The 57,671-nt window shown below is 33.2% G+C and carries 54 protein-coding genes (1 of these 54 running past the window's edge); 31 read left to right on the plus strand and 23 right to left on the minus strand.

Annotated elements, in window-relative coordinates:
• The 3 genes from IAI56_RS00005 to IAI56_RS00015 all read right to left on the minus strand — a co-directional run.
• Positions 1-470 (minus strand): T9SS type A sorting domain-containing protein (locus IAI56_RS00005; RefSeq protein WP_187655894.1); only part of this gene is annotated, 470 nt, incomplete at its 3' end.
• Positions 471-611: 141 nt separating this feature from the next.
• Positions 612-1,832, minus strand: a complete 1,221-nt coding sequence (odhB, locus tag IAI56_RS00010; RefSeq protein ID WP_187655895.1) for a 2-oxoglutarate dehydrogenase complex dihydrolipoyllysine-residue succinyltransferase — start codon at positions 1,830-1,832, stop codon at positions 612-614.
• 26 nt (positions 1,833-1,858) lie between these two features.
• The gene (locus IAI56_RS00015; protein ID WP_187655896.1) at positions 1,859-4,630 is read right to left on the minus strand and encodes a 2-oxoglutarate dehydrogenase E1 component; all 2,772 of its coding nucleotides are present in this window, start codon (positions 4,628-4,630) and stop codon (positions 1,859-1,861) included.
• A gap of 121 nt (positions 4,631-4,751) precedes the next feature.
• Here IAI56_RS00015 and IAI56_RS00020 point away from each other — a divergent pair, with 121 nt between their 5' ends.
• A complete protein-coding gene (locus IAI56_RS00020) occupies positions 4,752-5,285 on the plus strand; it encodes a hypothetical protein (protein ID WP_187655897.1) in 534 nt (177 codons plus the stop codon).
• Here the strand turns inward: IAI56_RS00020 and IAI56_RS00025 are convergent.
• Together IAI56_RS00025 and IAI56_RS00030 are read right to left on the minus strand one after the other, a co-directional pair.
• Positions 5,282-5,632, minus strand: a complete 351-nt coding sequence (locus IAI56_RS00025; protein ID WP_187655898.1) for a hypothetical protein — start codon at positions 5,630-5,632, stop codon at positions 5,282-5,284. The two genes, IAI56_RS00020 and IAI56_RS00025, sit on opposite strands and share 4 nt — an antisense overlap.
• A gap of 108 nt (positions 5,633-5,740) precedes the next feature.
• Positions 5,741-6,715, minus strand: coding sequence for a polyprenyl synthetase family protein (locus IAI56_RS00030; RefSeq protein ID WP_187655899.1), 975 nt, complete (start codon positions 6,713-6,715; stop codon positions 5,741-5,743).
• 68 nt (positions 6,716-6,783) lie between these two features.
• On the opposite strand from IAI56_RS00030, the gene IAI56_RS00035 reads away from it, so the two are divergent.
• The 6 genes from IAI56_RS00035 to IAI56_RS00060 all read left to right on the plus strand — a co-directional run bounded on the left by IAI56_RS00035 (position 6,784) and on the right by IAI56_RS00060 (position 15,401).
• Positions 6,784-7,377 carry a YceI family protein gene (locus tag IAI56_RS00035; protein ID WP_187655900.1) on the plus strand — a complete coding sequence of 198 codons (594 nt, stop codon included), beginning with the start codon at positions 6,784-6,786 and terminating at the stop codon, positions 7,375-7,377.
• A 19-nt stretch (positions 7,378-7,396) separates the two neighbouring features.
• Positions 7,397-8,662, plus strand: coding sequence for an NAD(P)/FAD-dependent oxidoreductase (locus tag IAI56_RS00040; RefSeq protein WP_187655901.1), 1,266 nt, complete (start codon positions 7,397-7,399; stop codon positions 8,660-8,662).
• Positions 8,663-8,759: 97 nt separating this feature from the next.
• Complete coding sequence (locus tag IAI56_RS00045) at positions 8,760-9,356, plus strand: TetR/AcrR family transcriptional regulator (protein ID WP_187655902.1); 597 nt, start codon at positions 8,760-8,762, stop codon at positions 9,354-9,356.
• Positions 9,357-9,362: 6 nt separating this feature from the next.
• Positions 9,363-10,703, plus strand: a complete 1,341-nt coding sequence (locus IAI56_RS00050) for a TolC family protein (RefSeq protein ID WP_187655903.1) — start codon at positions 9,363-9,365, stop codon at positions 10,701-10,703.
• A gap of 11 nt (positions 10,704-10,714) precedes the next feature.
• A complete protein-coding gene (locus tag IAI56_RS00055; RefSeq protein ID WP_187655904.1) occupies positions 10,715-11,854 on the plus strand; it encodes an efflux RND transporter periplasmic adaptor subunit in 1,140 nt (379 codons plus the stop codon).
• 76 nt (positions 11,855-11,930) lie between these two features.
• The gene (locus tag IAI56_RS00060; protein WP_187655905.1) at positions 11,931-15,401 is read left to right on the plus strand and encodes an efflux RND transporter permease subunit; all 3,471 of its coding nucleotides are present in this window, start codon (positions 11,931-11,933) and stop codon (positions 15,399-15,401) included.
• A 56-nt stretch (positions 15,402-15,457) separates the two neighbouring features.
• On the opposite strand, the gene IAI56_RS00065 is transcribed toward IAI56_RS00060, so the two are convergent.
• From IAI56_RS00065 to IAI56_RS00080, 4 genes are all read right to left on the minus strand, one after another.
• Positions 15,458-16,075 carry a T9SS type A sorting domain-containing protein gene (locus IAI56_RS00065; RefSeq protein ID WP_187655906.1) on the minus strand — a complete coding sequence of 206 codons (618 nt, stop codon included), beginning with the start codon at positions 16,073-16,075 and terminating at the stop codon, positions 15,458-15,460.
• The gene (locus IAI56_RS00070) at positions 16,072-18,042 is read right to left on the minus strand and encodes an O-antigen ligase family protein (RefSeq protein ID WP_342354534.1); all 1,971 of its coding nucleotides are present in this window, start codon (positions 18,040-18,042) and stop codon (positions 16,072-16,074) included. Before IAI56_RS00070 ends, IAI56_RS00065 begins: the two co-directional genes overlap by 4 nt.
• A gap of 81 nt (positions 18,043-18,123) precedes the next feature.
• Positions 18,124-18,468: a toxin-antitoxin system YwqK family antitoxin gene (locus IAI56_RS00075; protein WP_187655908.1), complete on the minus strand. Its 345-nt coding sequence runs from the start codon at positions 18,466-18,468 to the stop codon at positions 18,124-18,126.
• Between the two features lie 161 nt (positions 18,469-18,629).
• Positions 18,630-19,625, minus strand: a complete 996-nt coding sequence (locus tag IAI56_RS00080) for a TlpA family protein disulfide reductase (RefSeq protein WP_187655909.1) — start codon at positions 19,623-19,625, stop codon at positions 18,630-18,632.
• Between the two features lie 174 nt (positions 19,626-19,799).
• Here IAI56_RS00080 and aspS point away from each other — a divergent pair, with 174 nt between their 5' ends.
• The 17 genes from aspS to IAI56_RS00165 all read left to right on the plus strand — a co-directional run bounded on the left by aspS (position 19,800) and on the right by IAI56_RS00165 (position 37,789).
• Complete coding sequence (gene aspS, locus IAI56_RS00085; RefSeq protein ID WP_187655910.1) at positions 19,800-21,545, plus strand: aspartate--tRNA ligase; 1,746 nt, start codon at positions 19,800-19,802, stop codon at positions 21,543-21,545.
• Between the two features lie 6 nt (positions 21,546-21,551).
• Positions 21,552-24,233: a T9SS type A sorting domain-containing protein gene (locus IAI56_RS00090; protein ID WP_187655911.1), complete on the plus strand. Its 2,682-nt coding sequence runs from the start codon at positions 21,552-21,554 to the stop codon at positions 24,231-24,233.
• Positions 24,234-24,382: 149 nt separating this feature from the next.
• On the plus strand, positions 24,383-24,583 hold the full coding sequence (locus IAI56_RS00095) for a cold-shock protein (RefSeq protein WP_133533304.1): 201 nt from the start codon (positions 24,383-24,385) through the stop codon (positions 24,581-24,583).
• Between the two features lie 203 nt (positions 24,584-24,786).
• Positions 24,787-25,152 (plus strand): NADH-quinone oxidoreductase subunit A, encoded by a 366-nt coding sequence (locus tag IAI56_RS00100; protein ID WP_187655912.1) that lies wholly within the window; start codon positions 24,787-24,789, stop codon positions 25,150-25,152.
• A 32-nt stretch (positions 25,153-25,184) separates the two neighbouring features.
• Positions 25,185-25,730: an NADH-quinone oxidoreductase subunit B gene (locus IAI56_RS00105; RefSeq protein ID WP_133533302.1), complete on the plus strand. Its 546-nt coding sequence runs from the start codon at positions 25,185-25,187 to the stop codon at positions 25,728-25,730.
• Between the two features lies 1 nt (position 25,731).
• Complete coding sequence (locus IAI56_RS00110) at positions 25,732-26,256, plus strand: NADH-quinone oxidoreductase subunit C (RefSeq protein ID WP_187655914.1); 525 nt, start codon at positions 25,732-25,734, stop codon at positions 26,254-26,256.
• 109 nt (positions 26,257-26,365) lie between these two features.
• Complete coding sequence (gene nuoD, locus IAI56_RS00115; RefSeq protein ID WP_187655916.1) at positions 26,366-27,601, plus strand: NADH dehydrogenase (quinone) subunit D; 1,236 nt, start codon at positions 26,366-26,368, stop codon at positions 27,599-27,601.
• A gap of 79 nt (positions 27,602-27,680) precedes the next feature.
• The gene (locus IAI56_RS00120) at positions 27,681-28,211 is read left to right on the plus strand and encodes a complex I 24 kDa subunit family protein (RefSeq protein ID WP_187655917.1); all 531 of its coding nucleotides are present in this window, start codon (positions 27,681-27,683) and stop codon (positions 28,209-28,211) included.
• Between the two features lie 4 nt (positions 28,212-28,215).
• Positions 28,216-29,583, plus strand: a complete 1,368-nt coding sequence (gene nuoF, locus IAI56_RS00125) for an NADH-quinone oxidoreductase subunit NuoF (protein ID WP_187655918.1) — start codon at positions 28,216-28,218, stop codon at positions 29,581-29,583.
• Between the two features lie 37 nt (positions 29,584-29,620).
• Complete coding sequence (locus tag IAI56_RS00130; RefSeq protein ID WP_187655920.1) at positions 29,621-30,646, plus strand: NADH-quinone oxidoreductase subunit G; 1,026 nt, start codon at positions 29,621-29,623, stop codon at positions 30,644-30,646.
• A gap of 3 nt (positions 30,647-30,649) precedes the next feature.
• A complete protein-coding gene (gene nuoH / locus IAI56_RS00135; RefSeq protein ID WP_187655922.1) occupies positions 30,650-31,681 on the plus strand; it encodes an NADH-quinone oxidoreductase subunit NuoH in 1,032 nt (343 codons plus the stop codon).
• Between the two features lie 6 nt (positions 31,682-31,687).
• On the plus strand, positions 31,688-32,239 hold the full coding sequence (locus tag IAI56_RS00140) for a NuoI/complex I 23 kDa subunit family protein (RefSeq protein WP_169522553.1): 552 nt from the start codon (positions 31,688-31,690) through the stop codon (positions 32,237-32,239).
• Entirely contained in the window at positions 32,239-32,751 is a 513-nt protein-coding gene (locus IAI56_RS00145) for an NADH-quinone oxidoreductase subunit J family protein (RefSeq protein ID WP_187655923.1), read from the plus strand. Before IAI56_RS00140 ends, IAI56_RS00145 begins: the two co-directional genes overlap by 1 nt.
• A 2-nt stretch (positions 32,752-32,753) precedes the next feature.
• Positions 32,754-33,074, plus strand: coding sequence for an NADH-quinone oxidoreductase subunit NuoK (gene nuoK, locus IAI56_RS00150; protein WP_133533401.1), 321 nt, complete (start codon positions 32,754-32,756; stop codon positions 33,072-33,074).
• Between the two features lie 6 nt (positions 33,075-33,080).
• Positions 33,081-34,958 (plus strand): NADH-quinone oxidoreductase subunit L, encoded by a 1,878-nt coding sequence (nuoL, locus tag IAI56_RS00155; RefSeq protein ID WP_187655925.1) that lies wholly within the window; start codon positions 33,081-33,083, stop codon positions 34,956-34,958.
• A gap of 10 nt (positions 34,959-34,968) precedes the next feature.
• Complete coding sequence (locus IAI56_RS00160) at positions 34,969-36,405, plus strand: complex I subunit 4 family protein (protein WP_187655926.1); 1,437 nt, start codon at positions 34,969-34,971, stop codon at positions 36,403-36,405.
• A gap of 4 nt (positions 36,406-36,409) precedes the next feature.
• Positions 36,410-37,789, plus strand: a complete 1,380-nt coding sequence (locus IAI56_RS00165) for an NADH-quinone oxidoreductase subunit N (protein WP_187655927.1) — start codon at positions 36,410-36,412, stop codon at positions 37,787-37,789.
• A 112-nt stretch (positions 37,790-37,901) separates the two neighbouring features.
• Here the strand turns inward: IAI56_RS00165 and IAI56_RS00170 are convergent, their stop codons facing one another.
• The 3 genes from IAI56_RS00170 to pyrH all read right to left on the minus strand — a co-directional run bounded on the left by IAI56_RS00170 (position 37,902) and on the right by pyrH (position 41,817).
• On the minus strand, positions 37,902-40,391 hold the full coding sequence (locus tag IAI56_RS00170) for a DUF5686 family protein (RefSeq protein ID WP_187655929.1): 2,490 nt from the start codon (positions 40,389-40,391) through the stop codon (positions 37,902-37,904).
• Between the two features lie 79 nt (positions 40,392-40,470).
• Complete coding sequence (gene frr, locus IAI56_RS00175; RefSeq protein WP_187655931.1) at positions 40,471-41,031, minus strand: ribosome recycling factor; 561 nt, start codon at positions 41,029-41,031, stop codon at positions 40,471-40,473.
• Positions 41,032-41,109: 78 nt separating this feature from the next.
• Positions 41,110-41,817, minus strand: a complete 708-nt coding sequence (gene pyrH, locus IAI56_RS00180; RefSeq protein WP_187655932.1) for a UMP kinase — start codon at positions 41,815-41,817, stop codon at positions 41,110-41,112.
• A gap of 149 nt (positions 41,818-41,966) precedes the next feature.
• Here pyrH and IAI56_RS00185 point away from each other — a divergent pair, with 149 nt between their 5' ends.
• Positions 41,967-42,560, plus strand: a complete 594-nt coding sequence (locus IAI56_RS00185) for a thioredoxin family protein (RefSeq protein ID WP_187655934.1) — start codon at positions 41,967-41,969, stop codon at positions 42,558-42,560.
• Between the two features lie 4 nt (positions 42,561-42,564).
• On the opposite strand, the gene IAI56_RS00190 is transcribed toward IAI56_RS00185, so the two are convergent.
• From IAI56_RS00190 to IAI56_RS00215, 6 genes are all read right to left on the minus strand, one after another.
• The gene (locus IAI56_RS00190) at positions 42,565-42,897 is read right to left on the minus strand and encodes a type II toxin-antitoxin system RelE/ParE family toxin (RefSeq protein WP_187655935.1); all 333 of its coding nucleotides are present in this window, start codon (positions 42,895-42,897) and stop codon (positions 42,565-42,567) included.
• Positions 42,873-43,037, minus strand: coding sequence for a hypothetical protein (locus IAI56_RS00195; protein WP_187655937.1), 165 nt, complete (start codon positions 43,035-43,037; stop codon positions 42,873-42,875). Before IAI56_RS00195 ends, IAI56_RS00190 begins: the two co-directional genes overlap by 25 nt.
• A 57-nt stretch (positions 43,038-43,094) precedes the next feature.
• Complete coding sequence (gene truB / locus IAI56_RS00200) at positions 43,095-43,784, minus strand: tRNA pseudouridine(55) synthase TruB (RefSeq protein WP_187655938.1); 690 nt, start codon at positions 43,782-43,784, stop codon at positions 43,095-43,097.
• Positions 43,784-44,581, minus strand: a complete 798-nt coding sequence (locus IAI56_RS00205; protein WP_187655940.1) for an undecaprenyl-diphosphate phosphatase — start codon at positions 44,579-44,581, stop codon at positions 43,784-43,786. Before IAI56_RS00205 ends, truB begins: the two co-directional genes overlap by 1 nt.
• Positions 44,582-44,650: 69 nt before the next feature.
• Complete coding sequence (locus tag IAI56_RS00210) at positions 44,651-44,884, minus strand: DUF3098 domain-containing protein (protein WP_187655942.1); 234 nt, start codon at positions 44,882-44,884, stop codon at positions 44,651-44,653.
• A gap of 117 nt (positions 44,885-45,001) precedes the next feature.
• Positions 45,002-45,877, minus strand: coding sequence for a cell division protein FtsX (locus IAI56_RS00215; RefSeq protein ID WP_187655944.1), 876 nt, complete (start codon positions 45,875-45,877; stop codon positions 45,002-45,004).
• A gap of 191 nt (positions 45,878-46,068) precedes the next feature.
• Between IAI56_RS00215 and IAI56_RS00220 the strand changes: the two genes are divergently transcribed.
• The 4 genes from IAI56_RS00220 to IAI56_RS00235 all read left to right on the plus strand — a co-directional run bounded on the left by IAI56_RS00220 (position 46,069) and on the right by IAI56_RS00235 (position 51,135).
• Positions 46,069-49,095, plus strand: coding sequence for a leucine--tRNA ligase (locus tag IAI56_RS00220; protein ID WP_187655946.1), 3,027 nt, complete (start codon positions 46,069-46,071; stop codon positions 49,093-49,095).
• A 117-nt stretch (positions 49,096-49,212) separates the two neighbouring features.
• Positions 49,213-49,617, plus strand: a complete 405-nt coding sequence (locus tag IAI56_RS00225) for a hypothetical protein (RefSeq protein WP_187655947.1) — start codon at positions 49,213-49,215, stop codon at positions 49,615-49,617.
• A gap of 66 nt (positions 49,618-49,683) precedes the next feature.
• Positions 49,684-50,367, plus strand: a complete 684-nt coding sequence (locus IAI56_RS00230; protein WP_187655949.1) for a hypothetical protein — start codon at positions 49,684-49,686, stop codon at positions 50,365-50,367.
• A gap of 72 nt (positions 50,368-50,439) precedes the next feature.
• A complete protein-coding gene (locus tag IAI56_RS00235) occupies positions 50,440-51,135 on the plus strand; it encodes a zinc metallopeptidase (RefSeq protein ID WP_187655950.1) in 696 nt (231 codons plus the stop codon).
• Positions 51,136-51,326: 191 nt separating this feature from the next.
• Here the strand turns inward: IAI56_RS00235 and IAI56_RS00240 are convergent, their stop codons facing one another.
• The 4 genes from IAI56_RS00240 to IAI56_RS00255 all read right to left on the minus strand — a co-directional run bounded on the left by IAI56_RS00240 (position 51,327) and on the right by IAI56_RS00255 (position 54,611).
• On the minus strand, positions 51,327-51,797 hold the full coding sequence (locus tag IAI56_RS00240) for an Lrp/AsnC family transcriptional regulator (RefSeq protein ID WP_187655952.1): 471 nt from the start codon (positions 51,795-51,797) through the stop codon (positions 51,327-51,329).
• Between the two features lie 264 nt (positions 51,798-52,061).
• Entirely contained in the window at positions 52,062-53,435 is a 1,374-nt protein-coding gene (locus IAI56_RS00245; RefSeq protein ID WP_187655953.1) for a saccharopine dehydrogenase family protein, read from the minus strand.
• Between the two features lie 76 nt (positions 53,436-53,511).
• Positions 53,512-53,847 (minus strand): hypothetical protein, encoded by a 336-nt coding sequence (locus IAI56_RS00250; RefSeq protein ID WP_187655955.1) that lies wholly within the window; start codon positions 53,845-53,847, stop codon positions 53,512-53,514.
• 2 nt (positions 53,848-53,849) lie between these two features.
• The gene (locus IAI56_RS00255; RefSeq protein ID WP_187655956.1) at positions 53,850-54,611 is read right to left on the minus strand and encodes a DUF3108 domain-containing protein; all 762 of its coding nucleotides are present in this window, start codon (positions 54,609-54,611) and stop codon (positions 53,850-53,852) included.
• A gap of 115 nt (positions 54,612-54,726) precedes the next feature.
• On the opposite strand from IAI56_RS00255, the gene IAI56_RS00260 reads away from it, so the two are divergent.
• Positions 54,727-55,116: a DUF423 domain-containing protein gene (locus IAI56_RS00260; RefSeq protein ID WP_187655957.1), complete on the plus strand. Its 390-nt coding sequence runs from the start codon at positions 54,727-54,729 to the stop codon at positions 55,114-55,116.
• Positions 55,117-55,196: 80 nt separating this feature from the next.
• Positions 55,197-56,822 (plus strand): phosphoenolpyruvate carboxykinase (ATP), encoded by a 1,626-nt coding sequence (gene pckA / locus IAI56_RS00265; RefSeq protein ID WP_187655959.1) that lies wholly within the window; start codon positions 55,197-55,199, stop codon positions 56,820-56,822.
• 294 nt (positions 56,823-57,116) lie between these two features.
• Here the strand turns inward: pckA and IAI56_RS00270 are convergent, their stop codons facing one another.
• Positions 57,117-57,671, minus strand: the 3' portion of a protein-coding gene (locus IAI56_RS00270) for a uroporphyrinogen-III synthase (RefSeq protein ID WP_187655961.1). It continues 204 nt past the right edge of the window; only the last 555 of its 759 coding nucleotides appear in the window; the start codon falls outside the window, past its right edge; the stop codon is at positions 57,117-57,119.

Here is a 57,671-nt window from a genome sequence, read left to right on the forward strand (position 1 = left end):
TTTTTAATGATTTTATAGGATTTTAAAAGTGTATTGCTGTCAGAATAAACAGAAAGAAAGTAAGTTGATGCTGCTTGATTATCTAAAGAAATAGTGGTTATATTCGCATTTATACTTTGTTTTTCAACTTGCTTTCCAGTGATATCGTATAGTGAAAAATAAAAATTTTCAAAGTTTTTTTCGTCAAATTGTAAAGTAACAAAACGTGTAGTAGGATTTGGGTACAATAGTAAATTGATGTTACTAACTGGATTTTCAATTGAAAGTTCAAAAATTTCCAATGGTTGTTGATTTCCAAAATTTAAACTACCATCAACTCCATTTATCTCAATATAATCAATTTGACCAACGGAATAAGAGATTGTTGCTCCATTATTGGAAATGCCAATTCCACCGCTTGCAACAATATTTGACTGACAATAACTAAAGGATGATGTACCAATAATTAAAAAGAGTAAAAGTGTTTTCATAACTTTGATTTAACCTCAAAATTAACACTTTAATTTAATTCTCATTGAAACTATCGTTAAACGACGAATATAATTGTTGACTAAACAAAAATCCCAAACTCTTTTGGAATTTGGGATTTGTATTTTGGTTAATTTTAAAAATTATAGCTCCAATGCTTTTTTAGCATTTCCATTCATTAAATGTTCTACTGGATTTTCTAATGCTTCTTTCACAGCAACCAAGAAACCAACCGACTCACGTCCGTCAATAATTCTGTGGTCATAAGAAAGTGCAACATACATTACTGGTGCAATAACGATTTGTCCATTTTTTACGATAGCTCTATCAACCACATTGTGCATTCCTAAAATTCCAGATTGTGGCGGATTGATGATTGGTGTTGATAACATACTTCCAAAAACACCACCATTAGAAATAGTAAATGTTCCGCCAGTCATTTCATCAACTGTAATTTGTCCATCGCGAGCGCGCAAAGCCAAACGCTTAATTTCAGCTTCAACACCACGGAATGATAATGTTTCTGCATTTCTCATTACAGGAACCATCAAACCTTTTGGTCCAGAAACAGCAACTGAAATATCACAGAAATCATAAGAAATTTTCTCTTGACCGTCAATCATTGAGTTAACATCTGGATACAATTGTAATGCACGAGTTACGGCTTTAGTAAAGAAAGACATAAAACCTAGGCCTAAACCATGTTTGGCTTTAAATTCTTCTTTATATTGTTCGCGTAAAGCATAAATTGCTGTCATGTCAACTTCATTAAAAGTAGTTAACATAGCGGTTTCATTTTTAGCAGAAACCAATCTTTCGGCTACTTTACGACGCAACATTGATAATTTTGTTCTTTCAGAACCACGATTTCCGCCAGTTGGTGTTCCCATTGATGGAACAGCGTTTACGGCATCATCTTTAGTTATTCTTCCACCTTTTCCGGTGCCAACAATGTCGGTTGGTTGGATATTTTTCTCGTCTAATATTTTTCTCGCTGCTGGAGATGGCGCTTGAGTAGCATATGTTTTTTCTGCAACTGGAGCAGCTTTTGGTGCTTCAACCTTTTTCTCTTCTACTTTTGCTTCTGCAACAGGTGCTGCTTCTGGTGCATCACCGCTTGGTTTTGCTGCCGATGTGTCGATTAGACAAACCACAGCGCCAACAGCAACTGCATCACCTTCTTCTGCTTTTAGCGTAATAATTCCGCTTGCTTCAGCTGGTAATTCAAGTGTAGCTTTGTCAGAATCAACTTCGGCAATGGCTTGATCTTTTTCTACATAATCGCCATCTTTTACTAACCATGTTGCGATTTCTACTTCTTTTATCGATTCGCCTGGTGAAGGCACTTTCATTTCTAAAATCATTCTTTTATAATTTTATAAGTGTGTTATTATCTAAATAAATTTTTATCAAAAACCATTCTGATGGCATCAGCATGACGTCTTCTATCTCTAGTGTGACTTCCTGCTGCTGGTGCTGCATATGCTTTTAACGAAGCTAATCTCCATTTTACTAAATCGAAATTCATTAACATGAAACTGTATGCTCCCATATTTTTTGGCTCTTCTTGTGCCCAAACAAAATCGTCAGCGTTTGGATAAGAAGCTATTATTTCTTTTAATTGCTCGGTTGGCAATGGAAATAATTGCTCAATACGAACCAAAGCTACATCATTTCTGCCTAAGTTTTCTCTTTCTGCTAAAATATCATAATAGAATTTTCCGGTAACGAAAACCAATGTTTTGACTTTTTTCTTGTCAACAGAATTATCATCTATTGTTTCTTGGAATTGACCATTTGCTAGTTCATCAACGGTTGATACACACAGTGGATGACGTAATAAACTTTTTGGAGAAAATACTACCAATGGTTTACGGAATTTGGTTTTCATTTGTCTTCTCAACAAGTGGAAGAAATTGGCTGGCGTTGTACAATCGGCTACATACATATTATGACGTGCGCAAAGTTGTAAATAACGTTCCATTCTTGCTGATGAATGTTCAGCACCTTGACCTTCGTATCCGTGAGGCAATAAAAGAACAATTCCGTTTTGGTTGTTCCATTTGTCTTCACCACACGAAATGTATTGGTCAATCATGATTTGTGCACCGTTTGAGAAATCGCCAAATTGTGCTTCCCAAATGGTTAATGTGTTTGGATTGGCTAAGGCATAACCATAATCAAATCCTAAAACACCATATTCTGAAAGGAAGGAGTTGAATACATTGAACTTTCCTTTTTTATCTTTTAAAGTATTTAGTAAAACTACTTCTTCTTCGCTGTCTTCTACTTTTACAACGGCATGACGATGCGAAAAAGTTCCTCTCTCTACGTCTTGTCCTGAAACACGAATGTCGTAACCTTCAGTTAAAAGTGAACCATAAGCTAATGTTTCGGCTGTTCCCCAATCCAAGGCATTATTATCGTACATTGTTTTTCTATCGGAAACAATTTTTGAAATTTTGCTGATGAATTTTTTATCCGATGGTAAAGTCGAAACGGTTTCGATGATTGCATCTAATTTTTTTCTGTCGAATTTTGTATCTACTTTTTTCAACATTTCGTCATCAGAAACTTGAACAAATCCTTTCCATTCGTCTTGTAAAAACGGAGTGATGATGGTTTTATCTTTCTTGCGTGATGCTTGTAGATTTTCATCAAGATTTGCTTTGTAATCGTTTTCAATTTTAGTGATATAAGCAGCATCAACAATTCCGTCTGTAATTAATTTTTCAGCATAAATATCTCTTGGATTTTTATGACGTGCAATGATTTTGTATAAAACGGGTTGTGTGAAACGAGGTTCGTCACCTTCGTTATGACCATATTTTCTATAACCTAATAAATCAATAAATACATCGCGTCCAAACTGCATACGGAAATCTAAAGCGAATAGCATAGCATGAACTACAGCTTCGGTATCATCAGCATTTACATGAAGTACTGGCGATAAAGTCACTTTAGCAATATCGGTACAATATGTTGATGAACGAGCATCAAGATAATTGGTTGTAAACCCAACTTGGTTGTTAATTACAATATGAATTGTACCACCTGTTTTGTATCCGTCCAATTGCGCCATTTGGATAATTTCATACACAATTCCTTGTCCAGCAACGGCAGCATCACCGTGAACGGCAATGGGAAGTGCTTTTGAAAAATCTTCAGGGAAATATTTGTCTTGTTTTGCACGAGTAATTCCTTCAATTACAGCTCCAACAGTTTCCAAATGCGATGGATTTGGTGCTAAATTGATGTTGATTTTTTTACCCGATTTTGTTTTTCTTTCAGAAGTTAAACCTAAATGGTATTTAACATCGCCGTCAAAATATTCTTTGTCGTAATCTTTTCCGTCAAATTCAGAGAAAATATCTTGAGTAGCTTTTCCAAAAATATTTGCTAACGTATTTAAACGACCACGATGTGCCATTCCCATAACAAAATGTTCCACACCTTTTTCGGCAGCAGCTTCAATCACAGCATCCAAAGCCGGAATTAAACTTTCGCCACCTTCAAGCGAGAAACGTTTTTGTCCCACATATTTCGTATGAAGGAAATTTTCAAAAGAAACGGCTTCGTTTAGTTTTCCTAAAATGTGTTTCTTTTGCTCTGCATTGAAATTAGGTTGATTGTCATTGGCATTAATTCTATCTTGAACCCAGTTTACAAAAATTGGGTTTTCCATATGCATGTATTCGATACCAATATGCTGGCAATACATGTTTTGAAGATGAACTAGAATTTGACGTAAAGTGGTAGGTTGTTTTCCGATTACTTTTGCAGCATCAAAAACAGTATCTAAATCGGCAGAAGTTAAGCCGAAATTTTCAATATCTAAATTTGGAAAATAAGCTCTTCTTTCACGAACCGGATTGGTTTTGGTAAACAAATGTCCACGAGTTCTATAACCATCGATTAATCGAAGAACGTTAAATTCTTTTTGTAATTTGCCCGAAACCAAGCTGCAATCTTGACCATCAGTTTCAGTTTTTGAGATTTGTGCCAATACTTGCTCTTCGGAAAAAGTTTCCATACCGAAGTCAAACCCTTGGAAAAAAGCTCTCCAACTTGGTTCTACGCTATCGGGATTTTGAGTATATTGTTCGTATAAATCGGCAAAAAATTGAGTGTGTGCTGCGTTTAAAAAGGAAAACCTATCCATAATTTCTAGTTAATACACTGTTTGTTAAAAAATAGTTTTGCAAAAGTATACTATTTGTAATAATCTTTCAATGATTTTAGTATATTTATAACGCTAATTAAATATATATTAAAGTATGAAAATGAATAATGTTCAAAGTTTTTCAAAAGCACTATCGATAATTGCAGTTTTATTGTTTTTCAACTCTGGATTTTCACAAGAAGCAAGTCAGCAAAACCCCGAAAATAATTTTTGGAAAAATGTTCAATTTGGTGGTGGATTAGGTTTAGGTTTTGGAAGCGGTTATACCGATATTACCATTGCTCCAACGGCTATTTATAACTTTAATGAATATTTTTCACTTGGAACCGGAGTTCAATACAGTTATTTGAGACAAAAAGGTTTTTTCAAAAGCAATAACTATGGCGGAAGCATTATTGGACTTTTCAATCCGATTCCCGAAGCACAATTATCGGTAGAATTAGAACAACTCCGAGTTAATCTTACGTATGAAAATATTGATGTAACCGAAAATTTTTGGAACACAGCACTATTTCTTGGCGCAGGTTATCGAATGGAAAACGTTACGATTGGCGCACGTTACAATGTTTTATTCGACAAAGATAAAAATGTATATGGCGAAGCTTTTATGCCGTTTGTTAGGGTTTTCTTTTAATATTTAGTCCTAAACCAAACCTTCATCCATTCTCGTTTTAGAATTAAAAATGAAATTTGCTCAGCGAGTTCAACCGTATCTGAACCGTCGAGTTGTTTCATGTTTTCTTCGGGAACATCAATAATATAAAGTAAGTTGAGTAATTCAGCATATTTGTACTGAATTAAGCGATAAATTTTCTCGTGAAGTTGAATTTTCAATTCTTCGGGCGAAGTACTTTTTGGAAAATCAATCGCTTCATTGGCAAAATTGAAATCTTTATTGATTTGTTCAATCAGTTTATCGTATAGATTTTCTTTTTCGGCTTCCGAAAGTAAAAGATCAGTATTTATTGGTGCTACAAACATATTCAAATTCAAATTTCAATTACAAATTTCAACTTCAATTACAAATTTCAAAATAATATCAATTTAAAGTATTGTAATTGATTTTTGAGATTGATTTTTGAAGTTGCTTTACACATTTCGGTTCATTAATTTTTCGCCAAACGCTTTTAAAATCATTTTTTTATCACTTGAAATATTCATTTTTTCTAAAGTTTCAAAGGCAGAAAAAGTAAAATCTTGTATGGCTTTTTGCGTGGCTTCGCTCGCGCCGGTTTGGTTGAAAATATTTTTTACTGAATTAATTTTATCAGTATTATCATTCGGTTGAATAGAAAACAAATGCAACAATTGTTCTTTTTCTTCTGGTTGTGCAAATTCAATCGCTTTTAGGTACAAATAGGTTTTTTTATTCTCAATAATATCGCCACCAACTTGTTTTCCAAAGGTTTCTGGATTGCCAAAAGCATCTAAGTAGTCGTCTTGCAATTGAAAAGCAATGCCTAAATTCAAACCAAAATCATAAATTAAATTTTTATTTTCTTCGGAAGTTTCAGCAACGATTGCACCCATTTTCATGGCAGCACCAACCAAAACTGCCGTTTTAAATTCAATCATTTTCAGATATTCGGGAATAGTAACATCAACACGCGTTTCAAAATCCACATCATATTGTTGTCCTTCGCAAACTTCCAAAGCTGTTTTGCTGAATAATTTGGCTAATTCCTGAAAAATTTTGGGTTCATAATCTTCAAAAAACTGATAGGCTAAAATCAACATTGCATCGCCAGAAAGTATTCCAGTATTGATATCCCATTTTTCGTGAACGGTTTCATTTCCTCTTCGCAACGGCGCATCATCCATAATGTCATCATGTATCAACGAAAAGTTATGAAAAACTTCAACTGCAGTTGCTGCCGATAATGCTTTTGTATAATCTGCATCAAAAATTTCGGCTGCCATCAATGTTAAAACCGGGCGAAGTCTTTTTCCGCCAAGCGATAATATATATTGTATGGGCTCATAGAGATTTTTTGGTTCTTTATTTAAAGCAAGTAACGCAAAATGGGATGAGATTTTTTCTTGATAATTTGAAATGGACTGCATGAAAAATATTTTTGGCTAATTTACTTCTTTCTTATCGTATTTTAAAATGTTAAAATTTTGTTAATATTATGGAAACTTTTTTAGTGTTATTAGTTTCCAGTTTACTTTTGTATCAAAATTTTAACAACCTTCCAATGACTGCTACTTTTTTAAGTGTAAATGCTGACGAATCGGATCTTTTATTAAGAGCTCGACTTAGCGTGCTAACTTTTTTGGCTAATTCTATCGAAAAATTAGAAGCCACTTTGACAATAAATAATAGCGAAATGATTGATGCTTCATTAGACCTTTTATTTGATGCTGATAAAGACACAGGAACGATAAAACATTTAAGCGAACCACAAAAAACCAACAGTTTTTTGGAAATTAATCAACAGCATTATATTCGTTTTAAATCGATTTCTTTTGAAAAAGTAAACCCAGAAATCAACTTTTTGAAAGGAAATTTAACAATAAATGACATTACCAAAACCATTGAACTTGACGTTAAAATTGTTTCAATGGAAATGCAAAGTGAATTGCCAAAAGTAGTGGTTGAATTTTCAGGAAAAATTAATCGTCATGATTTTGACCTTAACATGAATACTGAAGTAGATTACAAAGGTTCTAACTCAAATCAGTTTATAGATTTGGTTGCCAACTTTGTTTATACAACAGCTTAACAATTAAATAAAAAAAACTATGAAAAAGCAAATAGTCATTATCGGTGGTGGATTTGCCGGATTAAATTTTGCAAAAACAATTTCAAATAACTCCGATTTTGAAATTACACTAGTAGATAAAGTAAACTACAATTTTTTTCCTCCATTATTATATCAAGTTGCAACAGGTTTTTTAGAAATATCTTCAATAAGTTATCCGTTTAGAAAAATGCTTTCGGGTTCTAGAATTCGATTTTGGATGGGCGAATTACAAGAAATTGTTTCCAATGAAAACAAAATTATTCTCAATAACGGCGAGTTAAATTTTGACTATTTAGTTATTGCTACTGGAACTACAACCAATTATTTTGGGATGGAAAACGTGAAGAAAAACGCCATTCCAATGAAAACATTGGAAGATGCGTTGAACATGAGAAATAGTATGTTGCAAAGAATAGAAGTCGCTTCAAATTCAAAAAATCTTCAGCAACAAGAAGAGTTGATGACGATTGTTGTTGCTGGCGGTGGACCAACTGGCGTGGAACTTTCGGGAATGTTTGCCGAAATGAGCAAAACTATCATCCATAAAGAATATCCAGAACTTTCGCATGTAAAAAACGCCAAAATCTATTTGGTTGATGGCGGACCGGCTTTGCTTGCACCGATGAGTAAAAATTCTCAGGAAGAAACGTTGAAGCAAATTAAAAAATTAGGCGTTGAGGTACAACTTAACAAACAAGTGGTTGATTATGATGGTCAAACCGTTAGTTTTAAAGATGGTTCAACGATACGAACTCGAAATTTAATTTGGGCTGCAGGTGTAACGGCAATGCGTTTTAAAGGATTGTCAGACGAAATGTTTGGAAGAAGTAATCGTTTATTAGTTGACGAGTTCAATAAAGTTGTCGGAACAGAAAATATTTATGCTATTGGCGATACCGCTTTTATGGAAACTGACAAAAAATTCCCGAATGGTCATCCGCAAGTAGCACAACCTGCAATGCAACAAGGAAAAAATCTAGCCAAAAACTTGATTTTAGCTTTAGCTAATAAACCTCAAAAACCATTTCAATACTATGATAAAGGTTCAATGGCAATTATTGGACGAAATAAAGCTGTTGTTGATTTGCCAAAACCAAAAGTTCATTTCAAAGGATTTCTTGCTTGGATGGCTTGGTTATTTGTCCACTTGATGTCTTTATCGATGCCACGAAATAAAGTTAATACACTATATCATTGGGCATTAGCTTATTTTTCTAAGAATTCATCACTGCGAATGATTATTCGTCCAGAGAGAAAAAATTAATCAAATTAATTAGATGTTAAATTTACGTTAATACTTTGGAAACTATTTTAGTGTTAAAAGTTTCCATTATACATTTGCAAGCGAAAATTAAGCGAAAATGAAAGAGAAAATTATTAAAAAGGCAACGGATATGTTTTTGAAACTTGGTTTCAAGAGCGTTACTATGGATGATATTGCCAACGAAATGTGTATTTCTAAAAAAACGATTTATAAATATTTCAGCAACAAAGAAAAATTGATTGAAGAAGGAACAGAAGTTGTTCACCAAAAAATTCATGATTTGATGGATGAAATTGTTGCAAAAAATTTTAACGCCATTGAAGAAAACTTTCAAATGCGTGAAATGTTCAAAAAAATGTTTCAATCTTTTGATCAATCTCCAGCATATCAACTAAAAAAACATTATCCTGAGATTTATGAGAAAATGATGTGTAATGAAATAGAAGATTGTAGTCAAATGTTTCGACAAAATATTGAAAAAGGAATTACACAAGGTTTGTACAGAAAAGAAACCGATGTTGAGGCAGCAGTAAAATTTTACTACACACTTATTTTTTCTATAAATGAAAACACCATGATGGAAAAAGATGCCTACGAACTTGAACTAAAAGCTCTTGAATATCATACAAGAGCTCTCGCAACCGAAAAAGGAATTAAAGAACTCGAAAATCAATTATTTAAATCAAATATATAATCATCAATGAAAAACAAATTAATACTAACTTTTCTTTTGTTTGTAGGTATTTTACAAGCTCAAGAACAAAAGCAAAACTATTCATTTAGTTTACAGCAAGCTATTGAACATGCCATTCAAAACAATTATTCGGCAATTCGAGCTTCAAAAGACATCGATGCAGCTAAACAGAAAAAATGGGAAACAACTGCTGCAGGTTTACCACAAATTAATGCAAGTGTTGATTATCAAAACAATTTTGAACTACAAAAATCAGTAGTTCCAGCGGAATTTTTTGGTGGAAATCCAGGTGAATTTACCGAAGTAGCTTTTGGAACAAGACACAACATGGTTGCCAATGGAAGATTGAGCCAACTTATTTTTGATGGTTCATACATCGTAGCATTACAAGCTTCAAAAACCTATTTGAAGTATTATGAAAACGCTAAGCAAAAAAACAGTACCGAAATTCGCGAAATGGTCATCAATGCATATGGAAATGTACTTTTAGCAGAAGAAAGCATTGCCATTCTTGAAAAAAATAAAGCAACTTTATCTAAAACCCTTTTTGATACTGAAGAAACCTATAAAAATGGTTTAATCGAAGAAGAAAATGTTGAGCAACTTCAAATTACGTTGGCAACCATCAATAGTAACTTGAATAACACGAAACGCTTGCTGGATGTAGCCACAAAAATGTTGAAATATGCTTTAGGAATTTCCTTAGATGCCGATTTAAAATTGACCGATAAACTAGATAATTTGTCTATGTCAAATATGGATATTGCTTTAAATTCAAATGGATTTACAGTAGCAGAAAATATTGATTTTCAAATGATTAAAAATCTTGAGGAGCAACGTTCATTAGAATTAAAATTGCAAAAAAGTAAAGCGTTACCATCGTTAGCAGCTAATGTGAACTTTGGTTATAATGCTTTCAACGACCAGTTTGCTTTTTTTACTCAAAACCAAAAATGGTTGAATTATTCCAACTTAGGAGTAAGTTTAAATGTACCTATTTTTAGCAGTTTTGGTCGAAAAGCCAAAACACAACAAGCCAAAATTGCTTTAGACCAAGCTAAAATTCAGTTGACAGAAGTCGAGCAACAATTGCAACTTCAATATGAAAAAGCCAAAAGTGATTTTGAATTCAGTATTGAAGAATATGCAACAGCAAAAAGCAATTTGAATTTAGCTGAACGTATTGAAAAAAAGCAACAAATAAAATTCACTGAAGGTTTATCGTCCAGTTTTGATTTTAGCGAAGCCCAAAGACAATTGTATTCGGCTCAACAAAATTATTTACAATCAATGGTGAACATCATCAATAAAAAAGCCACTTTAGAAAAGATAATTAATAAAAACTAACCTAAAATATAATGAAAAAAATAATATTACTTTCCGTTTTATCACTCATGCTTTTCGCTTGTGGAAAAGGTGAAAAAGAACAATCAATCGATAGTTTAATAAGTTCAAAAAATGTAAAAGCACTTCAGGAAAAAAAAGTTGCTTTGCAAGCTGAAATTGCTACCATTGAAGAAGCATTAGCTACTTTGGATGTAAAAGTAGATGAAGCTCTTGTTGGCGTTACAACTGTAAAAGATACCGTTTTCAATCACTATCTTGAAGTGCAAGGAAATGTTGATACCAAAGAAAATATAGTTATTCAACCGGAATATAGCGGAACATTAACTTCGTTAACCGTTAAAGCTGGACAACGTGTTTCAAAAGGTCAAATCCTTGGGCGTGTTGACGATGCAGGAATGAGCCAACAATTAGCAAGTGCCGAAAATCAATATCAATTGGCAAAAACAACTTACGAAAGACAAAAAAATCTTTGGGACAAAAAAATTGGTTCTGAAATTCAATATTTACAAGCACAAACCCAAATGGTTTCGGCTCAAAAAGCAGTTTCACAAATCAAAGCTCAATTGTCTAAAACCGTAATTCGTGCTCCATTTTCTGGAACAATTGATGAGGTTTTTGTAGAAAAAGGCGAAGTTGTAGCTCCAAGCGCACAAGGTTTGATGCGAATTGTGAATTTAGGAAATATGTATGTGTCAACTACAATTCCTGAAAGCTATATAGGAAAACTGAAAATTGGTGACCAAGTAGATGTTTTTCTAACTTCTTTAGGTAAAACTTACAAAGGAAAAGTACGTCAAGTGGGAAGTTTTATCAATCCAAACAATAGAAGTTTTGGCATTGAAGTAAGTGTTCCAAATCCAGAAAATTTGTTACGTCCAAATCAAGTAGCAAAACTAAAAATCATTGACTATGTTAGTAAAGATGCTATTGTGGTTCCAACTGGAGTAATCCAAGAAGACGCTAATCATGATCAATTTGTTTTTGTAGTTGACGGAAGTAATGGTAAAACAGGAAAAGCTAAAAAAGTATTAGTAAAAACTGGAAAATCATCTGATAATGTAACTGAAATTTTAAGCGGATTATCGGTTAATGATGTAATCGTAACGGATGGTGTTAATAACATTTCAGAAGGAATGAAATTGAATTTCTAAAAACAGTAGTCAGTTATCAGTTCTCTGTTACATACAGACAACCGATAACCGGCAACCGATAACTAAAAACAAATATATGAGTCACCAAAATAAAGAATTCGGTATATCGAGTTGGGCTGTAGATAACAGAGTTACTGTTTACATCTTCACCTTTCTTATTGTTGTTACAGGATTAATTGCCTATGTAACGATGCCACGTGAGGATTTCCCTGAAATCATCGAAAATAAAATTTACATATCGTCTGTATTTCCTGGAAATTCAGCTGAGGATGTTGAGAAATTAATTATCAAACCACTTGAAAAGGAGTTTAAAAACATTAGTGGAATTGAAAAAATTACTGCTAGTGCTTTTCAAGATTATGGGATGATTATCGCTGAATTCTCGGATAAAGTATCTGTTGAACAAGCGAAAGTAAAAATCAAAGACAAAGTCGATGTTGTAAAAGCCGATACCGATTGGCCTAATCTTGACAACGGAAGTAAAGTTGAGCCAAGTGTTTTCGACTTAAACATTTCGGAAGAAGTGCCGATTTTGAATATCAACTTAAAAGGAAATTACACGACACAACAGCTTAAAAAGTACGGAGAAAAACTAGAAGACGACATCGAGGAAATTCCCGAAGTAAAACAAGTTGATATTTTAGGTGTTGATGATAAAGAGGTAGAAATTGCGGTTGATATTTTCAAAATGACGGCAGCTCAAGTTTCTTTTGACGACATTCAAAATGCTGTGAAGTATGAGAACATGACGCTTTCGGGAGGAAATTTAACGTCTCAAGGTTCAAGAAACAACATCAGAATTGTTGGAGAAATTAAAGATCCAAAAGAACTAGAAAATGTTATTGTAAAATCTTTCGGAGGAACAGTTTATTTAAAAGATATTGCTACAGTTTCGTTCAAAGAAAAAGAAAAAACTACCTATGCTCGCGAAAAAGGAAAAGAAGTAGTGATGCTCAACGTGAAAAAACGTTCGGGACAAAACATGATTTCTGCCATTGAGCAAGTGAAGGAAAAAATCAAATTGGCTCAAGAAACTTATTTGCCAAAAGATTTAAAACTAGACTTAACAAACGATCAATCTTCACGAGTTGAACACCAAGTTGATGAATTGTCCAACCACATTATTTTTGGTATTATCCTAGTAATGATTGTGTTGATGTTCACCATGGGATTGCGAAATTCATTATTCGTTGGAGCGGCAATTCCACTTTCGATGTTGATGGCGTTTAGTATTCTTTCGGCATTCGGAATGACGTTGAACACTATGGTTTTGTTCGGATTAGTAATGGGATTAGGAATGCTTGTGGATGACGGAATTGTGGTAGTCGACAATGTATTTGCCAATATGCAAAAAGGAATGTCGCGCGTTCAAGCTTCAAAAATTGGTATTGGCGAAATCGCTTGGCCAGTAATTTCATCAACCGCAACAACCTTGATGGCGTTTCTACCGTTTGCACTTTGGCCTGGAACAATGGGTAAATTCATGATTTATTTCCCAGTAACACTTTCGGTAACTCTTGGAGCATCTTTATTTGTGGCGATGATTATCAATGCTGCAATGACTGGTGGTTCGATGGATATTGAAGATAGAAATGTTACTAAAAAATCAGCCAAAATGTATTCTATCATTTTTGGAATAATTGCTATCATTTTTGTCATCATTGGAAACGTAAACGATTCGAAAGCAGCTAGAGGAATTGGTCACTTAGCCTTGATTTCATTGGGGTTAATGTGGCTTTATAAATGGAAATTATACCAATGGACACAAGATTTCCAACATGGTTTTTTTCCAAAAATGGAAGAAAAATACAAACGCTTCTTAACCAAAATATTAACAGGTAGAAATGCTTGGTATGCTTTAGTAGGTATCATTGGAATGTTGTTCTTATCCTTTATTCTGCTTGGAGTTTTCCCAAGAAAAGTATTGTTCTTCCCTGATAATATTCCAAATCAAGCCATTGTTTACATCGAATATCCACAAGGAACCGATATTGAAAAAACGAATAAGGCAACCTTATTTGTAGAAAAGCAAGTTATCGCTATTTTGGAAAAATATGTAGACGATAAAAATAAAGAGGAAAACTACATCGCAGAAAGTATCGTTTCGCAAGTTGGCGTTGGTGCTGGAAATCCAAATGTAGATGCTGGTTCCGCTTCTGAAACGCCTTTTAAAGGAAAAGTAACGGTAAGTTTTACTGAATTTAAGCTTCGAAGAGGTGTAAATACTTCTGATATTTTGGAAGAAATCCGCGGAAAAGTAAAAGGAATTGCTGGAGCAACTGTTACCGTTGAAAAAGATGCAAATGGTCCGCCAGCAGGTTATCCAATCAGTGTTCAGTTAACTGGAACGGATTACGATCAAATGATTAAAGAAGCTGATAAAATGATTGGTTTTATCAATGCTAAAAACATTCCTGGTATTGAACGATTAAGCGTTGATGTAAATAAGCAAAGTCCTGAATTGGAAGTACTTGTAGATAGAGTAAATGCAGGAAGTGTTGGTGTTTCTACAGGTCAATTAGGATTTAATCTTCGTCGTTCGGTTTATGGTCAAGAAATTTCGACTTATAAAGAAGGTGATGACGATTACAACATCATTGTGAGAATGCAAGAAGACCAACGAAAAAATGAAAACATTTTGTTCAATCAATCGTTGACTTTTAGAAATCAAAACAATGGTCAGATGATGCAAGTGCCGATTTCGGCAGTTTCTGAAACGCAAAAAACGACAACGTATAACCAAATCAAAAGAAAGAATTACAAACGTATTATGACCGTTTATTCTAACGTGATTACAGGTTATAATGCTGATGAAATTACCAAGCAAATTGCATCTGAATTAAAAGGATACGAATTGCCAAAAGGAATTACATATTCGTTTTCAGGAGTTCAAGAAGAACAAGGGAAAAACCAAAGTTTCTTGTTGTATGCTTTATTCTTAGCAATGGCAGGAATTACCATCATCATCGTGTTGCAGTTCAACTCGATTTCAAAAACTGTGGTGATTTTGTTTACGGTATTGTTGAGCTTTAGTGGTGTTTTCTATGGATATGTCATTGCCAATATGGATTTCGTAATCTTAATGACGATGATGGGAATTATTTCACTCGCCGGAATTGTCGTGAAAAATGGTATCGTTTTGATGGATTTCTTCGTATTGCTTCTAGACCAAAAAGTGAGAGAGAAAAATGTAAAAAGTCACGATGATTTAACTATTGATGAAATCAAAGACATCATTGTTGAAAGTGGTAAAAACCGTTTACGTCCAGTATTGTTAACCGCTTTAACTGCTGTTTTAGGATTAATTCCTCTAGCAATTGGTCTAAACTTTGACTTCTTTGGTTTAGTAACCGATTTAAATCCGCACTTATATATTGGTGGTGACAACGTAATATTTTGGGGACCATTGGCTTGGACTATTATTTTTGGATTGACTTATGCAACTATTCTAACTTTAGTAATGGTTCCAGTAATGTTCTTCCTAGTAAAAAGAACCAAATATTTCCTTCGCGATAGAAGAGAAAAACGAAAAGCGATTGAAGCTTAATTTTAATTATCGGTTAAAAAAAAGGAACTCAAATTTGAGTTCCTTTTTTTATCTGATTAATTTTTAATTATTTTCTTTGTAATTCTTTTGGTTCCATTTGTAACTTTTAAAATATAATTACCTTTTACAAGTTTTTCGATGTTAATGTTGGTTGTTTTTGATTTCAATTTGTAATTAAAAACAACTTTGCCATTAGTATCAAAAATTTCACATTTGGCGTTTTGGGCTAAATCTTCATTAAGTATTAAATCAAGATATTGTTTAGCAGGATTTGGAGATACTGATAAAACAACCGGTTTTAAATAATCCAATGTGTTTAAAGAATTATTAACTCTAAATCCAAAGGGAATACTCGAATAAAGTCCTAAAGAAGTATTAAAAACATTAACATTATAATCTCCTAGATTAGCATCTGAAGGTATATTAATAGTAACTAACAAATTTTCAGAGTCTAAATATTCAATTTGAGTGATAGGTAGAAAATTTGAAAATTGGTTTGTAAAGGAAATGTTTTCTGTTGTACTTGCTAGAAAGAAAATCCCATTATCTCCAGAAAGTGAAACTGTTAATTCTTGTCCAGCTATTCCAGAACTTGGTACGACAGATATTACAGATTGTGCGTTATTAATATTTGTAAAAAACAAAGCAATTAGTAAAGTAGTAATGGTTTTCATTTTTTTGGTTTTATTTTGTTGATATATTCTTCAAATGTATAATTATTTTTCTTTGAAAGGAAGTATAGTGTAACTAAATCATTTTCAGTCTTTATACTGTTTTTTAAAAAAGTGTTCAATTCAGTGTCTTTTTTTGATATGAGGAATTTGTTTATTTTTTGTTCTAAAATTGATGCTAAATATCTTTTGTAATTGGTATGACTACTTTCTGTGTTTATTAAGTCAATTGTTGAAAAGGCTTTATCAAATTTTTTCTCATGAAGATAAATTGCTACCAGGTTTAATCTTGCTTCTTCATATTTTGGAGAAATTTTTAATGCTTTTAAATAGTAGTCTTTGGATTTATCTAGTTGCGAAAGAACAAAATAGTTTGTGCCTAAATCGTTTAAAATAGAAATATTGTTTGGATTAAAATTATTAGCTTTTCTATACTCAATAAGACTTTCTTTGTATTTTTTTAAATGAAAATAGGCAGTTGCTTTATACCAATTTAAAGGTATTGTTTTAGTATCTATCTTATAAAAATAATTCTCAGCAAGTTCACTTTCTTTAATGACTTCATTCCAGTTTTGGCTCAAGTTAGCTTGTTGTAGTAAAAAAATATGTTTTTCAGAGTTTAGTCTAAAAAGAACAATAGTTGTTGAGGTTATTAAGGCAATTATACTTACAATTAAAATCAGGCATTTACGTACTTTTTTTGAATTACGATTCGACTTTACTGTATAATCATAACTAAGTATTGAAAATATTGATATCAGTAGTAATTGATGCTCGATTCTATTGGAAGGAAAATCAAAAAAGCAAATGAAAAGATATCCAATGATGAAACTAAAAATTATGAAATATTTGTTTTTTTCTACACTTGAATTTGTTTTTTTATAAAGTGTAAACGAATAATAAAGATTTATAATAAAGATTGCAGCAAAAAGGAGAAATCCAAAAATTCCGATTTCACAAAATATCTTTAAGAAATCATTATGAGGATTATCAACGATTACTTTTCCATTAATTATTTCATGGTTTGAAAAATTTGAAAGACCATATTTTGGAAAATGAATTCCCCAATTTCCACCTCCAACTCCAAAAATAAAGTTATCTTCAATCATTTTTAGAGAATTATTCCAAAATAAGACTCTAGCATCAAAAGTTTTATTATCAGATATTCTATTGAAATATTGATTAGAAAATAACGTTGATGAAATATTTTTATTGCCTAGACACGATGAAAAATAAATTGATGAACCAAGTAGAAAAAGACCTAGAATTGATACCAAAAATTTCTTCTTAAAAAAAACTTTATGGATGTATCTAATAAAGTTCAAACTCAAAAATAGTATCAGTGCTATTAAAACGGAACGACTTCTTAATGTTACAAGAAAAAACAGTGTGAGTAATATCCCAGAAACACATAGGATTTTGTAATTTTTAGAATATTTTAAACCAATAAAATAAAAAGGTAAAGAACAATACAGTATTGAAGAAAGTAAATTTTTATTGCCAAATGTTCCAGAAATTAAATCAACTTGTCTAAAAAGGTTTTGCCCGATTATAGATTTATTTATAAAAGCAAATATTGTTATTATAACGCAAACAATTCCAAAAAAAATCAAAGACTTAATTAATTGTTTAGTTTCAAGAAGACTATTTCTTAAAAGTAAATATAGATTGAAGAAAAAAAGAAAAAATGTGGTGACTTTTGAGAAAAAATAAATGCTATTTCCAAAATCTACAGCATTAAATATGGAACAAATACTGCATATTAGTAACCCTAGAAATAATAAAGTGTTCCATTCAAAATCAATTGTTAATGAAGACGATTGGTTTTTTAATTGAAAAATTAATACTAAAGATAAAAATAGGTTTGTAAATAGATGTCTAGAAAGTAAAAATGGATCTAAAACATTGCTTAAGAAAACTAATGGCAATGAGATAAAAAATAATAAAAATAAAAAATTAATATTTTTCAACTAAGTTATATTTACTGCCAAAATTAGTTAAATTAAAAAGGAACTCGATTTTGAGTTCCTTTTTAATAAAGTTAATCTATATTATTTGTTAACAATAGCGGCTTCTTTCCATGATTTGATAGAAGAAATTCTACTTTTAGAGTAATCAACTTCGCTTAAAGTTTTATCGTTCCAAAAAACCCATTTACCAGTTTTTTCGCCATTAGCATATTCGCCAAATGATTTTTTCACACCATTTTCATCATAAGAAACCCATTGTCCTTCTAATTTTCCATTTTTGAAAAAACCTTGTTGTTGAATTTGACCATTTTCATGATAGTATGTAGCTTTTACTAAACTTCCTTCTTGTTCTAAAACGGGTTTCTTCTCTTGTGCAATTGTCAATCCTGAAACTAGGACTGCGCTTAAAATCAGCATCTTTTTCATAATTGTAGGTTTTAGTTATTAATTTATAAGCAAATTTATTTAATTTGTTTACAATAAAAAAACTTTTGCTTAACAATTTCGTAACATTGAGAAAAACTTAACATTGGGAAACAAAAAAACCTTGCCAAATGACAAGGTTTTATAAATCGATTAGTAATGAATTACTTAAGTAATTTATCTAATTGTTCTTTCAGTTTTGGGCTTGAAGGTCTTGCTGCATCTGCATCTACAACAATTCCGTTAGGATCAATCAATATAAATCTTGGGATAGAACTTATTCCAAAAGCTTTTAAAAAATCAGATTCCCAGTTTTTATCAGCATATAATTGAATTCCGCCTAATTGTTTTTCAGTTACAAAGTTTTTCCATTTGTCGTAATCTTTTTGTACATCAGCAGAAATACTAACAAATTCAATGTTTTTTCCATGATATTTTGCTTCAATTTCTTTTAAGAAAGGAATTTCAGCACGACATGGTCCGCACCAAGTTGCCCAAACATCAATGTAAACATATTTTCCTTTTAAACTTTCTAATGTAGTTTTTCCACCTTTATGATTTTCAAAATCAAAACCTGGCGATTTAGTGTTGTTTAGTTTTTTATTGGCAGAAATTTGAGTATAATATTGTTTTAAGCCTTGTAAACCTTGAGAAATTCCAGCTTTATAGGTTGTTACAAAATTAGCATCCAAACCAGTTTGCTTATCAAGTCTAGCAATATCGCCATTTAATTTTTCGTCAAATGCTTTTTTGAATGCAGCTTCGTCAAGTGCTAACATGCCATTGTAGTCAAATTTTTGTTCTGCTAAAGTTTGCGCTGCAATAAAATTATTTTCATTGGAACCTTTACCAGAAAATTTGATGGTTTCGTCAAATTTTGCTCCATCCAAAGTCATTTTTAAATCATAACCTGGCTTTAAAAATAATTGAGCATATTCAGCTCCGTCAAATAATTGGTATAAACCTTCTTTTATTGAAAATGTAGCTTTGAATTCGCCTTTTTCATCCGCTTTTATTTCTTTAACAATTGTACGTCCATTTTTGATAAACAAAACATCACCGTTTTTATTGGTGACATTTGCTTGAAATATCATATCTTCTTGTGCAAAAAGGGAAACTGTTACAAGAAGTGTTGTTACTAAAGTTAGCAATTTTTTCATGATTGATAATGAATTTATTTTTTCGAAATCAAATATAGTTTTTTATAAATCACAAAAACAAAGATTAACAAAAAATTTCAAGTGACGTTTATCTGTCTAAATTGATTTTAGTTTTTTACTTTTGCATTCGATTCGCCTTGGCGGAGAATTATCTAAAATAAAATTTATTCCAAAATGTATAGAAGTCATAATTGTGGTGAATTGAACGCTTCACATATTAATCAAGAAGTTACACTTGCTGGTTGGGTTCAAAAATCAAGAGATAAAGGGTTTATGAATTGGGTTGATTTGCGCGACCGATATGGAATTACACAATTGTTATTTGACGAAAGTCGTTCCGAAAAATCAGTTTTTGAATTGGCTAAAACTCTTGGAAGAGAATTTGTAGTTCAAGTTAAAGGAACTGTTATTGAGCGTGAAGCCAAAAATAAAAACATGGCTACGGGTGAAATTGAAATTCTTGTAAAAGAAATGACAATTCTTAACGCAGCTTTAACGCCACCTTTCACTATTGAAGATGAAACCGACGGCGGTGAAGATATTAGAATGAAATACCGTTACTTAGATATCAGAAGAAATCCTGTAAAAAACTCATTGCTTTTCCGTCATAAAGTGGCTATGGAAGTACGCAAGTATTTATCCGATTTAGATTTTTGCGAAGTTGAAACTCCTTATTTAATTAAATCAACTCCAGAAGGCGCAAGAGATTTCGTAGTTCCAAGTAGAATGAACGAAGGTCAATTTTATGCCTTGCCACAATCGCCACAAACATTTAAACAATTATTGATGGTTGGTGGAATGGATAAGTATTTTCAAATTGTAAAATGCTTCCGCGACGAAGATTTACGTGCCGACAGACAACCAGAGTTTACACAAATCGATTGCGAAATGGCATTTGTGGAACAAGAAGATATTTTAAATGTTTTTGAAGGATTAACGCGTCATTTACTAAAAGAAATAAAAGGTATAGAAGTAGAGAAATTCCCTCGAATTACCTACGATTATGCTATGAAAACTTACGGAAACGACAAGCCAGACATTCGTTTTGATATGAAATTTGGAGAGTTAAATGAAGTTTCCAAGCATAAAGATTTTCCAGTTTTTAATGCAGCAGAATTAGTTGTTGGAATTGCAGCTCCGAATTGTGCAGCTTACACAAGAAAAGAAATCGATGCTTTAATTGACTGGGTAAAACGTCCACAAGTTGGTGCATCTGGAATGGTTTATGTAAAATGTGAAGCTGATGGAACTTATAAATCATCTGTAGATAAATTTTACGATCAAGAAGATTTGAAAAAATGGGCTGAAATTACTGGCGCGAAAGCTGGTGACATGATTTTTGTACTTTCTGGTCCAGCAGACAAAACTAGAACACAACTATCTGCATTAAGAATGGAATTAGCAACAAGATTAGGATTGAGAAATCCAGCAGAATTTGCTCCACTTTGGGTTGTAGATTTTCCATTATTAGAATTGGACGAAGAAAGCGGAAGATGGCACGCCATGCACCATCCATTTACTTCACCAAAACCAGAAGACATGGAATTGTTAGCGACAAATCCTGGAAAAGTTCGCGCTAATGCTTATGATATGGTATTAAACGGAAACGAAATTGGCGGTGGTTCTATCAGAATTCACGATAAGGCTACACAACAATTAATGTTCAAATATTTAGGATTTACTGAAGAAGAAGCTAGAAATCAATTCGGATTCTTGATGGATGCTTTCCAATTTGGCGCACCACCACACGGTGGTTTAGCATTTGGATTGGATAGATTGGTTGCAATTCTTGGTGGTCAAGAAACGATTCGTGATTTTATAGCCTTTCCAAAAAACAACTCAGGAAGAGACGTTATGATTGATGCGCCATCTGTGATTGATGAAGCACAATTAAATGAATTAAATATAAAACTTAAATAAAATATTATGAGGAAAATCTACATTTTAATCTGTTGTTATTTTTTGACAAATTTTTCATTTTCTCAGAATGCTGGGGAATTGTTTACAGAATTTGGAACAAATGGAAAAGTAAATACTAATATTGGTCAAGCAGATTACACTGTAGTTAGCCAATTTATACAAAATGATGGTAAAATCTTGATTTTTGGAAATATTGAAAGTTATGAATTTAACGAAGCTTTCTTGTTAAGATTGAATACTGATGGTTCATTAGATACAAGTTTTGACACCGATGGAAAGTTAGAATTGGATCAAATGGAGTTTGCTGTTAAAGTTCTAACACAATCTGATGGGAAAATACTTTTAGGTGGAAATGTTGAAGGAAATCCAGTCTTTATGCGATTATTAGCAAATGGTGAGTTAGATTCTACCTTTGGTAACAATGGTTTAATCAACGAAACTGGTACAAATTTCGATAGAGGTCTTAATGATTTTGCTATACAAAGTGACGGTAAAATTCTAGCTTTGTCTAATTTTAATAGCGGTTCACAAGATTATAGAGTTTTACGATACAATACCAATGGTTTGGCAGATACATCTTTTGGAAATAATGGAAGTATTACAACGGATATTGGTAATACCGAATTTTCGAAATGTATAATTTTACAACCTGATGGAAAATTTCTTGTTGGTGGTACAACATTAATATCTTCTATTCCAAACATATTTATTGCTCGATACAATTCGAATGGAACATTAGATAATAGTTTCAACTCAAATGGACGACGCGTTTTTAGTTATACATCGATAAATAATTTTTTCAATTTAGATATTCAAAGTGATGGCAAAATTGTATTTGTTTTTTCAAATTATACTTCATCATTACCAAGAATAAATGTTGTCCGACTTAATTCAAACAGTTCTCTAGACACAACATTTGCAACAAATGGAATAATTACAAATACTGCTCCAAACAATTTTGGAAATAGTATGGAAAAATTTAAAATTTTAAGTGATGGCAAATTTTTAATAGTTTGTAATACATCTCCAGTTGTAAATGGTAGTTCAAATAACAATATTTTAATACATCGTCTTAATTCCAATGGAAGTTTAGATACTACTCTAAACGGAAATGGATTTTTAGAATACTCTTATTTTTCATATAATGATTTTGCTCGCGATTTTTCAACAATTGGAAACCAAGTTTTGATTGCCGGAAACACCGAAGAAACATTGTTGCTTAATAAAATAGCTATTTCAAAAATAAACAACGACGGAAGTTTTGATTCTACATTTGATACCGATGGAAGATTGTTTTATTTTTTTCCAAAATTTGCTTTCGACGAATCAACATGTTCTGTAAAACAAAATGACGGTAAAGTTATACTTGCTGGAATTAGTCATGTTAATGGTAATGGAGTTTTATCTGCTTGTCGATATAATATAGACGGAAGCATTGATACAAATTTTGGTTCAAATGGTTTTTTTACCTATAATAGCGTGTTTTCAGATACAGTAAAAGGAATAAAAGTTGATTCTAATGGAAAAATCGTAATTGTTTCTGGACAAACTTTTATCAAGCTACTTCGATTAAATAGTAACGGAACTGTCGATACAACTTTTGGAACAAATGGTTTAGCAAACTTTAATTCATCTTCATTTTCAAGTGGAAATGATTTAAAAATATTAAATGATAACTCCATTTTAGTTGTTGGTACTACTACAACAAGTACAGGTCAAAGTTTAACAACTGATTTCTTTTTGGCAAAAGTGGATAACAATGGAAACCTAGTTCAATCCTTTGGAACAAGCGGTTCAACTACACTATCATCTACTGCAAATTTCGATGAGTTATTAAAAGTAGATACTTTATCCGATGGAAAAATTATTACAATCGGAACATTTCAAAACACAAATGGTAATGCGGATATTGTTGTTTTCAAATGTAATGCTAATGGTTCGTTAGACACAAGTTTCAACACTACTGGAATCTTTACAATTGGAATACCTGACTTAGCTGATTCTCCTATTAGTCTAGCAATACAGAGCGATGATAAAATAATGATAGCCGACAATTATAATAATTTTTCAAATTCGTTACTCTTCAGGCTTAATCCAAATGGTTCTTTGGATACTACATTTGATGTAGATGGTATTATATATTTAGATCCAACAAAAATTAGTTACACCTCCGCAATTCTTCCGATTATTAATAATAAATTTATAATTTCAGGTACTTTAGGATTGGAAGACAATGATTTTATTGTGGCAAAATTTAACAATAATGGTTCAATTGACAACGGTTTTGGTAATAATGGCTATGCAAGTGTCGATTTCTTTAACAATTACGATTTACCTTCAAATGTGTTAATTTCAAACGATAACAACATAATACTAACCGGAGTTACCATAGTAAATAATGAAACATTTGATTTTGCGTTATGCAAGTTGTATTTAGAAAATGAGCTATCTAATAACGATATTATTAATAAACCTGTTTCATTATTTTACCCAAATCCAGCTACAAGTATTATCTACTTATCAGAAGATGTTAAAGATGTTGAAATAGTCAACATACAAGGTAAAAAAATAAACTCCATAATCAATCATAATACAATTCAACTTGATCATTTAGCAACTGGAATTTATATATTGCAAATGAAGTTAGAAAATGGAACTACGATTAATCAAAAATTAATCAGAAAATAAATTTGACAACAAAAAAAACACTTTATTGAAAATCATTTAATTACAAACTTAAATCATTATATTTTTTTTATAAAATTTAGATGTTTTTTGTTTGTTATATCACAATAAAATTTATCTTTGAACATTATTAATTATTTTTTATTACAAAAATGCGCACAGGCAAAGTAAAATTTTTTAATGAATCCAAAGGTTATGGATTTATTACAGACGATGAAACAGGAAAAGACATTTTCGTTCACGCTACTGGAGTTAAAGGTGGTTCGTTAAACGAAGGTGATAGCGTTTCATACGAAGAAGAAGAAGGAAGAAAAGGTAAAGTAGCTGCTCAAGTAGAAGCTATCGAAGACTAATATATATTATTTTTTGATTACCTGACAAATCAAGCGTTCCATAATTGGGACGCTTTTTTTATTCATCATAAGCATTATTTAAATTCATTTTAAATAAACACTTTTTTAACTATAAATAACAAACGTTTAAGGTTTGTTTCTTGTGTTTTAAATATTGCGATGTATATTTGTAACTATTTTAATTTTGAGCAAATTTTAAGGCTATGCAATCAAATCAATTAGACTATTTACCAATACTAATGCAAATGCTTTTAGCAGTTGGATTTGTTGTTGGAACCATTATTATATCAGGCTATTTAGGTCCAAAAAGAAGTTCAAAGAACAAAGATAAAAACTTTGAATGTGGTATCGAATCTGTTGGAAATGCTAGAATCCCGTTTTCAGTAAAATATTTTCTAGTAGCTATTCTTTTCGTGCTTTTTGATGTTGAGGTTATCTTTCTATATCCATGGGCAGTTAATTTTAAAGATTTAGGAATAGAAGGAATGATTAAAATGGTCATTTTTATGTCGCTTTTATTGATTGGATTTTTCTATATCATTAAAAAGAAAGCGCTGGATTGGGAATAAATTAATTACGAAATTTTAATTACACGTTATAAATGAGTGATTCTAAAATAAATATGGTTGCTCCACCAGAAGGAGTTGTTGGCGAAGGGTTTTTTGCTACAAAATTAAACGACGTGGTTGGAATGGCGCGTGCCAATTCACTTTGGCCATTACCATTTGCAACATCATGTTGTGGTATTGAATTTATGGCAACAATGGCTTCACATTATGATTTAGCCCGTTTTGGTTCGGAAAGAGTAAGTTTTTCTCCACGCCAAGCCGATATGCTAATGGTGATGGGAACAATTTCCAAAAAAATGGCACCTATTTTACGTCAAGTTTACGAACAAATGTCAGAACCTCGTTGGGTAATTGCTGTTGGTGCTTGTGCAAGTTCAGGAGGAGTTTTTGATACTTATTCTGTACTGCAAGGAATTGATAAAGTAATCCCAGTCGATGTTTATGTTCCTGGTTGTCCTCCAAGACCTGAACAAATTGTTGACGGTGTTATGCAATTGCAAGAACTAGTTAGAAACGAATCCGTACGAAGAAGAAATTCTCCTGAATACAAAGAATTGTTAGCATCATATAACTTATAATATGGCATTAGAAACAATCACAATACAAGAAAGAATAATTGAAAAGTTTGGAAATTCAGCGTCCAATTTTGGAATGCAAAAAGATATTTTCTGCTTTGAGATTACTCCTGATAAAGCCTATGAAGTAATTCAGTTTTTAAAAACAGAATCCGAATTAAACTTCCATTTCCTAACTGATTTAGCCGGAATTCATTATCCAGATAATGATATTAATGAGCAATTCGCCGTTAGTTATCAATTGCACAATTGGATTGAAAATGTCAGAATTCGTGTCAAAACTTTTTTAAATGGCGAAAATCCTGAAATAAAATCTATAATTGATTTATTTCAATGTTCGAATTGGATGGAAAGAGAAGCTTGGGATTTTTATGGAATAAATTTCATTGGACATCCACAGTTGAAAAGAATTTTGAATATGGATGAAATGATTTCACATCCAATGAGAAAAGAATTCCCAATGGAAGATAGCGGAAGAACTGACAAAGACGATAGATTCTTTGGAAGAACAAGTTTAATTAAAAATTAAAAATTAAGAATTACAAATAGAAGTAATTCTAGTTTAAAAACATAAAACTAATTGTCCAATTGCGGTTAAAATAATTTTTAATTCGTAATTCGTAATTCGTAATTAATATATGTCAGACTTATTGTTATCACCAGAGCATCGATATGCTAAAGAAATAGAAAAGAAACGCAACGAAGATGGAAGCGAACTTTCGGTATTAAATTTAGGGCCAACGCATCCAGCTACTCATGGAATTTTCCAAAACATTCTATTAATGGATGGTGAGCGAATTCTTGATGCCGAACCAACAATCGGTTACATTCACCGCGCTTTTGAAAAAATTGCCGAAAATCGTCCTTTTTATCAAATCAATGTTTTGACAGACCGAATGAACTATTGTTCTTCGCCTATCAACAACATGGCTTGGTGGATGACTGTAGAAAAATTATTAAATATAGAAGTACCAAAACGCGCTCAATATTTAAGAGTGATAGTAATGGAATTGGCTCGTATTGCTGATCATTTAATTTGTAATTCAATCCTTGGAGTTGATACTGGTGCTTATACAGGTTTTCTTTATGTGTTTCAATTCAGAGAAAAAATATATGAAATCTACGAAGAAATTTGTGGAGCTCGATTAACAACCAACATGGGAAGAATTGGTGGTTTCGAAAGAGAATGGTCTGACGAAGCTTTCAAAAAATTAGACGTTTTCCTAACTGATTTCCCAATTGCTTGGAAAGAATTTGAAAATCTTTTTGAAAGAAACAGAATTTTTATTGATAGAACAGTAAATGTTGGTCCAATTTCGGCTGAAAGAGCTATGGATTATGGATTTACTGGTCCAAATCTTCGTGCGGCTGGTATCGATTATGACGTTAGAAAAGCACAACCATATTCATCCTATGAAGATTTTGAGTTTGATGTTCCAGTAGGAAAATCAGGTGATACTTATGACAGATTTTGTGTCAGAAATGCTGAAGTTTGGGAAAGTTTGAAAATCATTCGACAAGCAGTAGACAAATTACCAAAAGGTTCAATTCATGCTGATGTTCCTGATTATTATCTTCCACCAAAGGAAGATGTTTACAATAATATGGAAAGTTTAATTTATCATTTTAAAATTGTGATGGGCGAAGTTCCAGTTCCAGTAGCTGAAATTTATCACGCAGTTGAAGGTGGAAATGGCGAATTAGGTTTCTACTTAATAACCGACGGAAGCAGAACACCTTATCGATTAAAAATGAGAAGACCTTGCTTTATCTACTACCAAGCTTATACTGAAATGATTAAAGGCGGAATGTTATCCGATGCTATCGTGATTTTATCAAGTTTGAATGTAATAGCAGGAGAATTAGACGCATAAGAATAAAGATTGCAGAATGCAGATTTTAGATTGCTGATTCAAATATCTAAAATCTAAAATTTAATATCTAAAATTAGAAATGGAAAGATCATATATAAAACAAGAGATAAACATAACCGAATCGTTGATGAACCGCATCAATGAATTGATTAGTCACTATCCTGAAGGCAAACAAAAATCGGCTTTATTACCAGTTTTGCACGAAGTTCAAGATGCTCATGACAATTGGTTGAGTATTGAATTGCAAAATAAAGTAGCTGAAATTCTGGGAATTCAACGAATTGAAGTATATGAAGTGGTTACTTTTTATACCATGTTCAATCAGCGACCAATTGGAAAATTCATGTTCGAATTCTGTCAAACTTCTCCTTGTTGCCAAAACGGAGTAGAAGACTTGATGGATTACACTTGTTCTAAATTAGGTGTAAAAGTTGGCGAACCAACAGCCGATGGACAATTTGAAGTTCGTGGCGTTGAGTGTCTTGGTGCTTGCGGTTATGCGCCAATGATGCAATTGGGCGATTTCTACCAAGAGCATTTGACCAAAGAAAAAATCGATCAGTTAATTACTGATTGCAAAGACGGAAAAATCACTTTACACGATAAATAGTATCATGGGAAGAAAAATATTATTAGACAAAATCAACGTTCCAGGAATTAAAACTTATGAAGTATATCGTCGTGAAGGCGGATATGCATCAGTTGAAAAAGCCCTGAAAAAAATGACACCCGATGAAGTGGTTGAAGAAGTAAAAACTTCGGGACTTCGTGGTCGTGGTGGCGCAGGATTTCCAGCTGGAATGAAATGGAGTTTTATCGATAAAAAATCGGGAAACCCAAGACATTTGGTTTGCAATGCTGACGAATCAGAACCTGGAACTTTCAAAGACAGATATTTAATGGAATACATTCCGCATCTTTTAATAGAAGGAATGATTACATCAAGTTATGCTTTGGGCGCAAACCTTTCTTATATCTACATTCGTGGAGAATACATGTGGGTTTACAAAATTTTAGAAAGAGCCATCGCCGAAGCAAAAGCTGCTGGTTGGTTGGGTAAAAATATATTAGGTTCAGGCTATGATTTAGAACTTTTTGTTCAAATTGGTGGCGGAGCTTACATCTGCGGAGAAGAAACTGCTTTAATTGAAAGTCTTGAAGGAAATCGTGGAAATCCTCGTTTGAAACCACCATTTCCTGCTGTAAAAGGACTTTGGCAAAATCCAACCGTAGTAAATAACGTAGAAACTATTTCGGCTGTGCCTTGGATTATCAATAATTCGGGTGCCGATTATGCAGGAATTGGAATTGGTCGTTCTACTGGAACCAAATTAATTTCAGCTTCTGGAAACATCAAAAATCAAGGTGTTTTCGAAATCGAATTAGGCGTTTCTGTATACGAATTCATGAATTCTGATGAATATTGTGGCGGAATGCAAACTGACAGACCTTTAAAAGCATTAGTTCCTGGAGGAAGTTCGGTGCCAATTTTACCAGCCAATTTAATTTACAAAACTGCCGCTGGTGAAGATAGATTAATGACTTATGAAAGTTTATCTGATGGCGGATTTGCAACAGGTTCAATGTTAGGTTCAGGCGGATTTATCGTTTATGATGATAGAGCATGTATCGTTCGAAATACATGGAATTTTTCACGTTTTTACCACCACGAAAGCTGCGGACAATGTACACCTTGCCGTGAAGGAACAGGTTGGTTAGAAAAAGTCTTATGGAGAATTGAAAACGGTCAAGGACGCGAAGAAGATATTGAGTTATTATGGAGTATTCAGTCCAAAATTGAAGGAAATACGATTTGTCCACTTGGTGACGCGGCTTCATGGCCAGTTGCTGCGGCAATTCGTCACTTCAGAGACGAGTTTGAATACCACATTCGTTTCCCAGAAAAAGTAAAAAATAGAGATCATTTTGTGAATGAGCCATTTGAAAAAGTGAAACATTTAGTAGCAAAACAAGAAGTTTAATAAGAACATAAATACTCCGTAGGAGTTATATATTGGTATGAAAGTAACCATAGACGGTCAAGAAATAGAAGTAGAAGCTGGAACAACAATCCTGCAAGCTGCTCGTATGATTGGTGGAGAATCCGTTCCGCCAGCCATGTGTTATTATTCAAAACTAAAAGGAACCGGTGGAAAATGCCGTTGCTGTTTAGTTGACGTTACAAAAGGTAGCGAAGCCGATCCAAGACCAATGCCAAAATTAGTAGCATCATGTGTTACTGGTTGTCAAGACGGAATGGAAGTAGCCAGCAAATCTTCTGAAAGAGTAACCGAAGCTAGAAAAGCAGTAACCGAATTCCTTTTGATAAATCACCCATTAGATTGTCCAGTTTGTGATCAAGCAGGAGAATGTGATTTGCAAAATTTATCATTCGAACACGGAAAATCAGAAACTCGCTTCATCGAAGAAAAAAGAACTTTTGAGCCTGAAGATATTGGTCCATACATTCAATTACACATGAACCGTTGCATCGTTTGTCAACGTTGTGTAGAAGTTGCCGATCAATTAACTGATGGTAGAGTTCATGGAGTTTTAAATCGTGGTGATCATTCACAAATTTCAACTTGTGTTTCAGCAGCTATTGACAATGAATTCTCTGGAAACATGATTGACGTTTGCCCGGTTGGAGCGTTAACTGATAAAACATTCCGTTTCAAATCGAGAGTTTGGTTCAACAAACCTTTCAATGCGCACAGAGAATGTACCACGCCAGGATGTTGCGGAAAAACAACACTTTGGATGTTTGGAAACGAAATTCAAAGAGTTACAGCAAGAAAAGACGAATACCACGAAGTAGAAGATTTCATCTGTAACACGTGTCGTTTCGACAAAAAAGAAGTTTCGGATTGGGTTATTGAAGGTCCAAGAAAATTTGAAAAAGACTCTGTAATAAACCAAAACAACTATACTCGCAAAATGAATAAAGTTGTGATTGAAACCGAAAAAGGAATTCTTGAAGGAAGAGAAATCGATAGAAAAAAAATCAGTATGGTTGAAATTCCATTAGATAATAAAAAATCGTAAGAAATGGATAGTGCATTTATCATAGAAAAAAGTGTTTTCATTGTTGCAATTTTTGCAGTAACCATGATTATGGCAATGTATTCTACTTGGGCTGAACGAAAAGTTGCTGCTTATCTTCAGGATAGAGTCGGACCAAATCGTGCAGGTTGGGGTGGATTATTGCAACCGCTAGCTGATGGTATGAAATTATTTGCCAAAGAAGAATTTTTCCCAAATACACCAAACCGTTTCCTGTTTATTGTTGGTCCAGCAATTGCCATGAGTACCGCATTAATGACCAGTGCAGTTATGCCTTGGGGTGATAAATTGGAAATTTTTGGTCGAACAGTAATTCTTCAAGCAACCGATATTGATGTTGCCTTATTATATGTATTCGGAATTATATCGGTTGGAGTTTACGGAATTATGATTGGTGGTTGGGCTTCAAATAATAAATTCTCATTAATGAGTTCGGTTCGTGCCGCTTCCCAAATGGTTTCTTATGAAATCGCTATGGGATTATCCATCATCGCTTTGTTAATGATGACAGGAACATTGAGCTTAAAAGAAATCGCAGCACAACAAGCCGGAATGAATTGGAATGTATTCTATCAACCTGTTGGTTTTTTGATATTCTTAATTTGTGCTTTTGCAGAAACTAATAGAACACCTTTTGACTTAGCTGAATGTGAGTCGGAGTTGATTGGTGGTTATCACACTGAGTATTCTTCCATGAAAATGGGATTCTATTTGTTTGCTGAATATGCTAACATGTTTATTTCTTCCGCTATCTTAGCTGTCTTGTATTTTGGTGCTTACAATTATCCTGGAATGCAATGGATGGTTGATAATGTTGGGGTAAATGCAGCAAATATTCTTGGGATTGTAGTATTGTTTATAAAAATATGTTTCTTCATCTTTTTCTATATGTGGATAAGATGGACGATACCCCGTTTTAGATACGATCAATTAATGCATTTGGGTTGGAAAATATTAATTCCATTAGCAATTGTAAATATTATGGTAACTGGAATTTGTATTCTAGTTTTTAAATAAAAAAGTATGTCAACAGCTATTCAAAATATATCATTATCAGGCAAGAAAAAACAAGTTTCTAATAAGGAAATGACCTTTCTTGAAAGAATGTATCTTGTTGCTATTGTAAAAGGTTTGTGGATTACCATCAAACACTTTTTCAGAAAAAAAGCAACCATTCATTATCCAGAGCAAGTTAGAGAATTTAGTCCAGTCTATCGCGGAAGACACATGTTGAAACGCGATGAGCAAGGAAGAGAAAACTGTACAGCTTGTGGTTTATGCGCACTTTCTTGTCCAGCAGAAGCCATCACGATGAAAGCCGAAGAACGTAAAAAAGGCGAAGAACATTTGTATCGTGAAGAGAAATATGCTTCAATTTATGAAATCAATATGCTTCGTTGTATTTTCTGTGGATTATGTGAAGAAGCTTGTCCAAAAGATGCCATTTACTTAACACTTTCGAAAGAGTTGGTTCCAGCACAATACGACAGAGAAGATTTTATTTTTGGAAAAGATAAATTAGTAATGCCTCTCGAAATGGCTTTGAAAAATACCCAACTTAAAAACGCTAACTAATGTCTCCAGTTTTAATTACATTTTATTTTTTAGCTGCCTTTACTTTGGCTACAGCGTTTTTGACCATTTACAGTAAAAATCCAATACACAGTGCAATTTATTTAGTATTGTGTATGGTTTCAATTATGGGACATTATTTATTGTTGAATGCTCAATTTGTTGCTATTGTTCAGCTTATTGTTTATGCTGGTGCTATTATGGTATTGATGCTATTTACCATCATGTTGATGAATCTCAACAAAGAAGACGAAGTACACAAACCGAGAATTACACGTCTCGGTGCAATTGTAGTTTTCATCCTTATGAGTATGGTTTTGATAACTATTTTTATCAATTCTAAAACCATTATGGGTGAATATGATAGTACTGGCGAAGATTTCCAATCGATAAAAGTATTAGGAAAAGTATTGTTGAACGAATATATGGTTCCGTTTGAATTTGCCTCTATTTTATTATTAGTAGCAATGATTGGAACGGTTTTATTGACTAAAAAAGAAAAAGACCAGAAATAATGATAGAGAATATTTTAAATATTATTGGTATCGAAAACTATATTTTCCTAACCGTACTGCTTTTTTGTATTGGGGTTTTTGGCGTATTGTATCGTAGAAATGCCATTATAGTTTTCATGTCCATCGAAATTATGTTGAATGCAGTTAACCTATTGTTTGTTGCCTTTTCAACCTATCATCAAGATGCCGAAGGACAAGTTTTTGTATTTTTCTCGATGGCAGTTGCCGCAGCAGAAGTAGCCGTTGGTTTAGCCATATTAGTTTCGGTATTTAGAAACCTTGGCTCGATAGATATTGACAATTTAAAGAATTTAAAAGGATAATTGAAAATGGATACAAACTTGGCTTTATTATTACTATTATCTCCATTTGTTGGATTTCTTTTCAATATTTTCTTTGGGAAAAAAGTAAGCAAAGGAATTTCTGGCGCAATTGGTACACTAACTGTAGTCGTATCATTTTTACTGAGTATTTGCTTTTTTGCACAATTAAATCAAAACGGAAAACCATTTGAAATCTCGCTTTTCGATTGGATACAAGTAAGTAATTTCAAATTGGATTTTGGAATTTTACTAGATCAATTATCATTACTTTGGTTATTATTCGTTACCGGAATTGGTTCGTTAATTCACTTGTATTCGATTAGTTATATGCACGATGATGAAAATATGCATAAGTTTTTTGCCTATTTGAATTTGTTCGTGTTTTTCATGATAACATTAGTTGTTGGAAACAACTTATTAGTAATGTTTATCGGTTGGGAAGGCGTTGGATTATGTTCGTATTTACTAATCGGATTTTGGTATAAAAACCAACCTTATAATGATGCTGCAAAGAAAGCTTTCATTATGAACAGAATAGGAGATTTAGGTTTCCTAATTGGAATGTTTATTATCGCAGCTTTATTTTCAACTTTAAATTACGCTGAAATTAAATCTGCTGTTGCTAGTGGAGATGCGAATTCTGCTTTACTTGGATTAGCCGCTTTATGTTTATTCATCGGAGCTTGTGGAAAATCGGCGCAATTACCTTTATATACTTGGTTACCTGATGCTATGGCTGGACCAACGCCAGTTTCTGCATTAATTCACGCGGCAACGATGGTTACCGCAGGTATTTTTATGGTAACAAGAATGAATTTCTTATTCGATTTAACACCAGATGTTCAAAATATTATTGCAATCGTTGGTGCAATTACCGCTTTGGTTGCCGCTTCTATCGGATTATTGCAAAATGATATTAAGAAAGTATTGGCCTATTCAACCGTTTCACAATTAGGTTTGATGTTCCTTGCTTTAGGACTTGGCGCATACACGGTTGCTGTTTTCCACGTAATTACTCACGCGTTTTTCAAAGCCTGTTTGTTCTTAGGTTCGGGTTCAGTAATTCATGGATTGCACGGTGAACAAGACATGAGAAAAATGGGTGGTTTGCGCAAAGCGATGCCAATTACGTTTTGGACTATGATGATTTCAACGTTGGCTATAGCAGGTATTTTCCCTTTTGCTGGTTTCTGGTCAAAAGATGAAATCTTAATGGTTGCTTTTGGACACAATAAAGCATTATGGATTGTGGCTTCTATTGCATCGATTATGACAGCTTTCTATATGTTCCGATTGATGTATTTGACTTTCTTTAGAGAGTTCAGAGGAACAGAAGAACAAAAACACCATTTACACGAAAGTCCAAAATTGATCACTATTCCATTAGTAATTTTAGCAGTTTTAGCTGTAATTGGTGGCGCAATCAATTTGCCAGGAAGTATGTGGTTAAACCATTTCTTGGAACCAGTTTTAGTGGCAAAACACGAAGCGCATCATTTAGGAACACAAGAATTTATTTTAATGGGAATTGCTTTAGTTGGTGCAATTATCGGAATTGTTTGGGCAAACGCTAAATACATCAAACAAGGTTTCGTTCCAAAAGAAGATGCCGAAATCGTTGGTTTCTCAAAAACAATTTATAACAAATACTATGTAGATGAATTCTACACTTTCCTTATCGTTAAACCATTAAATGGATTGTCAAACTTTTTCAGAACTACGCTTGAACCAGCATTAGGAAAAGTCGTTTACGGTTTTGGAACGGTGGCAAACGGAATTGGATCTCAAGGTAAAAAATTACAAAATGGTAATATCGGTTTGTACTTATTTGTATTTGTAATTGGTATTTGTGCCATCATAACTTATTTATTCATAGCTCAATAATTTTCATATAATGGATGTAACTACATTATTAATACTACTTTTAATTGGAGCCGTTGCAACACTTGTTTCGGGTGATAAACTAGCTTCAAAAGTAGCTTTACTATTCAGTTTAGTCGCTTTCGGATTATCAATTAATTTACTTTTACAATTCAATCAAGGAACCGACATTGGTTTTGTTTCCAATTGGATTGCTAATCCAAAAGTTGCTTTGGCACTAAAAGCCGACGGTTTATCTATGGCAATGGTTTTATTGACTACAGCTTTAACACCGTTAATTATACTATCATCTTTTGGAAATAGTTTCAATAATAGCAAAAACTTCTACGCTTTAGTGTTATTCATGGCATTTGCTATGGTTGGAACTTTCCTTGCTGCCGATGGTTTGTTATACTATATTTTTTGGGAATTGGCATTAATACCAATCTATTTCATTGCTTTAATTTGGGGTAATGGCGACGTTGAGGAACGCAAAAAAGCCGTAGTGAAATTTTTCATTTATACTTTAGCGGGTTCATTATTTATGTTGGTTGGATTTGCTTATTTATATTCAAAAGCAGGAAGTTTCCTTTTGGAAGATTTATACAAATTAGAACTTTCAAACCAAGAACAATTTTGGATTTTCTTTGCTTTCTTTTTAGCTTATGCCATCAAAATTCCAATCATTCCTTTTCATACTTGGCAAGCAAAGGTGTATCAAAAAGCACCAACTGTTGGAACGATGTTACTTTCGGGTATTATGCTAAAAATGGGATTGTACAGCGTTATTCGTTGGCAGTTACCAATCGCTCCAGATGCCGCAAAAGAATACATGCCAATCTTAATTGGGTTGAGTATTGCTGGAGTAATTTATGGATCAATTGTTGCGCTTCGCCAAAAAGATTTGAAAAAATTATTGGCTTATTCGTCTTTGGCGCACGTTGGTTTAATCGCCGCAGGTTGTTATACTTTGACAGCTGATGGATTAAATGGAGCAGTTTATCAAATGATTGCTCACGGTTTTGTAATCGTTGGGTTATTCTTTGCTGCCGAAGTAATTTTTAGAAGATTTGAAACCAGAAAAATTGATGAACTTGGCGGAATTCGTTCACAAGCTTCAGGATTTACTTCCATGTTTATGATATTGGTTTTAGCGTCGGTTGCTTTGCCTGGAACATACAACTTTGTGGGTGAGTTTACCGTTTTATATAGTTTAAGTCAAGTGAATATTTGGTTTGCAGTAATCGGTGGAACAACTATTATTCTTGGAGCGTACTATATGTTGAAAATGTTCCAAAACGTAATGCTTGGCGAAACAAATACCAAAGTTTTTAAAGATGTAAACGTTAGCGAAGCAATTGTTTTTGTTGTAATTATTGGTTTCCTTTTGTTCTTCGGATTGTACCCGAAACCAATCAACGATTTAGTAAATCCAGCGATTAAAGAAATTTTAGCAGTAATAAATAGATAATAAAATGCAAGTATTAATAACAATAGTATCATTAGGAGTTTTTTGTCTGTTGGCAGAGATTTTCAATTTAAGAAAATTGCTGGTTCCAGTTACTGTAATTGGTTTACTTGGCGTTTTAGGAATTTCGTTAGGATTTTGGTCAATTGATAGTTCAATAGATACCAATTATTTAAACATGATGGCAACAACTAAGTTTTCATCAGCGTTTTCGTCACTTTTTATTGTGTTAACGATTTTCATCTTGTTGATGAGTGACGATTTTTACAAAGACATTCCAACTAAATTTTCTGATTTTATTGCCATTAAAATATTCCTTTTGGCTGGAGCAGTTGCTATGGTTTCGTTTACCAATTTAGCGATGTTCTTTTTAGGAATAGAAATACTGTCAATTTCATTATACATTTTGGCAGCAAGCCGACGATTAGACATTAAAAGCAACGAAGCTGGAATGAAATATTTCTTAATGGGTTCATTTGCTTCGGGAATTATTCTATTCGGAATTTGCTTGGTTTATGGTGCTACAGGATATTTCAATTTAGAAGAAATTTATGCATTGTCTCAAGGTATTGGTTTACCAACTTGGTTTCCAATTGGTGTTACGTTAATTGTTATTGGAATGTTGTTCAAAATAGCTGCAGCACCATTTCATTTTTGGGCACCAGATGTTTATGAAGGTTCGCCAGCATTGACAACGGCAATCATGAGTACTTTGGCAAAAGTAGTAGCCATGGCAACATTGTATAAATTATTAAGTGGAATGACGGTTGCTCTAGGATATAAAGTAGAATTATTGATTGTAATTATTTCAATTCTTTCTATGACTATTGGAAATATCATGGCTTTACGTCAAAAGAATGTCAAAAGAATGTTGGCTTTTTCGGGTATTTCTCATGCTGGATTTATGCTAATGGCATTGCTAACTTTATCAACTGCAGCAACAACACTTTTATATTACACAACAGCTTATGCTTTAGCAGGAATTGCAGCATTTGCTGTAATCATTATGGTTACAAAAAACAAAGAGAACGAGAATATTGAAAACTTCAACGGTTTAGGAAAAACAAATCCTTTGATGGCAGCAGTTCTAACAGCTTCGCTATTGTCGATGGCTGGAATTCCTATTTTCTCTGGATTTTTTGCTAAATTTATGTTGTTTAGCGATACCGTAAAAGCTGGGTTTTTAATTGTAGTTATCGCAGGAGTAATCAACTCTATAATAAGTGTTGGTTATTATTTCAAATTGATTTTAGCGATGTACACTAAAGATGCTGAAACAGAAAAACAAGCAATTCCATTTTCATACTATGTTGTAGCAGTTGTTGCAATTGCATTGAATGTTGTTATTGGAATTTATCCTTCTTTATTGACTAATTTGTTACAATAAAAATTAATTTATTTTTATAAAGCCATCAGGAATTTTCTTAATGGCTTTTTTAATGATATAATTACATATGAATCTGGGAAGTTTTTGTAAGATTATTGTTTTTTGTGTAAAATCAATCCAATCCTAAATCCAAAACAAAGTTCAATTTTACGGCGATATTATCTTCTAAACGCCTAAGCTGATTTGGACCATAGCGGTAAAAACCAGAAAGGCCAAAACCTTTGAAGATTTTATTCAATTCAATGCCCGATTCGAAGAAACCTTGTTCAAGCGTTTTGTATTCGATTCCTAAATGGCGCTGACTGTTTTCAAGATTTCCCCAAGCCATTCGGGTAACCATAACGAGTTGAGGTTTTACTTTTTTGAAAATTTCAATGCGTTTAAAGCCGTGTTTTAATTGTAACATAGCAAATTCACTAGAGAAAAATTCGTTAAAAAACATGGTTTCAAAACTGTTTTTACCAGCAATAGTAATACGCTGCAATAAATTATCTTTGGTTAAATTATTCGGAGAAGTATTGTATAAATGAGTTAATGGAAGTGCACCAAAAGCATAACCAAATTGTGCCAAAACAGTCGATTTTTGTCCGTTGAGGTATTTTTTTTCATAGTCAATTCTGAAGTCAATTTTACCAAAATCGAAATCATTTTCTAGAATATTAGGTAATGATTTAGTAAACTGAAAAGTAAATTTTGGAAAGCGTTTTTCAATTTCGAGTTTTCCATTTGGCGTTTGCATATAATCGCTAAACGGATTCCATTGCAAAGAAACCATCGCCGAAGTAATGTTGAAATTATCGAAAACTTTTCCGTTGTAATCAAATTGATAACCAAACAAAGGTGTAATTTCACTATGACTTAACTGCCAAATACTTTCGGTTTTGGGAATTATTTTAGTTTCGATAAATCCGCGCCAAGTTTTGTGATTGTAAAACGTACTAATATTGATAGGTCGCGGATCATACAATTTAAAAACGCGTTTGTCGATAGCAAAATTGGTACTTGCAATCTCTCGAATATCATCAGTGTAAGAAGCACCAATCCAAGTGTTGGAAAAATTACCAATTCGGGCAGCAAAACCCAAATGATATTTTACAGTTTCATCCTTTAAACCATAAGCAGTGTATGCGTCAATCTTATATTTTTTTGAAAATTGCTCGTTGGTAACGCCGCCAATTCCAAATCTAAATCCTTCGAAATTATTGAAACTTAATAGATATCTTAAATCAAAGTCGAAAAAGCCAAAAGGTAAATATCCATTGATAATTTTTCGACCAAAACGAATTTTTTTCTCCAATTGATTTGCTGTAGCAATGCTGTCGAGAACAACATAAGTATTACTACTTCGTAAATCGAGCTTTCCGTTTCTGTTTTGTTGCCAAAAACTTTCGTTTTTATGAATCGAATCTTCTTTTACATCAACAGCAATAAATGATTTTTTGATTTTTACAGTCGTATTGAATTGTACATTGTAGGTTTCGGTTTCGGATGCTAAATAGGTGAAATCCGAACTTTCTTTGGTATTTTGATTTCCGTCATTAGTGTCGGCTTCAAAAGAAATTCTTCCACCAAGAATAGATGTTGCTTCTTTACTTTTTCCTTTGATGATTTTGAAATTTTTCTTCGTTTGAAACCAAATATCATTTTCGGGATAATAACTAAATTCGTGAATTCCAGTAATGTTCAAAACGCCTCGAACACGCATTACGGCTTTAGCAACTGCAAAATTCTGATTATCAATATAAAGCAATCCTTCAAGGCCTTTTCGTTTCAATTTATTTTTAAAATGAATGACGAATGTTTGCCTATTGTCAATAGAAACGGTATCGTTGATTTTAAACGAATATTCGGCTAGCGAGTTATCAGCAATTGGACTTTTATATTTGGTTTCAAAAAGTTCATAGCGTTCGTCATAGATAGAAAACGATTGCAGTTCAAAGCCAAAATATTCATAAATGGGTTCGTTGAAACCTGCCATTTTTGAGCCAATAACGGTTTCTTTAATCGTTGGTTTTGCAAATTGAAAACGCGATATTTTTTCGGCTAAAAATAAATGCTGTTTGTCAATTATTTTTTTGAATTTATAATCCGATGAATCGATTTTTTGAAACATTTTTCCAAGCGAAGTAGTCACAAAAACGCTATCTATTTTGCCAGAAATAGAGTCGGGATTTGCACTAACTAAAAGTTTGTTGTATGTGCTAAACTGAAAACTGTTTAGTTTTTTTTGTGGATTATTTTTGTCTTTGTTGGCAATGACTTTTTCGATTAATTTATTGGCTTTGTTTTCGTTAGAAACGATAACTTCGTCTAAATTATCTGTTTTTTTTGAGAGAAAAACCGTTTGATAAATATTATTAAAAGTAAAGATTTTTTTTTCGTAACCAAGAAATGAAACAGTAAACGTGGTGAAATTTTCTTTGGAAACAAAATGAAATTTTCCATCCACATCCGAAACTATTTTGGTTCCGTTATCGAGTTCAATGTTAGCAAAAGGAAGTGATTTATTGGTCGAAGCATCTTTGACAATTCCATTTAATGCTGTTTGCGCGTTAAGCATAGCAGAAAATAAAAATAAAAAGCCAAATAAATACTTGTTCATTAAAGATGATTTACGCAAAAGTAGTAATAAAAAAATCCGTCTGGATAATCGAGACGGATTTTAATATTGAATTAACAAGTTACACTTTCATAATCTCGGCTTCTTTGATAACCAAGTGTTCTTCTATTTTTTTGATATAGGCATCAGTTAATTTTTGAACGTCTTCTTCGGCTTTTTTACAAACATCTTCAGAAGTTCCGTCTTTTTCTAATTTTTTGATATCGGTATTGGCATCTTTTCTAGCATTTCGGATACCAATTTTTGCGTCTTCGGCTTCGGCTTTTGCTTGTTTAACCAAGTCGCGTCTTCTTTCTTCGGTTAATGGCGGAACGCTGATTATGATGTTATCGCCATTATTCATTGGGTTAAAACCAAGATTTGCAATCATAATTGCTTTTTCAATTGGGTGCAACATGCTTTTTTCCCAAGGTGTAACGGTTATAGTTCTTGCATCTGGAACATTAACGTTTGCTACTTGCGAAAGTGGCGTTTGTGAACCATAATAGTCAACAAAAACACCTCCAAGCATTTGTGGTGTTGCTTTTCCGGCACGAATGTTTAAAAATTCTTTTTCTAAATGCGCAATCGAACCGTTCATTGATTCTTTTGTACTGTCTAAAATAAATTCAATTTCTTCCATTTTATTTATAGTTTAAAAGTTTATTGGTCTCTAATGTTTATAGGCAAATAACCTCATAAACTTATAACCAGTTAACCTCTATATTTTTACTGTTGTTCCAATGTTTTCTCCATTGCAAATTTTCAACAAATTACCTTTGGTATTCATATCAAAAACTACAATTGGCAATTCGTTTTCTTGACTTAGTGTAAATGCAGTTGTATCCATTACATTCAATCCTTTTTTCAAAACTTCGTCAAAAGTAATGTTTTCGAATTTTATAGCATTGTCATTTTTCTCTGGATCAGAATCGTAAATTCCATCCACACGAGTTCCTTTTAAAATGACATCGGCATGCACTTCAACACCGCGAAGAACTGCAGCAGTATCCGTTGTAAAATATGGATTTCCGGTTCCAGCTCCAAAAATTACAATTCTTCCTTTTTCAAGATGACGAACAGCTCTTCTTTTGATATAAGGTTCAGCAATGGCTTCAATTTTTAAAGCGGTTTGCAAACGAGTTAGCATTCCTTTGTCTTCCAGCGCACCTTGCAAAGCCATTCCGTTGATAACCGTTGCTAACATTCCCATGTAATCGCCTTGAACTCTGTCCATTCCGTTGCTTGCGCCAGCAATTCCTCTAAAAATGTTTCCGCCGCCAATCACAATTGCAATTTCAACGCCTTTGTCATGAATTTCTTTGATTTCATCAGCATATTCAGCAAGACGTTTTGGATCAATTCCATATTGTCTTTCGCCCATTAAAGCTTCGCCACTCAGTTTTAGAAGAATTCTTTTGTATTTCATTCGTTGTGTTTTATTGTTGTTTTTTGTGATGCAAATATAAACATATTCTCTTTTTATGAAGTATTCGTTAAAAATAATGTTTAGTAACAATTATCACAAAATAAAAAAAAATGGTTTACTACCTTTGCTATCACAAACAAACTCCTAAAATGAAAACCATTATTAAACAAAGTTTAGCTAAAAGCTATACATATCAAGACTATAGAAATCAAGTTTCAGCACTTTTAAAAGAAGGAAAATCAACTGGAAACGAACAATCTGCAGATTTAACACATTATAGTGAATTAAACGAAGTTCGAATGAATCGTTTAGATAAAACAATGGTTGTTCCCGAAGAAAATATAAAACGATTACAAGAAATCAATTCCGAAATGATTTGGTTAGTAATTTCCGAAGGTTGGTGTGGAGATGCAGCACAAATTCTTCCTATTATCCATAAAATGGCAGAACAATCAGAAAAAATAGATTTGAAAATTGTGCTTCGAGATGAAAATGAAGAATTGATGAATTTATTTTTAACCAATGGAACCAAATCGATACCTAAATTGATTGTTTTGGATAAAAATACCTTAGAAGTTTTGGGTGATTTTGGACCAAGACCAACAGAAGCAAAGCAATTGATTTTGGATTATAAAGCAACGCATGGTGTTGTAGATGAAACAGCAAAAACCGAACTTCAAAAATGGTATTTACACGATAAAGGATTGAGTACACAGAGAGAAATTTTGGAGTTAGTAAAGTAAGGTTTTAGACTATTACTTTTCTAACTTGTTTGATGATTTTTGGAGAACGACTGCCATGAAAAGCTCTTAAAACCTCAATTCTATTTGCTCTAATTCGGTAAATGATTAAATAGGAACCAAGAATAATATTTCTGTAGATTTTAGTTTTTGTTTCTAAATGGCGACATTCAGGATGAAGAAGATATTGGTTTTCAAGATGTTCAACATCAAACAATATTGTTTCAAAAAATGAATCTGCTAGTTTAATTCCAAATGTAGCTTCGCCATATTCGTAAATAGCTTGAATATCGAAATAATACAATTCTGATTTGACTACTTCTTTCTTTCCGATCTCCATTTGTCAAATCGTTCTTTAAATTCTTTAACAGTCATAAAATTACCTTCTTCTGCCTCTTTTATTAAAGAAACAAACTCATCTTGTGACATTGGCTTGCCTGGAGTTGCAAGGTTTTTGGATTTTTTATTAGACGTTTTCATTAATAACGAATTTGAAAGAATAGTAAAAGTAAGAAATAAATGAATTGGAAAAGTAAATTATAACAAAGATTTCTCAAACGCGTCAGGACTAATTCCGTTTTCAACTGAATAATCTCCAATTTTTGTTCGGCGTAAAATGGATAAATAACCACCAGATTGTAACGCCTTTCCAAAGTCAAAAGCCAGCGAACGAATGTATGTTCCTTTGCTGCATTGTACTCTGAAATCTACTTCTGGTAATGCAATTCGGGTAATTTCAAATTCGTAAATAGTGGTTTTCCGTGAAGCTATTTCTACTTCTTCGCCAGCGCGAGCATGTTCGTACAAACGTTTTCCGTCTTTTTTGATGGCAGAAAAAACAGGCGGTTTTTGGTCGATTTCGCCTAGAAATTGTTTTGTTGTTTCAAGAATTAGAGCTTCGGTAATATGTTCGGTTGGAAAAGTTGAATCAACTTCGGTTTCCAAATCATAACTCGGCGTAGTTGCTCCAAGAACGATTGTTCCAGTATATTCTTTGGCTTGCGCCTGTATTTCGGTAATTTTTTTGGTAAATTTTCCGGTGCAAATGATTAATAATCCTGTTGCTAACGGATCCAAAGTTCCAGCATGACCAATTTTAAATTTCTTTGGCAAGTCGTATTTTCGCTTCAAAACATATTTTAATTTGTTCACCGCTTGAAACGATGACCAAGTTAGCGGTTTGTCTATCAGCAAGACTTGACCTTCAAGATAATCTTCGGCTGTCATTAAATTATCGTTAGTTTTTGAACAAAGAAGTGTATTAACAAAACGGCAATTCCAGCCACAATTCGGTAATAACCAAAGAGTTTAAAACCATTTTTAGATAAAAAACCGATGAATGATTTAATTGCAATCATGGCTACAATAAAGCCAACAACATTGCCAATAATCAATAGATTAACTTGTTCGTCAGATAAAACAAATCCGGCTTTGTAATAGTCATAACATTTTTTAACTGTTGCTCCAAGCATCGTTGGAACAGCTAAAAAAAACGAAAATTCGGCAGCAGTTGTTCTTGATAATTTTTGCGACATTCCGCCAACAATACTTGCACCGCTTCGCGAAACACCAGGAATCATTGCTAAACATTGGAACAAACCTATTTTGAAAGCAGTTACATAATTAATTTCTTTAACAACTTCGGTTTCTTCTTTTGGTGTAAACCATTCATCAACTTTTAGTAAAATAACGCCACCAATAATTAGTGAAATGGCTACAGTAATTGGATTTTCAAGCAAACCATCGATAAAATCACTTAATAATAATCCTAAAACGACAGCAGGAATAAATCCAATCAACAGTTTGAAATAGAAATCTATTGTTTGAAAAAAGCGTTTGAAGTATAAAATGACTACCGATAAAATAGTTCCCAATTGAATTACAATCGTAAAAAGTTTGGTAAAATCATCGTGAGCAATTCCAAAAAAAGAGGAAGCAATAATCATGTGTCCAGTTGAAGAAACCGGCAAAAATTCCGTAATTCCTTCAATGATTGCTAAAATAATAGCTTGAATGTAATCCATAGGTATAGTGATTAGTGAAAAGTGGTTAGCGAATAGTCGTTTTGCTAATTACTATTCACTATTTACTAATTACTTTTTCTTAAAAATCGAATAAATTGTAATTCCAAAACCAATTAACACAACCGTTGGTGCCAATCGAATTCTTCTGAAACTAAAAACATCTTCGTTAAAAACTTTTGGATCATCGCTTCCACCGCCAGCCATAAGAATAAATCCTAAAGCGATAACTGCAATACCAATTAAAAGTACGGCATAATTTACTTTTTCAAAAAGAAAATCGGGTTTGTGTTCGTTGTTTTTCATAGTGTCATTGCGAGGAACAAAATTTTTTTCCTCATAATTTAGAATTGTTTAATTATCTGTTCAATATCAATCTTTTTGTCCTTCAATCTTTCTATCATCAAATCCTTCAATCCTTTTTTAATACAAATCATCCGTTCTCAAATTCAAGAAACGTTGCGTAGCAAAATAAGTGCTCAACCATGGAATTAATGCGCCAAGCAATAAAACACAAAGCAAAACAGCACCAATTAAGATTTTATCTTTAAAAATCTCCAAGGTAGGGAAATTTATATCTATATAAATTAAAACGCCAATCAAAGCAATTACTGCCAAAACAGCACCAATCATTCCAAGCATAATACTTCTTTTGATGAATGGTTTTCTGATGAATGATTTTGTAGCGCCAACCAATTGCATCGTTTTGATAATAAATCGATTAGAAAATATAGACAATCGCATCGAACTATTGATTAATAAAACCGAAACAACAGCAAAAATGCCACTAATAATTAAAATCCACATACTGATTTGTTTCACATTATCATTAACCAAAGTCACTAATTGTTGATCGTAAATAACATCAGCAATCATCTCGTTTTTGCGCAAACGGGTTTCAATTTTTTTAAAACTATCATTGGTTACATAATCCGCTTTTACGTGAACATCAAAAGAGTTTTGCAACGGATTTACACCTAAAAACTGCATAAAATCTTCACCAATTACTTTTTTGTGTTGTGCTGCTGCTTTTTCTTTGCTAACATAAACATAGTCTTTTGCAAAACTTGCCAAACGCAATTCTTCGTCAAAAGCTTTGATGATGGAGTCATTAGCTTCACTTTTCATGAAAATAGTCATCACAATGTCTTCCTTGAAATTATCCGAAATTCGTTTGGAATTAATCACAAATAATCCCAAAGTTCCTAGTAAAAAAAGTACTAAAAATACGCTCAATACAACCGAAAAATATGAAGTGATTACTCTGCGTTTTTGAAACTTTTCAAATGATGATGACATACTTAATAATTTAAGCCGTAAAAATAATAAAGAATTTGTTTAATCAAATGTTTATCCTGTTTAAAGTTTTGAAATTACTACTTAAAACGTAAATTTGGCACCGATTAGTATAGACATTAACTCTCGATTAACTCACAAGGTAAAATCGGCCAGTTTATTTAGGTAAATTAGCACAAAAATAATAACGACGAATGAAGTATCATCACGAAAAAGTAGAAGAGAAGTGGCAACAATATTGGGCAAAAAATCAAACGTTTGCAGCATCAAATAACAGCGAAAAACCAAAATATTATGTTTTGGACATGTTTCCGTATCCATCAGGTGCAGGATTACACGTTGGTCATCCGCTAGGTTATATTGCTTCCGATATTGTAGCGCGTTACAAACGTCACAAAGGGTTCAATGTTTTGCATCCGCAAGGTTACGATTCGTTTGGTTTACCTGCAGAACAATATGCCATTCAAACCGGTCAACATCCAGAAAAAACTACTCGTGAAAACATTGCACGTTACCGCGAACAATTAGATAAAATTGGTTTTTCATTCGATTGGAGTAGAGAAGTACGCACGTCAAATCCTGATTATTACAAACATACGCAATGGATTTTTATTCAATTGTTCAATTCGTGGTACAATAATGATTCGGATAAAGCCGAAGATATTTCGACCTTAACTTCCATTTTTGAAAAAGAAGGAAATGCTTCTGTAAATGCGGTTTGCGATGACAATATACAATCGTTTTCTGCTGCTGAATGGAATGCTTTTTCATATGAACAACAACAAAAAATTCTACTACAATATAGATTAACCTATTTGGCTGAAACCGAAGTAAATTGGTGTCCAGCATTAGGAACCGTTTTAGCCAACGACGAAATCGTAAACGGCGTTTCAGAACGTGGCGGTCATCCAGTAATTCGTAAAAAAATGACACAATGGTCGATGCGAATTTCTGCTTATGCCGAAAGATTGTTACAAGGATTAAACGAAATCGATTGGAGCGAAAGCATCAAAGAAAGTCAACGAAACTGGATTGGAAAATCGGTTGGAGCTCATGTAGAATTCAGAATTCAGAATTCAGAATTCAGAATTCCTGTGTTCACAACAAGACCTGATACTATTTTCGGAGTAACCTTCATGACTTTAGCTCCTGAACACGAATTGGTTTCACAAATCACAACGCCTGAACAAAAAGCTGCGGTTGAAGCTTATGTTGAAGCGACTGCAAAACGTTCAGAAAGAGAAAGAATGGCCGATGTAAAAACCATTTCTGGAGTTTTCACAGGTGCGTTTGCCGAACATCCATTTACCAAAGAACCAATTCCGGTTTGGATTGGCGATTACGTTTTGGCTGGTTATGGAACTGGTGCAGTGATGGCGGTTCCGTGTGGTGACGAACGTGATTATGCTTTCGCGAATTTCTTCAAAGGTCATAACGGAATGCCCGAAATTAAAAATATTTTCAATCAAGATATTTCTGAAGCAGCTTATGGTGAAAAAGGCGGTTTCGAATTAGTAAATTCTGATTTCTTAAACGGATTGGATTACAAAGACGGAACGAAAAAAATCATCGAAGAATTAGAGAAAATTGGGCAAGGAAAAGGCAAAACCAATTACCGTTTGCGTGATGCGGTTTTCTCTCGTCAAAGATATTGGGGCGAACCATTTCCTGTGTATTATGTGAACGGATTGCCACAAATGATTGATGCCAAACATTTACCAATCGTTTTGCCAGAAGTAGAAAAATATTTGCCAACCGAAGACGGACAACCGCCATTAGGTAATGCAACCGATTGGGCTTGGGATAGTGTTCAGTGTTCAGTGGTTAGTAATCAGTTAATAGATAACGTGAATATTTTTCCATTGGAATTGAATACAATGCCAGGTTGGGCAGGAAGTTCTTGGTATTGGATGCGTTACATGGATGCACACAATGAAAACGAATTTGCCTCAGCCGACGCACTAAAATATTGGGAAAACGTAGATTTATACATTGGCGGAAGCGAACACGCAACCGGACATTTATTGTATTCTCGTTTTTGGAACAAATTCTTAAAAGATAGAGGTTACGCACCAACAGAAGAACCATTCAAAAAATTGATTAATCAAGGAATGATTTTGGGAATGAGTGCGTTTGTTTATAGATTAAAACTTGAGTTTAGACCTAATTCGAAGAGTGGTTGGTCTTCAAGTATTTATAATGTTTTTGTCTCAAGTGGTTGGATAAAACAAATTGTGAGTAATTATCAATCAATAAAATCAATCAATGAAGAATTATATAATGAGATTGAAGATAAATTCAAAAAAGAGTTTGAACATGTGATATATAAACAATCAACAAGTCCTGAAAAAAGAGTTTCTTTTGATCCTATTCACGTTGATTTATCAGTAATAAATGACATCACAAATGAATTAAACATTGAAGCATTCAAAAACCATCCATTATATTCAGATTATAAAGAAGCTATTTTTATAAAAGAAGAAAATGATAAATACATCGTTGGACGAGAAGTTGAAAAAATGTCTAAATCAAAGTACAACGTTGTCAATCCAGATGATATTTGTAATGATTATGGTGCCGATACGTTGCGTTTGTATGAAATGTTTTTAGGTCCATTGGAGCAAGCAAAACCTTGGAATACTGCTGGAATTACAGGAGTTTCTGGTTTCTTGAAAAAATTGTGGCGTTTGTATTTTGATGATAATGGTTTGATTGTAACCAACGACGAACCAACAGCAGATATGTACAAATCCTTACATAAAACCATCAAAAAAGTGACGGAAGACATCGAGAATTTCTCGTTCAATACATCGGTTTCACAGTTTATGATTTGTGTAAACGAATTGGCGCAATTAAAATGCAGTCATAGAAAAATTTTAGAACCATTAGCCATTTTGGTTTCGCCTTATGCACCGCATATTGCTGAAGAATTATATTTTAGATTACAAGACATAAAGACAGAAGGATTGCAAGATTATAAAGGAATTTCCAACGTAGCTTTCCCAATTTTTGAAGAAAAGTATTTAGTAGAAAGCGAAAAAGAATATCCAGTTTCATTCAATGGAAAAATGCGTTTTACCATCAAATTGCCATTGGATTTAACCAAAGACCAAATCCAAGAAATCGTTATGGCAGACGAAAGAACAGTTGCACAATTGGCTGGAAACTCACCAAAGAACATAATTATCGTTCCAGGTAAAATCATCAATATTGTGGGATAGATTTTTTTCTCTTTTGTCAATAATTGAATAATCCAAATTCCATTCCGGAGTTTGGATTTTTTTTTGTAACAAATTTTATTTTTTACGTATAATCTGTAAACCTTAAATTTATTGATTATGGAAAAAAGAAATGTTGGAAAACTTGTAATTGGATCAGTATTAGTTATGTTTATTATTGTGGTAACACTAATGTTCGGTCTTCCGGTTTATAACGTTTGGCAACAAGAAATGGCAGGTAAAGCCGAAATGGCAAAAGCCGAACAAAATCGTAGAATTTTGGTAGAAGAAGCCAAAGCTAAGCTTGAAGCAGAAAAATTAAATGCACAAGCAGAAATCGAACGCGCAAAAGGTATGGCAGAAGCGATGAAAGTTGAAAACGGAACGTTGAGCGAAACGTATAATCAATATTTATTCATTAGAACATTAGAAAAATTGGCAGACAAAGGTGATTTGCCTCAAATTATCTATTTGCCGTCAAATGGTATGATTCCTGTAATGGATGTTGCTAAAAATAATAAATAAAAGTTAAACTTTTTTTGCGTCTTTGTTCAGTAATTATTTTTGATAAAACAATTTAAAAGCCACATTATGAAAAAAGTTGTACTATCAGTTTTGATGTTGTCATCCGTTGTAGCGTTGGCACAAGAAGAAACCAAAGTTGTCGATTCTGTGAAAACCTCCAAATCTTACAAACTAGAAACTTATATTGGTTTCAATGGAAATGTAAACAACGGATTGAATTTGAATAAAAAACTCAAAAACGCCAACCTCCCAGAACTCGATAGTTTTGTTCCCGAAGTTAATTTTGGTTTAAATCTTTTCATGGAAAAATATTCAGGCGATGTTGAATTCGGATTTTTATTTGCCAAACCAAACGAAGGCAATAACGAAATAAAATATCGAGGTTTCAACACCAGATTGCGCGTACATTATAACGTAGTTAATCAAGAAAAATTTGCTTTTACAACAGGACTTGGATTAGCATTTTTAGGCAACCAGTATGATATTTACAGTAAAGACAATACCATTGATTTAAACGATTTAGAACCCAATAACAACAGCGGACATGTAAGTTTCACTAACCAAATGTTGTATTTTGGACCATCGGCATCGGTGTATTTGTTCAAAAAATCAAGCCTTCAAATGCGTGTAAACCTAGGATATGAATTTGCCTTAACTCGTGGAAGATACCGTTCAGAATTTGGAAGTATTTTGAATAATGTAAACGAATCGGGTAACAACCGATTTGTATTTGGAATTACATTATTGTAGATGACAACATGGCATAAAACAGTTTTGGCGTACTATTTGATTAAAATTAATAAAACTAAAAAGAGTTAAAAAATGATAGGATATTATATTTTACTTGGAGCAATCGCTCTAGTAAGTTGGTTAGTAAGTTCAAAACTGAAAAGCAAATTTGATGAATATTCAAAAATTCATCTTAGAAATGGAATGTCTGGAGCCGAAATTGCATCGCAAATGCTTCAAGACCATGGAATTTATGACGTAAAAGTAATCTCAACACCAGGTCAATTGACAGACCATTACAACCCCATGGACAAAACCGTTAATCTTTCTGAAGCGGTTTATAATCAAAGAAATGCAGCCGCGGCCGCAGTAGCCGCTCACGAAGTTGGTCACGCTGTACAACATGCTACAGCTTATGATATGTTAATGTTGCGCTCACGATTAGTTCCTATTGTTAATGTTTCCTCGATGTTATCCCAATGGTTGATTTTTGGCGGATTAATTCTTGGTGCCGCAGCAGGACTGGGTTTTGGGTTTTATGTTGCTGTTATTGGTTTAATTTTAATGGCAATAGCCACCGCTTTTAGCTTCATTACGCTTCCGGTAGAATATGATGCAAGTAATCGTGCATTGGCATGGTTAAAAAATAAAAACATGGTATCGCAACAAGAATTCGCTGGCGCTGAAGATGCATTGAAATGGGCAGCTCGAACTTATGTCGTAGCCGCAATTGGTGCATTGGCTTCTTTACTCTATTGGGCAATGCAAGTCTTTGGAAGCAGAGATTAAATACAAAATCCGTTACGAAAGTAGCGGATTTTTTTATTTAGAAGCGAATCGTTTGGGCAGTTTCAGGAACAGTAATTCCCGCTTTTCGTTTCAATCTTGCCTAAAAAAAGGCAAGGATTTCCACTTCAATCGGGGCTAAACAGCCAACCATTTACCACCAAAAACCGCAAACTGCGACTGCAAATTGAACACTACAACTGTATCTGTCTTTCAATCTGCTGTTCCAGCGAAATAAACGTTTCCGTTCTCGAAACACCATCAATGGGTTGGATTTTTTTATTGAGCAACTGCATCAAATGTTCGTTGTCTTTGCAAATAATTTTGATAAGAATAGACCAATTTCCAGTAGTATAATGACATTCCAACACTTCAGGAATTTTTTTCAACTCTCGAACCGCATCCGAATTGCTAGAAGCCTTGTCAAGATAGACGCCAATAAACGCCATCGTTTTATAACCCAAAACTTTGTTGTCAATCACCACTTTAGAACCTGCAATTACGCCAGCATCTTCCAGTTTTCGCAACCGTTGATGAATTGCCGCACCAGAAATACCAATTTTATTAGCAATTTGCAGAATAGGTTTTCGAGCATCTTCCATCAAATCACGAAGTATTTCTTTATCGATACCGTCAATTTCTATTTGTAACTGATTTATTTTCATTTTCAATTAATTTGAAAGTAAAAATAAGAGTTTTGTTTTAATTGGTAATTAAAAAAATGAAATTGGTTGTTATTTGATTTAAAACCATTAAGGTATTAAGTTTCATTAAGAAAGTTAACAAAAATAAAAATGGAAAATCTTTTAGCCCTGATTGTAGAGGAAATCATCTTTGTCAAAGTTTTGAACTTTGACAAAGATATTGTAACGGAAAGCAGGAATTACCATCACTGATAAATCCCAAACCTTTCGCTTAAAATAAAAAATTTAATTTCCTAATAATCTATCCGGATTGTAACCAACATAAGGCATTTCGGTTTCTTTGAAAATTACGCCAAACTCTTCAAGTTCTTTGATGATAGGCAAATAAACTTCTTTGTTGATAGGCAATTGAACTCCTGGAGTTTTAATTTTTCCGTTCAAGATTTGGATGGTTGCCATGGCTACAGGCAAACCTACTGTTTTTGCCATGGCAGTATAAGTTTGGTCATCGCCAATGCAAACCATTTTAGAATCGATTTGTTTTTTCTCACCATTGATTTCATAGCCAAACTTGTGATACATAACAATCATGTCTTTGTCTTCGGGTTGTAAACTCCAACTTTGTGAAAGAATGTGTTCAAGGATTTGTGCCGGAGTTGCATTTTTTAGTCCAACAATTTTAGTTGGGTTGAATAAATCGAGTTCTAATAATTTATCCCACATGATGTCGTCTTGCTCAATGCCAAGTTGCAAACGGGTTTTTATTTCGGTTGAATCGGTTGGCGAATAAGGCAAAAAGGAGTTGATGAAATCGCGGTAACTCATGGTTTCGGAGTTTTCCATTGGATATGTATCATCGGTCATTCCGAGTTGTACAAACATGTTCCAAGCTTTGGAATACCCAACACGGCGAATGGTTCCGCGGTATAAAGTTAGGATGTCGTCAAGTCCGTAAACACTTCGGTATTTTAGTGAATCGCGATTGGCATAACCTTCAAATTTTCCATAACCTTCTATTTCGAGAAATTCGGTTCTTCGGAATAATTTGTGATACGGAATGTATTTGTATTTTCCTTCCTGAATGAACTTGGCTGCGCCACCTTGACCGGCTAAAACTACGTTTCTTGGCGCCCAAGTGAATTTGTAATTCCAAAGGTTAGTATCGCTTTCTGGAGCAACTAATCCGCCACAAAACGATTCGAATAAAATCATTTTTCCGCCTTTGGAACGAATTTCGTCAATAACTTTCATTGCACTCATGTGGTCAATTCCAGGATCAAGACCAATTTCGTTCATAAAAACCAAACTGTTTGCTTTTACTTCTTCGTCTAAAGCTTGCATCGCATCAGAAATATAAGAAGCGGTAACCATGTTTTTCTTGAACTTCACGCAATCTTTTGCCACATCAATGTGCATGTGTGCCGGAAGCATCGAAATGACGATGTCTGCCTTTTGAATTTCCGATTGGCGTTGTTCTACGTTATTTATGTCTAAGGCAATTGGTTTTGCGTTTGGATGATTGTTGGTTTTGCGTTGTGCTAATTCCAAAGACAAATCACCAATGGTTATGTGTAGATTTTCCTGAGTAGATTTTTCAAGAAGGTATTTTATAAGCGATGATGCAGAACGACCTGCACCGATAATCAATATGTTTCTCATTCGTTTGTTTGTTGTTGTGGCAAATGTATGAATTTGCACAAATAAAAAACCCATTCAGTACGAATGGGTTTTGAAATTATTCTAAATCGCTTTCTAATTGTTCCAATTCTTCAAGCTCTTTTTTAGCTTCTTGTTTGGTTTCAATTTTTTGTTGTTCAAAGGTTTGGTCAACTTCAACTTCATCTTTTACCAAAATTGTTTTACCTAAAACAAAAGCCGAACACAAAGCTGCAACTGTCAAAAGAATTTTTGGAAACTTTTTTTGATTTTCATTTGATTTTTGCATTAATAATAAACCAAATACTATGGCTAATCCAATGGGTAAAAATGCCAATGTGTCAAATGGTAAAACGCTCAAAGCAATGGCAAATAGCGTAAAGAAAATGGCTAGTCCAATTAATAATTTTCTCATAATTATATTCCTGTCGCTGAAGTTAATGCTAATTGTCCGGTTCCAACTGGAATGCTAAATTTCATTAATGCTGGAACTTTTTTTGCATCGGCAGTCAGCCAAATTAGGTTTTTGTCTTTGCCTTTTAAAGCATCTGTTTTTGCTCCGATAGAAATTTTATAACATTCTTTGTTGCCAAGATTTCCAGCTTTCACCGTTTCTTTTCCCATATATTTTAAAGTAACTGGAATTTCTTTTTCGTCAAAAACGATAGTGTAAGATTTGGTTTGTCCAACTTGCATTTTTGAGAAATCAACTAAACGCAATTGGTACAAAATGGAAACCGCATCAATACTTGTTGGTTTTATATTGAATGTTTTGGTTGACTCTGGATATTTTCTTTTTTTAACCGTACTGGTTACTTTGTTGTTTTTGAAAATATATTTTTCCTTTTTGGTATAACCACCTTCATCGATGCTTCGTTTGTAAAGCGATGGTTTTAAGGTTGTAGGATGAACATATGATTCATAAATGTCTCTGATTTTAAAAAACGAATCCCATTTGCTGAAAGTTGAAAGTTCACAGCTTAAGTGTAGATAATTATTTTTTGCGGTTGCAACATTTTCGGTTATCATAGTTACTTGAGCCAATTGCGTCATTAATCCGCTCATATTGTACGAACCAGCAAAAACTAATTTTTCACCAGCTTTTATATTAACGCTTTTTTCTGCTGAAAATGAACACAATAAAAGTAGCGAACAGATGATAAAAAATATTTTTTTCATAAAAATTTAATTGAGGTGCAAATATAAAATTTAGAAAATGTTAAAGTTCAAAAATTAAGCCAAAATTTGTGTTTTCTCGCTTTATAACGAATAAATTTGTGTTTTATTTTATACTATGGAAAGAAAAATTATTGCCACAGCTGCTTTTTTGGGATTAACTGCAATTATTTTAGGTGCATTTGGTGCACATGCTTTAAAGAATTATTTGTCGCCCGAACAGTTAATAAGTTTTGAAACTGGAGTAAAATATCAAATATATCACGCATTGTTTTTACTTTTCTTAGGATTAAGTGGCGTTTTGTTGATGGATAAAACCAAAAAGCTCCTGTATTGGTTAGTCGTTTTAGGAGTAATTTTATTCTCAGGTTCGATATATTTATTGACAACAAAGAATGTTACAGGAATAGATTTCAAATTTTTAGGACCAATAACACCAATCGGTGGAATGCTATTAATCACGGCTTGGATTGTTTTGTTTGTTAAAGTTTTAAACAAAAAATCATAAATTTTTGCAGAACTACAACGTTGTAATTAAATATTTTTACCTTTGCAGTCAATTTAACAATTGCAACACAATACAATTTTATGGAGAATACTGTTCAGTTTACGAAATCGATTTCGTTAGAAAAATACGGAATCAATAATGTTCAAGAAATTATATACAATCCATCGTTTGAATTTTTATATAACGAAGAGTTAAGTCCAAGTCTAGAAGGTTACGAAAAAGGACAACTATCAGAACTTGGAGCTGTAAACGTAATGACTGGAGAATTTACTGGTCGTTCGCCAAAAGACAAATACATCGTTAAAGATAGCGTTACAGAAAACACAATTTGGTGGAATTCTGAAAAGGCAGTAAACGACAACAAACCGATTTCTCAAACCACTTGGAATGCACTGAAAGAAACAACGGTTAATCAACTTTCTGGAAAAAGACTATTTGTTGTTGATGCTTTTTGTGGTGCAAACGAAAATACTCGGTTGAAAGTACGTTTTATAATGGAAGTAGCGTGGCAAGCTCATTTCGTAAAAAATATGTTCATTCGTCCAACTGATGCTCAACTTGAAAATTTTGGCGAACCAGACTTTATTGTAATGAACGGTTCAAAAACAAGTTTCAAAGATTTTGCTGCTCACGGATTAAATTCTGAAGTGTATATCGCTTTCAATTTAACGGAGAAAATTCAAATTATTGGCGGAACTTGGTATGGTGGCGAAATGAAAAAAGGAATGTTTGCGATGATGAATTATTACTTGCCGTTGCAAGGAATTGCATCAATGCACTGTTCCGCAAACAAAGGAAAAGACGGCGATGTTGCGGTTTTCTTTGGATTGTCTGGAACAGGAAAAACAACACTTTCTACCGATCCAAAGCGCGAATTAATTGGTGATGACGAACACGGTTGGGACAACGATGGTGTTTTCAATTTTGAAGGCGGATGTTATGCAAAAACCATTGATTTAAGTGCAGAAAACGAACCCGATATTTTTGGTGCCATCAAAAAAGACGCATTATTAGAAAATGTAACCGTTGATGCCAACGGAAAAATAGATTTCAAAGACGGTTCGGTTACTCAAAACACAAGAGTTTCATACCCAATAAATCACATTCAAAATATTGTAAAACCCGTTTCTAAAGCTGGTCATGCAACAAAAGTTATCTTTTTAACAGCCGATGCATTTGGAGTAATGCCACCAGTTTCTAAACTTACACCAGAACAAACAAAATACTATTTCCTTTCAGGTTTTACAGCAAAATTAGCTGGAACAGAACGTGGAGTTACACAACCTGAACCAACATTTTCAGCATGTTTTGGAAAGGCATTTTTAACATTACATCCAACAAAATATGGTGAAGAGTTGGTTAAAAAAATGGAGCAACACAACGCAACTGCTTACATGGTAAACACAGGTTGGAACGGAACAGGAAAACGCATTTCGATAAAAGACACACGAGCAATTATCGATGCCATTCTTGACGGTTCGATAGAAAAAGCTGAAACGAAAGTTATTCCGGTTTTCAATTTTGAAGTTCCAATAGCTTTGCACGATGTAAATGCTACAATTTTAGATCCAAGAAATACCTATGCCGATGCTTCCGAATGGACAACAAAAGCACAAGATTTAGCAGGAAGATTTATTAAAAATTTTGTGCAATATACCGATAATTCCGAAGGGCAGAATTTAGTAAAAGCTGGTCCGCAATTATAAAACAACAAACAAACTAAACCAAACTTAGAAAAGCTCAATCTCGTTGTAAAAAACAAGATTGGGTTTTTTTATTAGAAGCGAAACGATTGGGAATTTTTACTTTCCGTTTTCCTGCTTTGCGTTTCAATCTTTTTAAATTGCCGGGTTTAAACCCGTGGCAATTTAAAAAGGATTTTCACTTCAATCAGGGCTAATTAGTCATTGTCTTTTGTAAAACAAACACTTCAAATAATACTAAATAAAAAATTCCAAACTCATTAGAATTTGGAATTTCAGTGTTTGGATTTTTTAAATCTATTTTCCTTTATTAGCTTCGGCAACATATTTTTCCAAAGCCATCGTCATCGAAGGTGTTTCTGGAGTTGGAGCAAGAATATCTATTCGTAAACCATGTTCCAATGCTTCTTTTTGAGTAGTACTTCCAAAAACAGCAATTCGAGTATTGTTCTGTTTAAAATCAGGGAAGTTTTTAAACAACGACTTAATTCCTGTTGGGCTAAAAAACGCCAAAATATCATAATAAACATCAGCCAAATCAGATAAATCACTCATTACCGTTTTATAAAAAGTGGCTGGTGTCCAATTTAATTTTAGTGCATTTAACGTTTGTGGAATATCAAAATTCAATTGATCAGAAGCAGGCAATAAAAACTTCTCGTCTTTGTATTTTTTAAATAACGTAGTCATATCAGCAAAATCTTTTTGACCAACATATATTTTACGTTTTCTATAGACAACATACTTTTGCAAGTAAAAAGCAATAGCTTCAGATTGGCAAAAATATTTTAAATCTTCAGGAACTTTATAACGCATTTCTTCAGCTACTCTAAAAAAATGATCAACAGAGTT

The sequence above is a fragment of the Flavobacterium macrobrachii genome (assembly GCF_014486675.1).
In the GTDB taxonomy this organism is placed as follows: domain Bacteria; phylum Bacteroidota; class Bacteroidia; order Flavobacteriales; family Flavobacteriaceae; genus Flavobacterium; species Flavobacterium macrobrachii.

Coding starts and splice junctions, on each gene's coding strand:
- odhB (WP_187655895.1), bottom strand. CDS start 1,832: ATGATTTTAGAAATGAAAGTGCCTTCACCAGGCGAATCGATAAAAGAA.
- IAI56_RS00015 (WP_187655896.1), bottom strand. CDS start 4,630: ATGGATAGGTTTTCCTTTTTAAACGCAGCACACACTCAATTTTTTGCC.
- IAI56_RS00020 (WP_187655897.1), top strand. CDS start 4,752: ATGAATAATGTTCAAAGTTTTTCAAAAGCACTATCGATAATTGCAGTT.
- IAI56_RS00025 (WP_187655898.1), bottom strand. CDS start 5,632: ATGTTTGTAGCACCAATAAATACTGATCTTTTACTTTCGGAAGCCGAA.
- IAI56_RS00030 (WP_187655899.1), bottom strand. CDS start 6,715: ATGCAGTCCATTTCAAATTATCAAGAAAAAATCTCATCCCATTTTGCG.
- IAI56_RS00035 (WP_187655900.1), top strand. CDS start 6,784: ATGGAAACTTTTTTAGTGTTATTAGTTTCCAGTTTACTTTTGTATCAA.
- IAI56_RS00040 (WP_187655901.1), top strand. CDS start 7,397: ATGAAAAAGCAAATAGTCATTATCGGTGGTGGATTTGCCGGATTAAAT.
- IAI56_RS00045 (WP_187655902.1), top strand. CDS start 8,760: ATGAAAGAGAAAATTATTAAAAAGGCAACGGATATGTTTTTGAAACTT.
- IAI56_RS00050 (WP_187655903.1), top strand. CDS start 9,363: ATGAAAAACAAATTAATACTAACTTTTCTTTTGTTTGTAGGTATTTTA.
- IAI56_RS00055 (WP_187655904.1), top strand. CDS start 10,715: ATGAAAAAAATAATATTACTTTCCGTTTTATCACTCATGCTTTTCGCT.
- IAI56_RS00060 (WP_187655905.1), top strand. CDS start 11,931: ATGAGTCACCAAAATAAAGAATTCGGTATATCGAGTTGGGCTGTAGAT.
- IAI56_RS00065 (WP_187655906.1), bottom strand. CDS start 16,075: ATGAAAACCATTACTACTTTACTAATTGCTTTGTTTTTTACAAATATT.
- IAI56_RS00075 (WP_187655908.1), bottom strand. CDS start 18,468: ATGAAAAAGATGCTGATTTTAAGCGCAGTCCTAGTTTCAGGATTGACA.
- IAI56_RS00080 (WP_187655909.1), bottom strand. CDS start 19,625: ATGAAAAAATTGCTAACTTTAGTAACAACACTTCTTGTAACAGTTTCC.
- aspS (WP_187655910.1), top strand. CDS start 19,800: ATGTATAGAAGTCATAATTGTGGTGAATTGAACGCTTCACATATTAAT.
- IAI56_RS00090 (WP_187655911.1), top strand. CDS start 21,552: ATGAGGAAAATCTACATTTTAATCTGTTGTTATTTTTTGACAAATTTT.
- IAI56_RS00095 (WP_133533304.1), top strand. CDS start 24,383: ATGCGCACAGGCAAAGTAAAATTTTTTAATGAATCCAAAGGTTATGGA.
- IAI56_RS00100 (WP_187655912.1), top strand. CDS start 24,787: ATGCAATCAAATCAATTAGACTATTTACCAATACTAATGCAAATGCTT.
- IAI56_RS00105 (WP_133533302.1), top strand. CDS start 25,185: ATGAGTGATTCTAAAATAAATATGGTTGCTCCACCAGAAGGAGTTGTT.
- IAI56_RS00110 (WP_187655914.1), top strand. CDS start 25,732: ATGGCATTAGAAACAATCACAATACAAGAAAGAATAATTGAAAAGTTT.
- nuoD (WP_187655916.1), top strand. CDS start 26,366: ATGTCAGACTTATTGTTATCACCAGAGCATCGATATGCTAAAGAAATA.
- IAI56_RS00120 (WP_187655917.1), top strand. CDS start 27,681: ATGGAAAGATCATATATAAAACAAGAGATAAACATAACCGAATCGTTG.
- nuoF (WP_187655918.1), top strand. CDS start 28,216: ATGGGAAGAAAAATATTATTAGACAAAATCAACGTTCCAGGAATTAAA.
- IAI56_RS00130 (WP_187655920.1), top strand. CDS start 29,621: ATGAAAGTAACCATAGACGGTCAAGAAATAGAAGTAGAAGCTGGAACA.
- nuoH (WP_187655922.1), top strand. CDS start 30,650: ATGGATAGTGCATTTATCATAGAAAAAAGTGTTTTCATTGTTGCAATT.
- IAI56_RS00140 (WP_169522553.1), top strand. CDS start 31,688: ATGTCAACAGCTATTCAAAATATATCATTATCAGGCAAGAAAAAACAA.
- IAI56_RS00145 (WP_187655923.1), top strand. CDS start 32,239: ATGTCTCCAGTTTTAATTACATTTTATTTTTTAGCTGCCTTTACTTTG.
- nuoL (WP_187655925.1), top strand. CDS start 33,081: ATGGATACAAACTTGGCTTTATTATTACTATTATCTCCATTTGTTGGA.
- IAI56_RS00160 (WP_187655926.1), top strand. CDS start 34,969: ATGGATGTAACTACATTATTAATACTACTTTTAATTGGAGCCGTTGCA.
- IAI56_RS00165 (WP_187655927.1), top strand. CDS start 36,410: ATGCAAGTATTAATAACAATAGTATCATTAGGAGTTTTTTGTCTGTTG.
- IAI56_RS00170 (WP_187655929.1), bottom strand. CDS start 40,391: ATGAACAAGTATTTATTTGGCTTTTTATTTTTATTTTCTGCTATGCTT.
- frr (WP_187655931.1), bottom strand. CDS start 41,031: ATGGAAGAAATTGAATTTATTTTAGACAGTACAAAAGAATCAATGAAC.
- pyrH (WP_187655932.1), bottom strand. CDS start 41,817: ATGAAATACAAAAGAATTCTTCTAAAACTGAGTGGCGAAGCTTTAATG.
- IAI56_RS00185 (WP_187655934.1), top strand. CDS start 41,967: ATGAAAACCATTATTAAACAAAGTTTAGCTAAAAGCTATACATATCAA.
- IAI56_RS00190 (WP_187655935.1), bottom strand. CDS start 42,897: ATGGAGATCGGAAAGAAAGAAGTAGTCAAATCAGAATTGTATTATTTC.
- IAI56_RS00195 (WP_187655937.1), bottom strand. CDS start 43,037: ATGAAAACGTCTAATAAAAAATCCAAAAACCTTGCAACTCCAGGCAAG.
- truB (WP_187655938.1), bottom strand. CDS start 43,784: ATGACAGCCGAAGATTATCTTGAAGGTCAAGTCTTGCTGATAGACAAA.
- IAI56_RS00205 (WP_187655940.1), bottom strand. CDS start 44,581: ATGGATTACATTCAAGCTATTATTTTAGCAATCATTGAAGGAATTACG.
- IAI56_RS00210 (WP_187655942.1), bottom strand. CDS start 44,884: ATGAAAAACAACGAACACAAACCCGATTTTCTTTTTGAAAAAGTAAAT.
- IAI56_RS00215 (WP_187655944.1), bottom strand. CDS start 45,877: ATGTCATCATCATTTGAAAAGTTTCAAAAACGCAGAGTAATCACTTCA.
- IAI56_RS00220 (WP_187655946.1), top strand. CDS start 46,069: ATGAAGTATCATCACGAAAAAGTAGAAGAGAAGTGGCAACAATATTGG.
- IAI56_RS00225 (WP_187655947.1), top strand. CDS start 49,213: ATGGAAAAAAGAAATGTTGGAAAACTTGTAATTGGATCAGTATTAGTT.
- IAI56_RS00230 (WP_187655949.1), top strand. CDS start 49,684: ATGAAAAAAGTTGTACTATCAGTTTTGATGTTGTCATCCGTTGTAGCG.
- IAI56_RS00235 (WP_187655950.1), top strand. CDS start 50,440: ATGATAGGATATTATATTTTACTTGGAGCAATCGCTCTAGTAAGTTGG.
- IAI56_RS00240 (WP_187655952.1), bottom strand. CDS start 51,797: ATGAAAATAAATCAGTTACAAATAGAAATTGACGGTATCGATAAAGAA.
- IAI56_RS00245 (WP_187655953.1), bottom strand. CDS start 53,435: ATGAGAAACATATTGATTATCGGTGCAGGTCGTTCTGCATCATCGCTT.
- IAI56_RS00250 (WP_187655955.1), bottom strand. CDS start 53,847: ATGAGAAAATTATTAATTGGACTAGCCATTTTCTTTACGCTATTTGCC.
- IAI56_RS00255 (WP_187655956.1), bottom strand. CDS start 54,611: ATGAAAAAAATATTTTTTATCATCTGTTCGCTACTTTTATTGTGTTCA.
- IAI56_RS00260 (WP_187655957.1), top strand. CDS start 54,727: ATGGAAAGAAAAATTATTGCCACAGCTGCTTTTTTGGGATTAACTGCA.
- pckA (WP_187655959.1), top strand. CDS start 55,197: ATGGAGAATACTGTTCAGTTTACGAAATCGATTTCGTTAGAAAAATAC.